Below are 57,671 nucleotides of genomic sequence, written 5' to 3' on the forward strand. Positions count from 1 at the left end.
CTCGCGCAGCAGCTTCTTGTCGCGCGCGTACCGGTTGACCAGACCCGTGAGCGCGGCCCGGAAGCCCTCCTCGTGGGTGCCGCCCTCGTGGGTGTGGATGGTGTTGGCGAACGAGTAGACGCCCTCGTTGTACGAGGTGTTCCACTGCATGGCGATCTCGACGGAGATCGTCTTGTCCTTGTCCTCCGCCTCGAAGTCGATGACGGTCGGGTGGACCACCTCGCCCTTGCGGGAGTTGAGGTATGTCACGAAGTCGGAGATGCCGCCCTCGTAGTGGTACCGCACCGCGTTGGGCTTGCCCTCGTCGTCGGTGTGGTCCGGACGCTCGTCCGTCAGCGAGATGGTCAGGCCCTTGTTGAGGAAGGCCATCTCCTGGAAGCGGCGCGAGAGCGTGTCGAAGGAGTACTCGGTGGTCTCGAAGATCTCCGGGTCGGCCCAGAAGGTGACCGTGGTGCCCGTCTCCGAGGTCTCCTCGTGCTGGGCCAGCGGGGCCACCGGCACACCGCTCTTGTACTCCTGCGACCAGCGGAAGCCGTCGGTCTTCACCTCGACCGCGAGGCGGGTCGACAGGGCGTTCACGACGGAGACGCCGACGCCGTGCAGACCGCCGGAGACGGCGTAGCCGCCGCCGCCGAACTTGCCGCCGGCGTGCAGCACGGTCAGCACGACCTCGACGGCCGGCTTGCCGGTCGTCTTCTCCACGCCGACCGGGATGCCACGGCCGTTGTCGACGACGCGCACCGCGCCGTCGGGCAGGATCGTCACGTCGATCGTGTCGGCGTGACCGGCGAGGGCCTCGTCGACGGAGTTGTCGACGATCTCGTAGACGAGGTGGTGCAGACCGCGCTCACCGGTGGAGCCGATGTACATACCCGGGCGCTTGCGGACGGCCTCGAGCCCCTCCAGCACCTGGATGGCACTGGCGTCGTACGACTTCTCGTTCTTGCCGTTCTCGTCTGGGGACTGGTTGGGGTTGCCGGACTCGGCCACGAAACGCCCTCTCTGGCACAGCGCGGGCCGTCCCGGCCCCAGTGGGCGGGCCGGAGGCGGCCACGGCGTTACGACTCTCCACCACGAGCGTCTCCGCTCGTGGCGGTGTTTGGCTTCCAGTCTACCGGTACGACTGACAGAGACGGGGCTTTGCCGCCCTCTGAACGGCCCGTGCCGGACGTCAACATGCGCCCGACATGTCCCCACACCCGCGAGGGGGGCGCAGAGCGCTTAGACGGCCGTTTCGCCGTTCCGCGTTAACCCCAGGTGTCGCCGGGCCCCTTGCTGCCCGGCGCACGCAGCCTGCCGCGGTAGCGGGCCGGGCCCGTGGCGGGCCCCTGGACCTTGATGAAACGCACCGTTCCGTCGCCCAGCCCGCCGTTCAGCGTCCGAAGCAACTGCGGTGCCATCAAACGAAGTTGAGTCGCCCACGCGGTCGAGCTGCAGCGAACCGTGAGGACCCGCTCGTCCTCGTCGAAATGCTCGGGCTCACAGTGCGCGGCGATGTCCCGCCCCACAATCTCGGGCCACCGGCCCATCACCCCGCCCACCGCGGCGGGCGCCTCCCAGCCGCGCTCCGCGATCAGCCGGCTGATCGCGTTCCCCAACGGCTGGGGATCACGGCCGTCCGCACGGGCGCCCGACCGCAGGCCCGTCCTTCTCGCCTGCTTCTTCTGCGCGGTGGCCTCGCCGCGCAGCCGGGCCTGCTCCTTGGCGGCGCGCAGCGCGACGCGGGCCAGATCGACGCCACTGAGCTCGGGAGTCTCCTCGGACAACGCGGCGCCTCACCTCTCGCTCCCGGAGGGCATGCACACCCTGTGGACAAGCCTCCAGAGTACGCGTCCCGAAGCCGCCGCAGATCCGACTCGAAGGCCGACTCGGGAGCCGCCCCAGCTCCGACCCGGACCAGGTCCCGGACCCGTCTCAGACGCGGGTGACCTCGCCGTCCTGCACCGAGTACCGCGCGCCCCTCAACGCCTCCGGCACGTCCTCCGGGACCGCCGCCGTGACCAGCACCTGCTCGCCCGTCGCCACCCGCTCCGCCAGACGCTCCCGCCGCCGCGCGTCCAGCTCCGCGAAGACGTCGTCGAGGATCAGCACCGGCCCGCCCGCCAGCCCGCCACCACCCGTGTTCGAAGGCCCCTCGGGCCCCCCGAACTCGTCCGCGCGCAGCAGGTCGTAGGAGGCCAGGCGCAGGGCCAACGCGTACGACCAGCACTCCCCGTGGGAGGCGTAACCCTTCGCAGGCAGATCCCCCAGACGCAGGCCCAGCTCGTCACGGTGCGGGCCCACCAGCGTCAGCCCCCGCTCCAGCTCCTGCTTGCGCGCCGCCCCCAACGCGGCCGTCAGCGCCGCGTACAGCGCCTCGCGGCCGCCCGACAGCGGCACGCCCTCACCCATCGACGAGCGGTACTCCAGCACCGTCCCGCCACCGCTCGGCGCCAGCTCCTCGTACGCCCGCGCCACCAGCGGCTGCAACGCCGCCACCAGATCCAGCCGCTGCGCCAGCAGCTCCGCGCCCGCCCGGGCCAGATGGTCGTCCCACACGTCGAGGGTGGACAGATCCATCCCCCGGCCCGCCCCGCGCCGCGCCTGCGCCGCGGACTTCAGCAGCGCGTTGCGCTGCTTCAGCACCCGCTCGTAGTCCTGCCGCACCCCCGCCAGCCGCGGCGCGCGCAACGTCAGCAGCTCGTCCAGGAAGCGGCGGCGCTCGCCCGGGTCCCCCTTGACCAGCGCCAGGTCCTCCGGTGCGAACAGCACCGTCCGCAGCAGACCCAGCACGTCGCGCGGCCGCACGTTGTCACTGCGGTTGATCCGCGCCCGGTTGGCCCGGCCCGGATTGAGCTCCAGCTCGATCAGCGTCTGCCGCTCGTCGCGCACCACCAGCCCCCGCACGACCGCCCGCTCCGCCCCCAGCCGCACCAGCGGGGCGTCGCCCGCCACCCGGTGGCTGCCGAGGGTCGCCAGATAGCCGACGGCCTCGACCAGGTTGGTCTTGCCCTGACCGTTGGGACCGGTGAACGCGGTGACGCCCGGGTCGAGCGGAACCTCGACCCGGGCGTAACAGCGGAAGTCGGCCAGCGACAGATGCGCGACGTGCACAGCTTCCTTCGCAGGTTGTGGATAACTCCTGTGGAGTTCCCTCTACTTGGCTACTTGCTCTCGACCGCGTGGCCGCCGAACTCGTTGCGCAGCGCGGCGATCATCTTCATCTGCGGCGAGTCGTCCTGCCGCGAGGAGAAGCGGGCGAACAGCGAGGCGGTGATCGCCGGCAGCGGCACCGCGTGGTCGATCGCGGCCTCGACCGTCCAGCGGCCCTCGCCCGAGTCCGCGGCGTAGCCCTTCAGCTTGCCCAGGTGCGCGTCCTTGTCGAGGGCGTCCACGGCCAGGTCCAGCAGCCAGGACCGGATGACCGTGCCCTCACGCCAGGAGCGGAAGATCTCGCGGACGTTCTCGACGCTGTCCACGGCCTCCAGCAGCTCCCAGCCCTCGGCGTAGGCCTGCATCATGGCGTACTCGATGCCGTTGTGGACCATCTTGGCGAAGTGGCCCGCGCCGACCTTGCCGGCGCGCACGGCGCCGAAGTCGCCCTCGGGCTTCAGCGCGTCGAAGATCGGCTGCACCTTGGCGATGTCGTCCTCGGAGCCGCCGTACATCAGGGCGTAACCGTTCTGCAGACCCCAGACACCGCCGGAGACACCGCAGTCGACGAAGCCGATGCCCTTCTCGGCCAGGTCCGCGGCGTGCTTCTCGTCGTCCGTCCAGCGGGAGTTGCCGCCGTCGACGACGACGTCACCCGGCTCCAGCAGCTCGGCCAGCTCGTCCACGGTCGACTGCGTCGGGCCACCGGCCGGGACCATCACCCACACCACGCGCGGCGCGGAGAGCGAGCCGACCAGCTCCTTCAGGCTCGCCACATCGGACAGGGCGGGGTCGCGGTCGTAGCCGACCACGGTGTGGCCGGCGCGGCGGATGCGCTCGCGCATGTTGCCGCCCATCTTGCCGAGACCGATGAGTCCGAGCTGCATGATCAGTCCTTCGTTCCGTATCGACTGTCCGCGGCCCCGTTGCCGCACCAAGGCACGAGCCTATCCCCGCAGGGACCTCCGGAGACGCGAGGCTGCACCGACGTGCGGCTCCGCCGTGTGGGCGCGGGATTCGGATACGCGCCCACCGGCGGTTGCACCCTCCGGGGGCGCGGGGCTCTGCCGACATGCGGCCCCTGAGGCCGCTGCCGCCTGCGGTCAGCCGACTCAGCCCGAGAGGCGGACCGGCATGATCAGGTACTTGTACGACTCGTCCGCCTCGGACTCCTGCGAAGCCTTGCCGCTGAGCAGCGCCGGCTTCGTCGCCGTCGTGAAGCTGAGCTGGGCGACCGGGGAGTCGATGGCCGACAGGCCGTCCAGCAGGTAGGCCGGGTTGAAGGCGATCGAGATGTCGTCGCCCTCGAGGTCCGCGTCGATCCGCTCCACAGCCTGTGCGTCGTCGCCGGAGCCGGCCTCCAGCGTCAGCACGCCCTGCTCGAAGCTCAGCCGCACCGGGGTGTTCCGCTCGGCGACCAGCGAGACGCGCTTGACGGCGTCGACGAAGGCCTGCGTGGGCACCGTGCCGATCGCGGAGAACTCCGTCGGGAAGAGGGCCCGGAACTTCGGGAACTCGCCCTCCAGGAGGCGCGTGGTCGTCCGGCGTCCGGCGCCCTCGAAGCCGATCAGGCCCTCGCCCTTGCCGCTGCCGGCCAGCGCGATGGAGACGTTGTCGCCCGCGCTGAGCGACTTCGCGGTGTCGAGCAGGGTCTTCGCCGGGACCAGCGCCACGGCGGAGAGACCGGGCTGCTCCGGCTTCCACAGCAGCTCGCGGACGGCGAAGCGGTAGCGGTCCGTCGCCGCCAGGGTGACCCGGTCGTCCTCGATCTCGACGCGGACGCCGGTCAGCACCGGAAGCGTGTCGTCACGGCCGGCGGCGACGGCCACCTGGGCCACGGCGGCGGCGAACGCGTCGCCGGGGACCACGCCGGAGGCGGTGGGCATCTGCGGCAGGGCCGGGTACTCGTCCACAGGAAGCGTGGGGAGTGTGAATCGCGAGCTGCCGCAGACGACGAGCACCCGCACGCCGTCGGTGGAGATCTCCACAGGCCTGTTGGGAAGCGCGCGCGAGATGTCGGCCAGCAGGCGGCCGGAGACCAGGACCGTGCCGGCCTCCTCCACGTCCGCCTCGGTCGCCACGCGCGCGGAGACCTCGTAGTCGAAGCCGGAGAGGCTGAGACGGCCCTCAGCGCCGTCGCTCTCGGCCGTCAGCAGCAGACCCGCGAGAACGGGCACCGGGGGCCTTGCCGGGAGGCTGCGCGCGGCCCAGGCCACCGCCTCCGCGAGGACGTCACGCTCGACCCGGAACTTCACCGGTAACCGCCTCCTGGGTGGATGTCGCTTGGTGTTCAGCTAGGTGTTCATCTGAGGCACGCATGGAGGCCCGCGGGACGGGGCACGCTCCTGTTGCCGAGGAACAGTCTGACGCATACCACGGACAGCCGAGGCAGAAGGCCCCGAAGAGGCATCGAACGTGCGTCCAGGTCACGTTCTCCACAGATCTGAGCCCCACCCGCTTTTGGATCAAGACCGAGCTATATCTAGTGGGTAGTAGTAGTAGGCCTTGTGGAAACCGTGGATAACCCCTTCCCCCGCTGGTCGGGGGCCATTTTTTGTCCACATCGCCTGGGGACGGCCGCGGTGGAAAAACTGGGCGCCCTGTGGATGCAGCACCCCTTGTGCACAGGCGGGTTGGGTTGTCCCCAGGTTGTCCACCACTCTGTCCCCAGGTTTTCCCCCGGTTTCCCACAGCCCCTGTGGCAACATCACGTGACCCAATTCGCTCGAGCCGGTGAATAGGCCTTCCATGTTGCCGTTCTGTGGACATTCTTGTGGAGAAGCGGCCGGATTCTGGGGATAACCGGCCCCTCCCTGGGGACAGCGCGTGGATAACTGTGGCGTCGGGTTGACGGGCCGCAGGTTCTCCACAGGGTGTGGAGAACCTCTTCCCACAGTTCCACAGGGACCTGAGCTGGGACGATCCTTCCAGACGCCCGCTCCCTGTGGACGGGTTCTGGATAACTCGGTTCTCCCCAGCATGTGGACAGGCCGTTCGCCCGGATCTGTGGGCAAACGCCGGAGGGGCGCCCCCCACCGGGGGCGCCCCTCCACACGTCGGTCCGCCGAGCGTCAGCTCTTGATGCGGTTGGTCAGCTCGGTCACCTGGTTGTAGATGGCCCGTCGCTCCGCCATCATCGTGCGGATCTTGCGGTCCGCGTGCATGACCGTGGTGTGGTCGCGGCCGCCGAAGGCGGCGCCGATCTTCGGCAGCGAGAGGTCGGTCAGCTCCCGGCACAGGTACATGGCGATCTGGCGTGCCGTCACCAGCACCCGGCTGCGGGAGGAGCCGCAGAGGTCGTCCACGCTCAGACCGAAGTAGGCGGCCGTCTGCTGCATGATGACGCCGACAGTGATCTCCGGCCCGTCCTCCTCGCCGCCCGGGATCAGGTCCTTCAGCACGATCTCGGCCAGCTGCAGGTCCACCGGCGCCCGGTTGAGGCTGGCGAAGGCGGTGACGCGGATCAGCGCGCCTTCCAGCTCGCGGATGTTCCGCGAGATCCGCGAGGCGATGAACTCCAGCACCTCGGCGGGGGCGTTCAGTTGCTCCTGGATCGCCTTCTTGCGCAGGATCGCGATGCGGGTCTCCAGCTCGGGCGGCTGGACGTCGGTGGTCAGGCCCCACTCGAACCTGTTGCGCAGCCGGTCCTCCAGGGTGACCAGCTGGCGGGGCGGCCGGTCGGAGGAGATCACGATCTGCTTGTTGGCGTTGTGCAGGGTGTTGAAGGTGTGGAAGAACTCCTCCTGCGTCGACTCCTTGTTCTGCAGGAACTGGATGTCGTCGACCAGCAGGATGTCCATGTCCCGGTAGCGCTGCCGGAAGCCGTCGCCCTTGTCGTCGCGGATCGAGTTGATGAACTCGTTGGTGAACTCCTCGGAGCTCACGTACCGCACCCGGGTGCCGGGGTAGAGGCTGCGGGCGTAGTGGCCGATGGCGTGCAGCAGGTGCGTCTTGCCCAGCCCCGACTCCCCGTAGATGAAGAGCGGGTTGTAGGCCTTGGCCGGGCTCTCGGCCACGGCGACCGCGGCCGCGTGGGCGAAGCGGTTGCTGGAGCCGATGACGAAGGTGTCGAAGAGGTACTTGGGGTTCAGCCGGGCGGCCGGCTCGTCCTTGCCGCCGCCGGGCGGCAGCGGGCTGCTGCCGCTGGAGCCGGTGCCGGGGCGCGGCAGCGGCGGCGTCGCGGGGACGGCGGGCAGCTGCTCGCCCTGGGGCGCGTGCTCGGCGGAGGCCGTGTCCGGGAGGGCCGGCAGGGTCGGGGCGGCGCCGCGCTCCCCGGTCTCCGGCTGCCCGGTCTTCTGCTGAACGGGCGGCGGCAGCTGGACGGGCAGCTGCGGCACGGCCCACTCGTCGCGGTAGGCGGGCTGCTGCGGGGTCGGCTCGGGCTGGGGCGCGGGGCCGGCGGGGTAGGGCTCGGCGGGGTAGGGCTCACCGGACGGGTACGGCTCGGCGAAGGGCTGGGCGTAGCCGTAGCCGTGCTGGGCGGGCGCGTGCGGGGGCTGGGACTGCTGCTGTGGGCCCACCTGGTAGGTCTGCTGCGGCTGCTGCTGCTGGGCGGGCGGCGCCGACTGGGGGGCCGGCGCCAGGCTGCCGGCGCTGGCGTCGACGACCACAGCGATCAGCACCTGGCGCTGGAACTCCTGCCCGAGCAACTCGGTGATCTGCTGGACCAGCCGGCCCTCCAGTACGCCCTTGGCGTACTCGTTGGGGGCGGCGAGCAGCGCGGTGTGGGCCATCATCCCCATGGGGTGGGTGCGCTGGAGCCACTTCTTGTCCATGGACTCGACCGCCGGGTCGTTCGCCAGTCGCTCGACGACTCGCCCCCATGCGGAAGCGAGATCGTTTGTTGGGTCAGCCACTGGTGCACGCCTTCACTGGGGGCAGGAGTTCCATGGGAAAGTCTGTCAACGGTAGGCGGCCGAAGCGTCCTCGTTCAAGTTGTTGTCCACAGGGTGTGGGAAACGTGTCACGGCCGCCTGCGCAGGCGGTTGCGAGGCCGCCCTGGAGGGCCCCGCGAGGAGCTGGTTTGACCCGTCGGGGCCGTTCCGCGTACCGTAACGAGGTCGAGTTGTCGATGGCCGCTGCCGCATGCCCGCGGAGTCTCCGCAAAGAGGCGCGCAGCTCTGGGCGTCGTGGATCACCGTATCGAACGGGTTATGGGGATCGCGCGGACGCACGGTGACGGCCAAGCGACGGTCCGGCCGCCCCTTCGATTGACCTGGAGTTCTCCCGTGAGCAAGCGCACCTTCCAGCCGAACAACCGCCGTCGCGCGAAGACCCACGGCTTCCGCCTGCGGATGCGTACGCGTGCCGGCCGTGCCATCCTCGCGGCGCGCCGCGAAAAGGGCCGCGCGCGCCTGTCCGCCTGATCCGACACCTGAAGCAGAGGTTGTCGGGTCGTGCTGCCCTCCGAATCTCGGCTGAGGCGGCGCGAGGATTTCGCGACCGCGGTGCGGCGGGGCCGGAGAGTCGGCCGTCCGCTGCTCGTCGTGCACCTGTACACCGGTGGCGCGACTGCGGAGCCTGCAGACCCGCACGGCGCCGGGGGGAACTTTCTCCCGGCGCGTGCGGGTTTTGTTGTCAGTAAGGCCGTCGGTGTGGCCGTGGTCCGGAACCGCGTCAAGCGGAGGCTGCGGCAGCTGATGGCCGAGCGTATCGGCCGCCTGCCCGCAGGTAGCCTGATAGTGGTACGCGCGCTGCCCTCGGCCGCCGAGGCGCAGTACGCGGACCTGGCACGCGATCTGGACTCCGCGCTGCGCAAATTGAGCGCCTCATCGCCGACGGGAGCAGGGTAGTGACGTACCTGCTGTGGGTGATGGTCGGCTTGGTCGGCCTCTTTGCAGGCAAGTACCCGCTGTTGGGGCTGATCAAGCTCTATCAGTGGACCATCAGCCCCATGCTGGGACCGGTGTGTCGATACCACCCGTCCTGCTCGCGTTATGGCTTCGAGGCCATCAAGGTCCACGGTGCGATCAAGGGCACCGTACTCACCGCCTGGCGGATCCTGCGGTGCAACCCCTGGAGCCCAGGCGGCTTCGATTACGTCCCGGAACGAAAGCACCCGGTCTGGTACCGGCGTCTTCGCAAGCCGGTGCCTTCGACCAATGCCCAAGGAGTCTGACCGGTGCATTTCTACGACACGATCCTGAGTCCGCTGTATTACGTGGTCTCCGCGATCATCAGTGCCTTCCACGGCATGTTCAGCCAGGTGTTCGATCCGAACAGCGGCTGGGCCTGGGGCCTCTCGATCGTGCTCCTGGTGCTCGTCGTCCGCGCGGCGATGATCCCGATCTTCACCAAGCAGATCAAGTCCATGCGGACGATGCAGGCTCTGCAGCCGAAGATGAAGGTCATCCAGGAGAAGTACAAGAACGACCGGCAGCGCCAGTCCGAAGAGATGATGAAGCTCTATCGGGAGGCCGGCACCAACCCTGCCGCGAGCTGCCTGCCGATGCTCATCCAGATCCCGATCGGTGGCGCGCTCTACGGTGTGCTCCGTCTGATCTCCCAGGGCCACCAGGTCGGCGTCCTCACGGCGACCCAGGTCCACAGCGCGCAGCAGGCGCACATCTTCGGTGCGCCGATCTCGGGGACGTTCTACTCGACCCACAGCACGAGCGTCCGGATCGTCACCGCGATCTTCATCCTGCTGATGTGTGTCACGCAGTTCATGACCACGCGGCAGATCATGACGAAGAACGTCGACCTCACGGTCAAGACGCCGTACATGCAGCAGCAGAAGATGATGATGTACTTCCTGCCGCTGATCTACGTCTTCACCGGCCCGGCCATGCCGATCGGTGTGCTGATCTACATGTTCACCACCAACATCTGGACCCTCGGCCAGCAGCTGGTGATCATCCGCAACAACCCGACCCCGGGTTCGGTGGCCTGGAAGGAGCGCCAGGCGCGCCTCAAGGCGGCCGGCAAGCTCAACGCCGACGGCACCGAGGTCAAGGGCGGCATCGCCGCGCTGGTCAAGGGTGGCTCCGACCAGCCGGTCGAGGACGCCGAGCCGGAGCCGGCGCCGGTGCGTCAGCAGCCGAAGCGCCAGACCAAGGCGCAGCGCGCCTCTTCCGGTGGCGGTCAGCAGCAGGGTGCCAAGGGCCAGCAGGGCGGCGGCACCAAGACCGCCCCGGCCCGCGGCCGGGCCACCACCGGCGGTGGCGGCAACCGGCAGGGCGGCGGCCAGTCGCCCAAGAAGAAGTCCTGAGCTCCATCCCTCCATCTGTCTCCATCTGATTCACCGAAGGAGTCGATCCCGTGACGGACGGCACCGTGGCCCCCGAGGGCACGTCCAAGAGCGAGCTGCTGGCCAACCTGGAGCAGGAGGGCGAGATCGCGGCGGACTACCTGGAGGCGCTGCTCGACATCGCCGACCTGGACGGCGATATCGACATGGACGTCGAGGGCGACCGCGCCTCGGTGTCGATCGTCGGTGAGGGCACAGGCGCGACGCGCTCGCTGCAGCGCCTGGTCGGGCACGACGGCGAGGTGCTGGAGGCCCTGCAGGAGCTGACCCGTCTGGCGGTGCACCGGGAGACCGGGGAGCGCAGCCGATTGATGCTGGACATTGCCGGCTTCCGTGCGGGCAAGCGGGCGGAGCTGGCCGAGCTGGGCGCGCAGGCGGCCAAGGACGTCAAGGAGTCCGGCGAGCCGGTGCGCCTGCGGGCGATGACGCCGTTCGAGCGCAAGGTGGTCCACGACGCGGTGGCGGCCGCGGGGCTGCGCAGCGAGTCGGAGGGCGAGGAGCCCCAGCGCCGGGTGGTCGTCCTGCCCGCCTGAGCGGACTGAGCGGTTCTTCCGGCCCCGTCCGCGGTACGCATGGTGCGTGTCCGCGGGCGGGGCCGTTCCAGGTGTGGCGGCGGTGCCGAGTGTGATCAGCGACAGTGCGACCGGCAACAGTGCGAACAGCGTGATCAGTGCGAGCGTGAGGGAGTGGTGCGGCGTGGTCGAGGACCAGCCGGAGGAGTTTTCGACGGAGCTCGGGGAGACCCCGGCTGTCGCCGCGCAGCTCTTCGGCGACCGGCTGCCGCTGGCCGTGCGCTACGCGGAGCTGCTTGCGGACGCGGGCGTCAAGCGCGGCCTGATCGGTCCGCGTGAGGTGCCGCGGCTTTGGGAGCGGCACATCCTCAACTGCGCGGTGCTGGGTGAGGCACTTCCGGAGAAGCCGTCTCCGCTGTCGCTGTGCGACGTGGGCTCGGGGGCCGGCCTGCCGGGCATCCCGGTGGCGCTGGCGCGTCCGGACGTGGAGATCACGCTGCTGGAGCCGCTGCTGCGGCGAACGAACTTCCTCGAGGAGGTCGTCCGCGAGCTGCGCCTGGAGAACGTCACGGTGGTGCGCGGCCGCGCCGAGGAGATGGTCGGCAAGCTCCAGGTGGACGTGGTGACCGCGCGGGCGGTGGCGCCGCTGGACCGCCTGGCCGGCTGGGGGCTGCCGCTGCTGCGCCCCTACGGGCAGATGCTCGCGCTCAAGGGCGACTCCGCGGAGCAGGAGGTGGCCGAGCATCGGGCCGCGCTGCAGAAGCTGGGCGCGCAGGAGTGGTCGGTGGAGGTGGTCGGCGCGGAGGTGGTCTCGACGCCGACGCACGTGGTGCGGGTGCAGGCCGGCGAGAGCCCGGGCGGTGTGAAGGCCGCGGCGCGTCGCGCCAAGGCGGCCCGTGTCTCGCGGGCGCGGCGAAATCGGCACTGACCGAGGGCCCGGAATCGCGGGTCGAATTTCAAGATCGCTAACTGTCACACGTGAAACAGTTGGCGATCTTGGTTTTTCCGGCGCCACGACGCACCGGAGTGTCGAAGCGTCAGATTTGCCCTAAAAAGGGCATCGTGGTGCTCGTGAAACATCGCTCCTTGCTCTCCGGCATCCTCAGCCGAAGCCGTGAGGCCGCTCTCCGCACCCGTCCCGCCCGTCATTCGAGTGAAGATGTCGGAACCAGGGATCTCGATCGTCCACAACTCCCTCCCCTGCCCCGCAGACTGCGCGAAAATGCTGAGGACAGCCCGGAGAGTGAGGGGGGCGGACCCATGTCTGTCGAACATCCCGTTGCTGAGCTTCCCGCCGTCGCCGAGCCCGTTCCCGGGCCGCGGTTGCCGGTGCCGGACCGAGACGGGGCCGCGCCCGTTGTCCAACCGGCACCGGCGCATGAAACACTGACCGACATGCAGGACTCCGACACTCCGCCGCTCGCCGACGACACCCCGATCGCGCGCGCCGCGCAGGCCGCCGTCACCGCGATGGCGCGGGTCGGGGATCCTCTGCCGCGCCCCGCGCAGACACGCGTGATCGTGGTCGCCAACCAGAAGGGCGGCGTCGGCAAGACCACCACCACGGTCAACCTTGCCGCCTCGCTCGCGCTGCACGGGGCCCGCGTCCTGGTCATCGACCTCGACCCGCAGGGCAACGCCTCCACCGCGCTGGGTATCGACCACCATGCCGAGGTGCCCTCCATCTACGACGTGCTCGTCGAGGGCAAACCGCTGGCCGACGTGGTGCAGCCGGTGATCGACGTCGAGGGTCTGTTCTGCTGCCCCGCCACCATCGATCTGGCCGGCGCGGAGATCGAGCTCGTCTCGCTCGTCGCCCGTGAGAGCCGGCTGCAGCGCGCCATCGCCGCCTACGAGCAGCCGCTCGATTACATCCTGATCGACTGCCCGCCCTCGCTGGGTCTGCTGACCGTCAACGCGATGGTCGCCGGGCGCGAGGTGCTGATCCCGATCCAGTGCGAGTACTACGCGCTCGAGGGCCTGGGGCAGCTGCTGCGCAACGTCGACCTGGTCCGTGCGCACCTCAATCCGGCGCTGCACGTCTCCACGATCCTGCTCACCATGTACGATGCGCGCACCCGGCTCGCCTCCCAGGTCGCCGAGGAGGTGCGCAACCACTTCACCACCGAGGTGCTGCGCACCAGCATCCCGCGTTCGGTTCGGGTCTCCGAGGCACCCAGCTACGGGCAGACGGTGCTGACCTACGACCCGGGCTCCAGCGGGGCGCTCTCCTACCTGGAGGCCGCCCGGGAGATCGCTCTGCGTGGAGCGGAGGCGGACGCCGCGGCCGAGGTCAGCTACGCCGCCGGCGGGGCGTCGGGCGTCTACGCCCAGCGGCCCCACGGCCTCGAGCAGCACATGGACCAGCAGCACAGCACGATGGAGGGGAACCGGTGAGCGAGCGTCGTAGGGGTCTGGGTCGTGGTCTGGGGGCGCTGATCCCGGCCGCCGCCTCGCCGGTGGGTCCGCAGGGCGCCCCCGGCGCCGCTGCGGCGACCGTGGCCAACCCCGAGCGCGGCATCGCGGCGGTCAAGGTCGCCGGCCTGAACGGTGCGGGCGGCGTAGCCTCCCTGCCGACAGCGATGGTCGACGACGTCGAGTCGGCCGCAGGGTCGGACCTGAAGCCCGTCGAGGGCGCGTACTTCGCCGAGCTGCCACTCCAGTCGATCACCCCGAACCCGCGTCAGCCGCGTGAGGTGTTTGACCCGGAGGCGCTGGCCGAACTGGTCACCTCCATCAAGGAGGTCGGCCTGCTCCAGCCGATCGTGGTTCGCCAGGTCGGCCCGGAGCGCTACGAGCTGATCATGGGTGAGCGCCGTTGGCGCGCGAGCCAGGAGGCCGGGCTCGAAGCGATCCCGGCGATCGTCCGGGCCACCGACGACGAGAAGATGCTGCTCGACGCGCTGCTGGAGAACCTGCACCGCGCCCAGCTGAACCCGCTCGAAGAGGCGGCCGCCTACGAGCAGCTGATGTACGACTTCTCCTGCTCCCAGGGCGAGCTGGCCGACCGGATCGGCCGTTCGCGCGGCCATGTGAGCAACACCGTCCGACTGCTGAAGCTCTCCCCGTTCATGCAGCGTCGGCTGGCCGCCGGGGAGTTCTCCGCCGGGCATGCCCGCGTTCTGCTCGGCGTGGAGGACGAGGAGCAGCGCGAGAAGCTCGCTGCGCGGATCTCCCCGGAGGGCCTCTCCGTGCGGAACCTGGAGGAGATCGCGACCCTGCTGTCCCACGACGGCAAGGCCAGAAAGGCCCCCACGCCCCGGGCGGGCCGTCGGATCTCGCCCGCCTTCGCCACGCTGGCCAACCGGCTGTCGGACCGCTTCGACACCCGGGTCAAGGTCGAGATGGGCAAGGACCGCGGGAAGATCGTCGTGGAGTTCGCGTCCGTCGAGGACCTGGACCGCATCCTCGGCTCCTTCGCTCCCGGCGAGGGCGAGCGGCTGCGCCAGGGTCTGGTGGGCGACGGCGGCGAGGCCGAGCCGATCGAGGACTAGAGCCTGTCGTCGAGGACAACACCCGACGAAGCCCCCGCGTCTGTGGACGCGGGGGCTTTTCCATGCCTCGCCGTGCGTCCGTCCGCGTGTCTTCGGACGAGGGCGCTTATCGTGGAGGCATGGGACGCCGGTTGGTACCGCTGACACTGGACTCGCTCGCCGATCTCCCGCTGCCCTGTAGAGCCTGTGTCTTCTGGGAGCTGGACCCGGTCAGCGGAGAGGCCGCCATCAAGGACGGGCGGCCGGAGTTGGAGAAGGAGTCCTGGATCTCCGCGGTGCTGCTGGAGTGGGGCTCGTGCGGTCGTATCGCCTATGTCGACGACGTGCCGGTGGGCTTCGTGCTCTACGCGCCGCCTGCCTATGTGCCGCGCTCGCTGGCCTTTCCGACGAGCCCGATCTCGCCGGACGCCGTGCAGTTGATGACCTCTCGGGTGCTGCCGGGTTATCAGGGGCAGGGCATCGGGCGCACCTTGGTGCAGACGGTCGCCAAGGATCTGGTGCGGCGCGGCTTCAAGGCGATCGAGGCATTCGGCGACGCGAAGGCGGAGGATGCCCACTGCGTGCTGCCGGCGGACCATCTGCTGGCGGTGGGCTTCAAGACGGTCCGCCCGCACCACCGCTATCCGCGGCTGCGCTTGGAGGTGCGCTCGGCGCTGTCGTGGAAGGGCGAGATGGAGGTCGCCCTGGAGCGACTGCTCGGCGCCGTGCAGAAGGAGCCGTCGCTCCGGCCGCTGTGAAGCAGACCAAGATCATTAAATGCTTCACGTGAAGCAGGTGGTGATCTTCATGCGTGCGTCAGCGGCAGCCGCAGCACGCCCGTCGGGGAGTCGTCCTCCGGTGGCAGATAGAGCCGCTGGACCGCCACCGAGATCGCCTCGACCGCCTGGGCGCGGATCTCCGGGGAGTGCAGCCGGACCGCGTCGTCGGGGTGGGTGAGGTAGCCGAGCTCCAGTCGGACACAGGGCATCGTGGTCGCCCGCAGCATGGTCCAGGTGCGGGCGTGGCTGCGCAGGTCTCCGAGGCCGCAGCGGGCGACAAGTTCGCGCTGGACCAGCCCGGCGAACTGCTTGCCGGTGTGGGACCAGCGGCCGCGGCTGTCGTCGCCGTAGTAGTAGCTGGCGACGCCGCCGACCGTGGGGTTGGCGTGGCCCTCCAGATGGAGCGAGATCATCAGGTCCGCGCTGGTCCGGTTGGCGAAGCGGATCCGTTCCGCCTCGTCGGGGGAGGTGTCGGCGGTGCGGGTGAGATAGGTGCGCACGCCGAGCGCCGTCAGCCGTCCCTCCAGGCGGCTGGTGACGTCCCAGACGAGCTCGGCCTCGTTGATCCCGCCGGCCCGCAGTCCGAGGTCGACGCCGCCGTGGCCCGGGTCGATCACGACCACCTTGCCGGAGAGTGCCGGGCCGGAGTGCCGCAGCATCTCCGTCTCGCGCATCACGTGGGGGGCGCCGCCGACGACGGTTCGGGAGAGACGCTCCAGCACCACGTAGGTGGTGGGGCCGAGGGTGCAGTCCGGGTAGAGGCCCATGTTCCGCTGAAACTCGCCGACGGCCTGCGCGGTGCCGGGGCCGTAGATGCCGTCCACCCGGCCGGGGGTGAAGCCCATGTCGAGCAGACGCTGCTGGAGCCCGGCGACGTCGTCGCCGACCTGCATGCTGCTGGGGATGTAGCTGAGCACCCGGTCGCCGAGCCGCCAGCGGGCCTCGTTGAGGTGGCGGTAGGTCTCCGGGCCGACGATGCCGTCCGCGGTGAGGCCGCGCTGCTGCTGGAAGTGGCGCACGGCGGCGTCCACCGCCGGGTCGAACAGGGCCTCGGCGGAGGGGATGTGACGACCCGGTCGTAGGGCCGGGGGCTCGGGCAGCAGCCCGAGCAGGGTGAGCTTGAAGCGGATCTCGGCGACGGCGGGGCCGGTGTCCCCGAGCTTCCAGGAGTACGCGTGGGGCAGACGCTGCTGGGACATAGCCAAGATCGTACGCTTCGGGCCCCTGGTTTCCGATGAAACCAGGGGCCCGAAGAGAGGATCAGCGCGTGCGATGACCCGATCAGCCGATGAAGGCGGCCAGATCGCGCAGCAGGGCGCTCTTCGGCTTGGCGCCGACGATGGTCTTCACGACCTCGCCGTTCTGGTAGACGTTCATGGTCGGGATCGAGAGCACGCCGTACTTGGCCGGGGTGTCCGGGTTCGCGTCGATGTCGATCTTGGCGATGGTGAGCTTGTCCGCGTACTCGGTCGCGAGCTCCTCCAGGATCGGGGCGACCTGGCGGCACGGGCCGCACCAGGTGGCCCAGAAGTCCACCAGAACGGGCTTGTCGCTCTTGAGGACCTCGGCCTCGAAGGTTGCGTCGGTGACGGTGATGGTGGCGCCGGCCACGGGATCTCCTCGGGTTGGTGGTGCGGGTGGCGGGGTGTCTCTTGTCGGCTGCGGGCGCAGCTCGCTCGGCTGCGCCCGGACGGACCGGTCAGACCGCGGCGGTCTCGACCTCGGCCTCGGCGTGGGCCTGGGCGGCCAGGAAGCGCTCGGCGTCCAGCGCGGCGGAGCAGCCGGTGCCGGCGGCGGTGATGGCCTGGCGGTAGGTGTGGTCGACGACGTCGCCCGCGCCGAACACACCGGACACGTTGGTGCGGGTGGACGGGGCGTCGACGCGCAGGTAGCCCTCGTCGTCCAGCTCCAGCTGGCCCTTGAACAGCTCCGTGCGCGGGTCGTGGCCGACCGCGATGAACAGGCCGGTGACGGCCAGCTCACGGGTCTCGCCGGTCCGGGTGTCCTTGAGGGTGACTGAGCTCAGCTTGCCGTTCTCGCTGTGCAGCCCGCCGACCTCGCTGTTCCAGGCGAAGGAGATCTTCGGATCGTTGAAGGCGCGCTCCTGCATGGTCTTGCTGGCGCGCAGCTCCTCGCGGCGGTGGACCACGGTGACCGACTTGGCAAAGCGGGAGAGGAAGGTCGCCTCCTCCATCGCGGTGTCTCCGCCGCCGACCACGGCGATGTCCTGGTCGCGGAAGAAGAAGCCGTCACAGGTCGCGCACCAGGAGACGCCGCGGCCGGACAGCTCGTCCTCGTGCTCCAGACCCAGCTTGCGGTGCTGCGAGCCGGTGGCGACGATGACCGCCTTGGCCTTGTGGACGGTGCCCTCGGAGTCGGTGACGAGCTTGATGTCGCCGCTCAGGTCGACCGCGACGACGTCGTCCGGGACCAGCTCGGCGCCGAACCGCTCCGCCTGGCTGCGCATGTTGTCCATGAGCTCGGGGCCCATGACGCCGTCGCGGAAGCCGGGGAAGTTCTCGACCTCGGTGGTGTTCATCAGGGCGCCGCCGGAGGAGACGGAACCCTCGAAGACCAGGGGCTTCAACGAGGCACGTGCGGTGTACAGGGCCGCCGTGTATCCGGCCGGGCCTGAGCCGATGATGATCACGTTGCGGACGTCGCTCACTTGGTCTCCTGAATGCTTCGCGCCGGGCTGCCGTCGCCGGTCGGGGCTTTCCATCCCGCTCAACGGTTTCCCTAGTGTCTCGCATTCCCGGAGCGCCCGGGTGCGCGGCGCCGACCGGTGGACGTCAGCCGCGGGGTACCGACTGGTGCAGCAGGACCAGCGGCGCGGAGCAGGAGTTCTGTACGAGGTAGACGTCCCACGTGTGCGCCGGGTCGGCCGGGTCGGGGTAGAGCAGGGCGAAGACCTGGACGTCGAGGTACTGCCCGAGCCCCTGGACGGCCGGTGGCTGGGGCTGCTTGGTCGCGGCCAGGACGCAGGCCGGCGCGGTGGGCTGTGCCGGGCTGCCCGCGGTGTTCTCCGCGCCGCCGTTGGGCGTGACCAGGGCGCCGCCTCCCGCTGGGGACGTGGCCGCGAAGGGCGTGCTGGACGGCGTGGCGGCCGGGGTCGACGCGGCCGAGGGCGGCGCGGACGGGGCCGTGCCGACAGCGTGTCCGGCGGCATGGAGGCGCGCGGAGTCACTCGCCAACTGCTGCACCTCGCCGGCGAGGTTCGTCTCGGTGAAGTCGTAGCCGGAGGAGGCGAGGGACTTCGGGCTGGGTGCAGTGGCCGAGGTGCCGCCCTCGGCGCTCGCACTGCTGTTCCCGCTGCTGTCGAGGTCGCCGCCGCGCGAGACGGCCAGACCGATGCCGCCGGCCGCGACGAAGAGTGCGAGGGTGGCCAGCACCCGCCGGATCCGTGTCGAGCGGGGCGCGCGGTTGCCGGGCCGGTTGTCCGCGGGGCGCTCCCCGGCAGGTCGCCGCTGGGGGCGGGCGCGGCCGGCGCCGCTGTCCTCGTCGCCTTCCTGAGTGGCAGCTTCCTGAGCGGCAGCGTCGTGGGCAGCGCTGTCGGCACTGCCGACGGAGGCGGCTTGCGCGTCCTTGCGGACGTGGTCGTGGGAGGTGGTGTCGTCCGTGGCGGCGTTCTGGGCGTCTCCCGCCCGCTCCGCAGCCAGGGCGGCGTCGATGCGGGCGGCCACGTCCTCGGGCATCGGGCCGGGCGTGGGCTCGGCGCCCAGCAGGGAGGTCAGCTCGACGAGTGCGTCGTAGGTCTCCCGGCACTCCGCGCACGAGGCGAGGTGCGCGGTCAGTTCCGCGCTCTGCTCGGCGGGGAGCAACTCCTCGGCGTGCTCGGCGAGGAGCTCGACGTCAGGGTGAGCCGGGTTCAGCGTGGAGTCGCTCATGCCTTCAGCTCACCTCCTGCGGCTCGTGCGGTCTCGGCCCTCTCCGGCGATGGGACGTGCGAGGTGGCTGTTGGGTTCCCCCTGGGTGGGCGACCATGATCATCAACTGCTTCACGTGTGACAGTTGATGATCTTGCTCCGGCGGCGCCAGCGACGCCGGAGTCGCCGCCCGCCCGCAGATGGCTCAGGTGCGGCAGCAGCTTGGCCCGCGCCCGCGCACAGCGGCTCTTGATCGTGCCGGACGGGACGTCGAGCACTGTGGCCGCCTCCGCCACGGAGTAGCCCTCCATGTCGACCAGGATCACGGCGGCCCGCTGCTCCGCGGGCAGGGTCGCCAGTGCAGCGGCCAGCTCACGGCGTAGCTCGCCGCGTTCGGCGGAGACGTCCGCCCCCTCGTCGTGACCGGCCACGGTCTCCAGCGCCGTCTCGTCCTCGACAAGCCGGGTGCGGCGGGTGGAGCTGCGACGCGCCCGGTCCAGGCAGGCGTTGACGACGATCCGGTGCAGCCAGGTGGTGACCGCCGAGCGGCCCTGGAAGGTGTGGGCCGCCCGGAAGGCGGAGACGAACGCGTCCTGCAGGGCGTCGGCGGCCTCCTCGCGGTCCCCGAGCGTGCGCAGGGCGATCGCCCACAGGCGGTCCCGGTGGCGGCGCACCAGCTCGCCGAAGGCGTCAGGATCGCCCTCCACATGCCGACGCAGCAGCTCTGCGTCCTCGACCGGATCGGTCACCTGACCCTCCACCCCCCTCGATCTCACGGCTGGTCCGCGCGGAAGTCGAGGTCAAGCCTGCCATCCCGGAGGTGTCCGCGTCAGCCCAGGACCTGGATCTCTGAGATACCGCCCCGGTAGCCGCCCGAGGACGGGTCACTGGGCAGGGAGATGATGTGGATCAGTACGTAGCGGGTGCGCACCGGCTTGGCCAGCACACCGCTGTCCAGGGCGGTGCCCTGCAGCAGGGCGCTGTTGCTGATCCGCTGGGTGAACCCGCTCAGGCTCGTCGGCTCGCCGGAGGCGTCAGCGGGCGCGGCCAGGATCTCCTGGGTCTGGCCCCCGGTCGGGAGTGTGACTTTCACCTCGGAGACATTCTGGACGCTGCCCAGGTCGACGACGATGCCGCTGCCGTCCTTGTAGTCCGGCAGGTTCCCGAACTTCGGCTCGCCGATGAAGTACTTGGTGATCCACGAGGTGCCGACCTTGCCGTCGATCGCCAACGGCGCGTCCTCGGGCTTCATCGGCTGGTTGAACGGCGCGAACTCCGCGTCGGAGGAAATCGGGAGGTTCTTGAGCTGCCGGCCCGCGTTGTCCTGGCCTGACTGCTGTCCGCCGCTGCTCCCGTGACCTTGGCCCTGCCCCTGGCCGCCCTGGCTCAGCTGGGTGTTGGTGCTGCCGCTGTTGTCGTGGGTCATCAGTGCCTCTGCCGTGCCCCAGCTGCCGAGGGCGATCGCGCCCAGCACGACCAGGGAGACCGCCCACTTGAGTGCCTTGCCCGAGCGGCCCGGCAGGGTCGGCTGGGGCGCGGGCGGGGTCTGCGGCCGGCGGGGCGGGGGCGTGGTCCTCGCCCCGGGCGCGGACGGGTCGGGCCGACGGGCGGTGTTCCGCACGGTGGTCGGGTACGTGGGCAGCACCAGCGGCTCGGGCTCGGGCTGGCGCACCTTGGGCATCTCGGCGACGGCCTTGGCGAGCTCCTCCGGCGTCGTGACCGGCGTCAGCTTGCCGCCGGGCGGCGAGCACAGCGTCCGCGCGGTCAGGTCCGACAGGCCTCGGTGGACACCGGCCTTGACCCGCTCGGCCGGAACGGTGCCGAGGTCGCGCGGGAGGCCCTGCAGGCCGTGCGCGCCCTCGGAGTAGGGCCAACGCAGGGTCAGCGCGGCGAAGAGCAGCGCGCCGATCGCGCGCGTGTCGCGCTGCGCGCCGTCCGCCTTGTCTTCGGCCTGGATGCCGCGCAGCGCGGCGTTCACGGCCATGCCGTCGATCCGGTACGAGCCGCTGTCGGTGCGCAGTACACAGGCCGGGGAGAGGCGAAGGTGCGCGAGGCCGCGGCGGTGCGCGGCGGTGAGCGCGTCGGCGAGCTGGCGCACCAACTGGTACGCCTCGTAGGCCTCCAGCGGCTCGGTCAGCAGCATCGTGTCCAGGCCCGTGGCATCGGGCAGCCACTCGCGGACGACGTAGACGACGTCGCCGTCCTCGACGGCGTCCAGCACCTGCACGAAGCGCGGGTCGCCCAGCAGCGCCGCCTGCCGGGCGGCGGCCAGCACGCCCTTGGCGCGCGGGTGGGCGGCGGCGATCAGGTGGATCCCGACGGCCCGGCGCAGCTTCTCGTCGACGGCCCGCCAGGAGCTGAAGACCTCGTTGCTGGTGGTGCACTCCTCCAGCCGGTAGCGGCGGGCGATCCGGTCCCCGCTGTGCCGCACCGGCGCGGGGACTGACGCCTCCTCGGGCGCGTTCTCCCCAGCGGTCTCGGCGACGGTCGTTTCGACCCCCGCTTCGGTGGTCTCCTCGGTGGTCTCCTCAGCGGGCTGCGCGTCGGTCGCGCGCTTGTCCGCGCGCGTGTCCTTGCGCGCGTCGGCGGGCTGCGCGTCCGCCTGCGCGTCGTCCGCGCGCGCATCCTTGGGCCGCGCACCCTCGGGCCGCGCGTCGGTCGGCTGCGCATCGTCCCGGTGCGCGGGCTCGGCCTCCGCACCGGAGGGCTGCTCCGGACCGTCCTTCGGACCGTCCTCGGGTTCGTGCCCCGGCTCGTCCTTCGGGGCTGCTTCGGGAGCGTCAGCCGGGGCCGGGGCGGCGGCAGTTGCGTCCGCGTCGGCCGGGGCCTCCGGTTCCGCGACCAGCTCCGTGGCGAGGGCCTCTGCGGACAGTGGGGAGGTCGCCTCCGATGCCTGCTCCGTTCGCCCTACGTCCGCCCGAGGGCCGCCCGTGGTCGTTCCCACGGCCGTCTCGCTGCGCTCAGCCACCGTTGTCCTGCCTCCCCGAACCGCACTGCCGTCGATCCCGCCGCGGGACCGCGTTCGATGCGAGCCCGGCCCACGATCAATTGTGCCAACTCGCCGTGCCTCCTACGACCCTCGGAAGCCCTCGATGGTTGCCCGGACCGGCGAACATTCGCGGCGGGAATCCGGTCCCTCTAGCGACCGATTTTCGCGCGGACCATGCCGAGAAGCGAGTTGAGCTCCTCGATGCGCATCCGCTGGGCCACGACCAGGAACAGACCCAGCTGCACCAGGCCGCCGACGACCACCGCGGCGATGCCGCCGGTACGTCCCTCACCGAGCGCCTGCAGCACCGCGAAGCTGAGCGCGGCCCCGGCCACGGCCGGCAGCACGTTGGCGCCGATCAGCTTGGCGTAGGTGCGCTTGATGCGGGCCCCGTCCAGATCCCCGATGCGGCGGCGCAGCCGCGGCACCGCGACCAGCAGACCGACGACGTAGGCCGCGCCGTAAACGAAGGCCATGCCGGTGACGGCCCACTTGGCGGGCAGCACCACGTAGCAGGCGGCGGAGAGCACGGCCTGGGTGACGGCCACCCAGACGGTGTTGTAGAAGGGCGTGCGGGTGTCCTCGTAGGCGTAGAAGCCACGCAGCAGCACGTACTGGGCGGAGAAGGGGATCAGGCCCAGCGCGAACGCGGAGACCATGTAGCCGACCGAGACGTTCCCGTAGATGGTCGCGCCGATGGCGGGGCCGAGGGCGAGGAACGCGAAGGCGCCCGGGACGATCGCCACGGCGGAGGTGCGCAGACCGTACGAGAGGTCGTCGCGGACCGAGACGCCGTCCTCCTCGGCGGCGGCGCGGGAGATCCGCGGCAGCACCGCGCTCATGATGGAGACGGTGATGACGGCCTGCGGCAGCTGCCAGATCAGCAGCGCGTTCTGGTAGGCCGCCAGGCCCTTGCCCGCGTCGCCGGCGGCGTCGCCCGCGGCCGTGGCCAGCTGGGTGACGACCAGGAAGCCGGCCTGGTTGGCGAGCACGAACAGGAACGTCCACTTGGCCAGCTTCGCCGCGTGGCCGAGGCCGTGGCCGCGCCAGTCGAAGCGCGGCCGGAAGCGCAGGCCGGAGTGGCGCAGATAGGGGAACATCGCCAGTGACTGGACCACCAGGCCGAGCAGCGTGCCGATGCCGAGCAGCCGGACGCCCGCCGAGGGGATGGTGGAGGGGTCCATCTGGGTGGACGACCAGGGCCCGTAGACCCAGATGAACGTGGAGAAGGTGAAGATGACGACGATGTTGTTGAGGACCGGGGTCCACATCATCGGACCGAACTTGCCGCGCGCGTTCAGAATCTGACCCATGACCACGTGCAGGCCCATGAAGAAGATCGTGGGCAGGCAGTAGCGGGTCAGCGCGACGCTCACGTTCGCCGAGTCCGGCGTCGACATGGCCGCGTTCGAGACGGCCCGCACGAGCAGCGGGGCGGCCAGCACCGCCGCCGCGACCACCACGCCCAGTCCGACGATGACCAGCGTCAGCAGGCGGTTGGCGTAGGCCTCGCCGTTGTCCTCGTCGTTCTTCATGCTCCGCACCAGCTGCGGGACGAAGACCGCGTTCAGGGCGCCGCCGCCGACCAGGATGTAGATCATCGTGGGCAGGGTGTTGGCGACGCTGTAGCGGTCGCCGAGCACGGAGACGCCGATGGCCGAGGCGATGACCATCGTGCGCAGGAAGCCGGTGCCACGGGAGACGAGGGTGCCGGCGGCCATGATGGCGCTGGAGTTGAGCAGGCTCGCGACCTTGCCCTTGGGCGCGCCGCCCGCCTCCTGCTCGCTCTCCGCGTCGGTGGCCGCCTCGTCCTGGCTCTGCGGCAGGTCCGCACGGAGCAGCGGGATGGTGCCGGTGGTCTCGGCGACGGAGTCGCCACCCGCCTCGCCGTACAGGCTCGGGCCGCTGTCGCGGAAGAGGAAGTCGTAGGCCTCGTCCTGGGCGCGCTGTTGTTGCCCCTGGGTCTGCTCGTGCGCCTGCTGTCTGCGGCCGGCGCCGCTGATCAGCTCGTCCACGCCGACGTACTGCTCCGAGTCGGGCCGTCCCGGCTGTCCGGGCTGCCCAGGCTGCGGAGGCAGGCCCTGTGCCGGGTACGGCGACGGCGCACCGGGCACACCCGGCTGTCCGCCCTGACCGCCCTGACCAGGCTGGCCGGGCTGCTGCTGCGGGTCCTGCGGCCAGCCCTGGACGCCGGGCTGCTGCGGGGAGAAGGCCTGCTGCGGGCCGGCGTAGGCCTGGCTGAAGCCCTGCGGCTGGTAGTCCTGCCCGGGACGGTCGGCGCGGCCGGGCGCGCCCGGGTACGGCTGCTGCGGTGGGTACGCCGGCTGCTCGGGGTAGGGCTGTTCCGCGTATGGCTGCTCGGCGTACGGCTGCGCCTGCGGGGCTCCCTGCGGCGTGCCAGCCGCAGGGCCCGCCTGGGCGGTCGGTTGCGGGGCCGGGTTCTGGAACGGGGTGTGGAAGGGCGACTGGAACGGCGGCTGCGGGGGAGGCGGGTAGCCGCCCTCGCCGTACAGCGCGCCTGCGGTGGGCGCGTGCGGATCCGTCGCGTACGGGTCCGTGGCGTACGGGTCGTGCGCGTAGGTCTGGTCCAGGTACGGGTCAGGCGCCTGATTCCCCGCGTAGGGGCCGCCGGGGCCCTGCGGGGTCCTGCCGTCTCGCGGCGCGGTCATGCGTCTGCCTCCTGGTCCTCGGTGGCCGTCGGGTCCAGCGGACCCTCGGCGGTGGCGGCGGCGAGGGCCGCGTTCTTCTTGCGCTTCCAGTACAGCCGCAGTCCGGCCAGCAGGACGAGCAACCCGCCGCTGGCCATGACGGCGACGACGCCGCTCGACACCGAGGTGACGCTGACGGTGAAGTCCTGAGTGCCGATGACCGAGCCGTCCTGCGCGGAGGTGAGCACCGCCCGCATCTGGACCTGCCCGTTCGCGGTCGCCGTGACCTTGAACCGGGTCGTCGACTTGGTCCGCCCGCCGGCGATGGTGATGACCGTGTCCGGCTTCGAGTCGATCTTCAGTCGCGGGTAGCCGGAGCCGCGGACCTCCAGGTGGAGGTTGAGCCGGGTGACGGGCTGCTCGAGGTCGTTCTCCACGCTCACCGCGATCTGGGCGGAGGCGTTGTCGCCCGGCACCACCACGTCCGTCGACTTCTTGATGATCTTCACGGAGGACTGCAGGGAGTACATGTAGTCGTACATGTCGTACTGGTAGGTGGCCCCTGCCTGGGCGTCCGCGCGCCAGCCGGTCGACACCGAGCGGACCATGGCGGCGTTGAAGGGCTCCCGCAGCCGGTCCGGGCGGGTGAGGATGCGCTGCAGCTGGGCCAGGCCTTCGGCGGTGTTCGTGAGGCTGGTGACGGCGTTGTCGCTGAGCTCGGTGGCGCGCAGCGACGACGGGTAGCTGTGCGCCGAGGGCACGTGCGTGTCGGCGCCGACGGTCGGCCCGTCCTTGACGACGGTGTCGAGGTCCACCGGCTGCACCCAGGATCCGCTCTGCGCGGCGGACAGGGCGCGGACCAGGGTCTGCGCGGTGGCCGCGGACATGTCGCGCGGCGGCTGCACCACGATGTCGCGCTGCAGGTCGGGGCGCTCCCCGCTGGTGGCGAGCGTTTCGGCCAGGAACTGCTGAACGGCGGCGGTCTGCTCGGCCTGGGTGGACAGGTCCTGGGAGAAGAGCTTGGTCAGCTCGGCGTCGGCGACGACCGCGGTCATCCCGTTGCTGATCTTGCGGGCGGCGTTCGGGGTGAAGTTCAGGTCGGCACTGTCGGACGTGTCGTCCCCGTTGACGATGATCTTGCTCGCCCCCATGGACTTGGCCAGCGAGACGATCGAGGGGTCGACGAAGCCCTGGTAGGGCCAGGCGACGTCGTGGGCGGCGTCCACCTGGAGCCGGTCCAGGCCCACGCTCCCGCCGAGCAGCGGCAGCAGCGAGCCGACCTGCTTGCGGGCGGACGTGTTGTGCGCGAGCGCGGCGAGGTCCGGGTCGGCGTAGGGGAGCGAGACCACGTCCTGCTTGTTCGGCGCGGCCAGCGTGCCCTGCAGCTGCGAGAGCCAGTCCTTGGCGGCCTGCTGTCCGCCGCCGGCCTGGAGGCAGTGACAGTTCGCGTTCGCCCCGGTGGCGTCCGCGGCCGTGGTGACCTGGTAGGGGCCCGTCATCGCGCTGACGGTGTCGACCAGGTCGGGGTCGATCATCCAGGTCAGGTGCAGGTCCGGGTTGGCCTGCCCGATCGAGGCGAGCTGGCCGAGGCGGCCCTCCGGCCCGAGCGAGCTGGTCAGGTCGGTGGTCAGGACGGGCTGTTCCGCGTGGGAGGACGGGTCGACGTAGGTCTGTGCCTGCAGCGTCGGCGGATTGGTGACCGGCCAGAGCGTGGCCACCTTGGTCGCCTTGACGCCCGAGTCCTTGGCGTGCAGCGGCAGGAACGTCCGCGCGATGCCGAGGCCCCGGGAGCCGGTGTTGGCGTTGGCGTTGTTCTGCACGTCCACGCCGAGGGAGTAGACGCCGTCGGGATCCGAGCCGAGGTTCAGCTTGGAGATCGGCGCCGTGATCGTGAACGAGGCGCTGGCCCCGGGGGCGAGGGTGCCGATCTTCTGCTGCAGGGCGGGGTCCTGCAGTTCCTGGCCGTCGTCGTTGGTGGGCCTGCTGCCCGCGCCCACGAGGGCGTCGATGTCGGAGCGGTTCTGCAGCTTCTGCCCGGTGGTCATCAGGCCCACGTGCAGGCCCTGCACGGCGCCGGACTCGAGGTTGCGCACCGAGCCGGCCACGGTGACGTCGCCGTTCGCGGTGGGGACGGCCGGGGTGACCGTGTTGAGCGTCACCTCGACTCCGGAGTGGCTGTCGGCGGGGGCGAGGGTGGTGGCGGTGGTGGTCTGCTGCAGCGTCGGGGGCAGCCCGGTGACTCCGAGCTGGGGCGCGGCCTCGGCGGCGGGGGCCAGCGTGGGCCCCGCCAGGACGACCAGGCCGGAGGCGAGCGTCAGCCGTCCGAGGCCGCGCAGCGCGCCGCGGACCTGCCTGTTCGCGCGCCCACGGCCGGCGTGGCCGTCGCCACGCTCAGGCCGGCCGCTTGCCCGCCACCTCCCCGTCGCCGCCTCGCCCACGCGTCCTCGCCGTTCTCGTCGCTGTCCCCTACAGGTGCCCCACCCGGCGGAGCCAGGCCTGAGGCCTGTGCCCTGCGCCCTGGCATGGTAACGACGCCGAGCCGTCTCGTGTGCCGCGAGGCAGCCCCGGACGGGGGTACGACGCGGTTTTGCGGACGGACGGTTCCGCTTCTGCGTGCCGGTGGTGGTGCCGCCAGGGGCGGGCAGCCCCTTGGAGGGGAGGACCGCGCCCTTTGGGGCTTGGTGCCCCATTCTCCAGGTCGTAACTGTGCGGCACCGGTGTGGTTCCGCCCCGTACCCTTGTCTGTCGTGTCCAACGCTATGCCCCCCGGCCTCCCCGCGTCCGAGTCCGCCCCTGCCCCCGTCGTCGCCGACAGCGCCGACAGCGCCGTGCTGAGCGAGCAGCAGGCGGACAGGGTGCGCGAGATCCTGCGCGCCTACCCCGTCGCCGTCCAGCTCGGCGAGCGGTTCAAGGCGGCGGGTTTCACCCTCGCGCTGGTCGGCGGGTCCGTCCGCGACGCCCTGCTGGGGCGTCTGGGCAACGACCTGGACTTCACCACGGACGCGCGCCCCCAGGAGATCCTGGGCCTCGTCAAGGGCTGGGGCGAGGCGGTCTGGGACGTCGGCATCGCCTTCGGCACGGTGGGCGTGCGCAAGCACGACCTGCAGATCGAGATCACCACGTACCGCTCCGAGCTGTACGACCGGAACTCGCGCAAGCCTGAGGTCAGCTTCGGCGACACCATCGAGGAGGACCTGGTCCGCCGCGACTTCACGGTGAACGCCATGGCCGTGAAGCTGCCCGAGGTGGAGTTCGTCGACCCGCACCGCGGGCTGGTCGACCTCGCCGCGGGCGTGCTGCGCACCCCCGGCACTCCGGAGTCGTCCTTCTCCGACGATCCGCTGCGGATGCTGCGTGCCGCGCGTTTCGCCGCGCAGCTCGACTTCGAGGTCGCGCCCGAGGTCGTCACCGCGATGACGGAGATGGCCGACCGGATCGAGATCGTCTCCGCGGAGCGGATCCAGGGCGAGCTGAACAAGCTGGTGCTGTCCGCGCACGCGCGCAAGGGCCTGACCCTGCTCGTCGACACCGGCCTCGCCGACCGGGTCCTGCCGGAGCTGCCCGCGCTGCGGCTGGAGCGTGACGAGCACCACCGTCACAAGGACGTCTACGAGCACACCCTGACCGTGCTGGAGCAGGCGATCGACCTGGAGGGGACCGGCGAGGGCGACGGCAAGCCGGACCTGACGCTGCGCCTGGCCGCGCTGCTGCACGACATCGGCAAGCCGCGCACCCGCCGTTTCGAGCCGGGCGGCGGCGTCTCCTTCCACCACCACGAGCTGGTCGGCGCGAAGATGACCAAGAAGCGGCTGCGTGAGCTCAAGTACTCCAACGAGCTGATTGCGGACGTGTCCCGCCTGGTCGAGCTGCACCTGCGCTTCCACGGCTACGGCACCGGCGAGTGGACCGACTCCGCGGTGCGCCGCTACGTGCGCGACGCCGGCCCGCTGCTGGACCGCCTGCACAAGCTGACCCGCTCGGACTGCACCACGCGCAACAAGAAGAAGGCCGCCGCGCTCTCGCGTAGCTACGACGGTCTGGAGCAGCGGATCGGGCAGCTGCAGGAGCAGGAGGAGCTGGACGCGATCCGGCCGGACCTGAACGGCGACCAGATCATGGCGCTGCTCGGGATCAAGCCGGGCCGGGAGGTCGGCGAGGCGTACAAGTTCCTGCTGGAGCTGCGTCTGGAGCACGGCCCGCTGGGCGAGGAGGCGGCCTCGGAGGCGCTCCGACAGTGGTGGGACGCGAAGCGTCACGCATAGGGGTGGTGGCCGGGTGACGGCTGGGAGGGCCGCTCGGAACCGCTGGTACCCGGGCTCGCCCGCCAGGGGCGGTTCGCCCCGTAAGCGAGGGCGGTGGCGGCGTAGAGGGCTGCCGCCGTCAGCACGACCGGCACGGAGCGCCCGCTGAGCGGCAGGACCAGGGCGCACACGCCGGCGGCGGCGACCAGCGCGCTGTTGAAGAGGACGTCGTAGAGGGCGAAGACGCGCCCCCGGTAGGCGTCCTCGACGCCGCTCTGGACGAGGGTGTCCGTGCTGATCTTGGCGCCCTGGGTGAGCAGGCCGAGCGCATACGCGGCGACCATGGTCGGCCAGGGCGTGAAGAAGAGGCCGAGGCCGGCGGTGACGAACGCGCCGAGCGCGGAGCAGATCGTCAGCCAGCCGGGGACGGTGAACCGGCGTCCGGCGAGGGGCGTGAGCGCGGCCGCGCTGAAGTACCCGGCGGCCGACGCGGCGAGGGCGGTGCCGAGCCAGCGCAGTCCCGCGGACTGGTCACTGGGGGCGGCGAAGGTGTTGCGGCAGAGCATCAGCAGTACGACCAGCAGCAGCCCGTAGCAGAACCGGAGCACGGTGACCGCGCCGAGCGCGCGGGCCGCGGGACGGCAGTCGTGGACCAGGTGCCGGAATCCGTCGAGCAGGCCGCGTGCGGTCTCGGCGACGGCGCTGCGGATGGTCGCCTCGGCGGCTGCCTCGCGCAGCCTGCGGTCGGGGCCGAGCGAGTCCTTGCCGAGCGTGGTGGCGACGAGGGCGGAGGCCGCGTATCCGAGCCCGGACAGTGCCACGAGCAGGGCGTTGCTGGCCGCACCGGCGGGCAGCGCGAGCCGGACCACGAACGCGGCGCCGCCGCCGACGGTGGCGGCCAGCGTCCCGGCCGTGGGGGCCAGGGAGTTGGCGGCGATGAGCAGTTCGTCGGTGACGACGTGCGGCAGCGCAGCGGAGAGTCCGGCCAGCACGAACCGGTTGATGCCGGTGACCATCAGGGCGGCGGTGAAGAAGACCCAGGTGGGGGCATGGGCGGCGACCAGGGCGGCGGTGGCCAGGCAGAGCAGCAGTCGCAGCATGTTGCCCTTCACCAGCACCTGCCGCCTGCGCCAGCGGTCCAGGAACACCCCGGCGAACGGGCCGATCAGGCAGAAGGGCAGCAGCAGGACCGCGAAGGCGGAGGCGATGGCGGCGGGGCTGGGCTGGCGCTCGGGTGAGAAGACGACATACGCGGCGAGCGCGGCCTGGAAGGCGCCGTCGGCGAGCTGCGAGAGCAGTCGGGTGGCCAGCAGCCGCCGGAAGCCGCTCAGTCGCAGCAGCGCACGCGGGAAGGGGGTCGTCGCCACCGGCCAAGCGTGGCACGTGGGGCGCGTGGTTGCACGCAGACCCCGACAAGATCGATAAGTGTCACACGTGAAGCACTCGGCGATCTTGTGGGCCCGCCGCGGCTCCGTCGTCGGAGAACGCCGAAGGCCCCCGTCTGCCGGATGGCAGCCAGGGGCCCTTCGGGTGTCGAAGACGGTCGCGGCGTCAGTGCGTCAGCGCTCGACCTCGCCGCGGATGAACTTCTCGACGTTCTCCTTGGCCTCGTCGTCGAAGTACTGCACCGGCGGGGACTTCATGAAGTAGGAGGACGCCGACAGGATCGGGCCACCGATGCCGCGGTCCTTGGCGATCTTCGCAGCGCGCACCGCGTCGATGATGACGCCGGCCGAGTTCGGGGAGTCCCAGACCTCGAGCTTGTACTCCAGGTTCAGCGGAACGTCACCGAAGGCACGGCCCTCGAGGCGGACGTAGGCCCACTTGCGGTCGTCGAGCCACGCGACGTAGTCGGAAGGGCCGATGTGGACGTTCTTGGCGCCCAGCTCGCGGTCGCGGATCTGGGAGGTGACGGCCTGCGTCTTGGAGATCTTCTTGGACTCCAGGCGCTCGCGCTCGAGCATGTTCTTGAAGTCCATGTTGCCGCCGACGTTCAGCTGCATGGTGCGCTCGAGGATGACACCGCGGTCCTCGAACAGCTTCGCCATCACGCGGTGCGTGATGGTCGCGCCGACCTGGGACTTGATGTCGTCACCGACGATCGGCACGCCGGCCTCGGTGAACTTGTCCGCCCACTCCTTGGTGCCGGCGATGAAGACCGGGAGGGCGTTGACGAAGGCGACCTTGGCGTCGATGGCGCACTGCGCGTAGAACTTCGCAGCGGCCTCGGAGCCGACGGGCAGGTAGCAGACCAGGACGTCGACCTGGCGGTCCTTGAGGACCTGGACCACGTCGACCGGCTCCTCGGCGGACTCCTGGATGGTCTCCAGGTAGTACTTGCCGAGGCCGTCGAGGGTGTGGCCACGCTGGACCTGGACACCCTTGGTCGGAACGTCGCAGATCTTGATGGTGTTGTTCTCGGAGGCGCCGATCGCGTCCGCCAGGTCGAGGCCGACCTTCTTGGCGTCCACGTCGAACGCGGCCACGAACTCCACGTCACTGACGTGGTAGTCACCGAACTGCACGTGCATGAGGCCCGGCACGCGGCTGTTCGGGTCGGCGTCCTTGTAGTACTCGACACCCTGCACCAGGGACGCGGCGCAGTTGCCGACTCCCACGATGGCTACGCGAACCGAACTCATTCCGGTTGCTCCTTGTTGCTCGTGAGACCCGCGATGCGGCGCGAGTCTCTGCCTTCGTCAATGCGGTACGTCATAGGTCATGCGGTAGGTCGCTGCCGATCACCGGCGCTCCCCCGGCCGCCCGCATGTGCTACTGCTGCTCGCCGCCGCCCGGTGGGGAGGTGGCGTGCCCGCGCCCGCCACGGTTCGCGCGCTCGGTCTCGATCAGCTCGTTGAGCCAGCGGACCTCGCGTTCGACCGATTCCAGGCCGTGGCGCTGCAGTTCGAGGGTGTAGGCGTCCAAGCGCTCGCGGGTGCGGGCGAGTGAGGCCCGCATCCTTTCCAGGCGCTCCTCCAGCCGGTTCCGGCGACCCTCCAGCACGCGCATGCGCACGGCCTTGTCGGTCTGGCCGAAGAAGGCGAAGTGCACGCCGAAGTGCTCGTCCTCCCAGGCGTCGGGACCGGAGTCGGCCAGCAGCTCCTCGAAGCGCTGCTTGCCCTCGCCGGTCAGCCGGTAGACGATCTTCGATCGCTTGCCGTTCAGGGCGGTTGCGGGGATGTACTCGGCGTCGGGGTTGTCCTCGACCAGGTAGCCCTGAGCGACGAGGCTCTTCAGGCAGGGGTAGAGCGTGCCGTACGAGAAGGCACGGAACGAGCCGAGCAGCACGTTGAGCCGCTTGCGCAGTTCATAGCCGTGCATGGGCGAGTCGTGCAGCAGGCCGAGGACGGCGAACTCCAGGATGCCCGAGCGCCTGCTCATGATCCGGCTTCGCCTCCTTCGCCTTGTACGCCGCGTCGACCCGGTCCCGCTGTCGTCATCACGAGTATGCCACCGCGATGTATCGAACCGATACATCGAGACGATATGCCGCTGCCGCCGCAGCGGGCAAGAGGGGGTCGGCAGGACGCGTGGTGGCAGGCCTCACAGTTGTCGGGTCTGCATAAGCAGAGCCCGTGGCACGGCTCGGAAGTGGCGATTCTGTGCTTCCCGAACGGGAGTTTGGCCGACCTTTCATAAGGATCTGCTGTCGAAATGTCCTAAATGAGAATTGACGCCCGGTTAAGCCCCTTCCCAGCCTGCGTAATCTGTCGCCTATGCAGAAAGCCGTCAGGGGCAACGGGAACCACGGATGCCCCAGTGGCGTCCCCGTCCCTGGCAGACTCTGGCCTCTTCGGCCCGCGTCGCCATGGGGGATCAGGATCACCGCCTTCAGGCAGCCGCAGCGCAGCCTTCAGTCAGAGGAACAGCTGGAAGCAGCATGAGCGAACACCGGCGTAGAACGCCGCAGTCGCAGCAGCCGCAGAACGGCGGCCACCGCCCCGCGGGCCCGAGCGCGTCGGGTCGCGGCCCGAGCGGTGCCGCCCGCCCGAGCGACGGCATGCCGCCGCGGCGCACTGCCCGCCCCCAGCCGGGTGGCACCGCCTCTCACGGCATGGGCGCTCCCGGCGGGCCGGCTGGCCAGCCGCGGATGACGCGCGCCGAGATGCGCCGCGCCGCCCAGACCAAGGGCGGTGGGGCCCGTCGTGGCGGGGGCGGCGGCAACAACCCCCGACGGGGCCGAGGCCGAAGCGCTTCATCGACTACCCGCGTTGGGGCAAGAGCGGCGTCCGCCGCTGGCTGCCCTCGTGGAAGCTGGTCACCAGCACGTTCCTCTTCGTCTTCGGCGCCCTGACGGCGCTGGTCGGCTACGCCTACGCGCACGTGGGCATCCCGAACCCGAATGCGGACAGCCTGAAGCAGGGAAACATCTTCTACTGGGACGACGGCCACACCGTCATGGCCCGGACCGGCTTCAACCGGCAGAACGTCCAGCTCGCCGAGGTCCCGCTGCCCGTCCAGCACGACTTCATGGCGGCCGAGGACGAGACGTTCGAGACCAACAGCGGCGTCGACCCGATGTCGATCGTCCGCGCCGTCAAGAACATGGCGACCGGTGGCAGCGTCCAGTCGGGTTCGACGATCACCCAGCAGTTCGTCAAGAACGTCTACCTGAACAGCGCCCAGACCGCCACGCGCAAGCTCAGCGAGATCCTGATCTCGATCAAGATCGCCAACGGCGGCATGAAGAAGGACCAGGTGCTCGAGGGCTACCTCAACACCAACTACTACGGCCGCGGCGCCTACGGCATCGAGGCGGCGGCCGAGGCCTACTACGGCGTGCACGCCTCGCAGCTGTCGCCCAGCCAGGGCGCGTTCATCGCCGCCACGGTCAACGAGCCCAGCACCATGCAGAACGTGAAAACCGACGCAGCGGCCAAGCAGCGGGCCATCGGCCGCTGGCAGTACGTGCTGAACCGCATGGTCGTCAACAAGTGGATGTCGCAGGCGGACCACGACGCTGCCTTCGCCGCCGGCTTCCCGATGCCGAAGGCATGGGCTCCGAACCCGGGGCTGAAGGGCCAGGTCGGTTACCTGGTCGACCTCGCGCAGAACTACGCCGAGACGCACTCCGGCGGCGCCCTCACCGACGCCAAGCTGGCGCAGGGCGGCTACAGCATCACAACGACCTTCAACCAGAAGAGGGTCAACGAACTCAGCGCCGCCGTCGCCAAGATGGAGTCGAAGAACATCGACCCCAAGAAGCGCACAGCCGACAAGAACGTCCAGGTCGGCGCCGCCTCCGTGAACCCCAAGACCGGAGCCCTCGTCGCCATCTACGGTGGCATCGGCGAGGACAAGGGCTACTACGTCAACAACGCGAACACCTCCGGTGTGCCCGTCGGCTCGACCTTCAAGCCGATCGACCTGGCGTCCGCGATGCAGAACGGTGCGCTCACCTCGCCGGGCGCGACCACCCGCACGGCGATCACGCCGGACAGCAAGTACAACGCCGACGACTGCCTGAAGATCCACGACCAGCAGGGCAACTGGCTGGAGGACAGGTCCGGCGAGTCGGCGTGTTCGGAGCCCGACGGCCTGCTGCACCAGGCGAACGACAGCACGACAATGTTCGGCTACCGGACGCTGCGCTATGCGATGGAGCAGTCCATCAACACGCCCTACGTGCAGCTGGGCGAGGACGTCGGCTACCGGAACGTGGAGCAGACGGCGGAGAACCTCGGGCTGTCCAAGGACATCCTGCAGAACAACACCGCGGGTTTCTTCATCGGCACCTCGACGCCGAGCGCGATCCGTATGGCCAACGTCTACGGGACCTTCGCCAACCAGGGCAACTACCACGACCCCTACTCGGTCTCCAAGGTCACGTTCGACGGTCAGACGCAGCCCTGGTCCCTGGTTCCGCAGACCAAGGAGGCGCTGAGCTCGGACATCGCCAACACCGTGACCAACGTGCTCCAGGGCGTCGTTCAGAGCGGTACCGGCACCAACGCCAAGGACCTGGGCCGTCCCGCGGCCGGCAAGACCGGTACCACCGACGACTACAAGTCGGCCTGGTTCATCGGCTTCACGCCGCAGCTGTCCACCTCGGTGGTCCTGTACAAGGAAGACCCGACCAAGCAGACGCTGGAGTCCATGAAGGGCGTCGGCGGCTTCCCGAAGGTCTTCGGTGCCGTGATGCCGACGCAGGTCTGGGTCGACTACATGACCAACGCGCTCCAGGGGCTGCCGACCGTGGACTTCCCGCCGGCGCCGCTGCTGCCCAAGGGCGGCAACGAGGCCGGTGCGCCGACCGCGTCGCCGAGCGCCTCGGCGAGCTCCTCCGCGTCGGCGAGCTCCAGCTCCAGCCCGTCGGCTTCGACGTCGCCCTCGCCGAGTGCGAGCCAGTCCACCCCGAGCGGCGCGGCGGGTGGTCCGACCTGTGGTGATCCGCTCGGCCTGATGGGGCCCTGCCCGTCGTCGTCCAGTACGAAGAAGCGCGGTGGGGGCGGCGCCGGCGGCCCTGGGGGTGGTCCTACGGACACCACGCCCCCAGCGGCCGGGGTCAACGGCCAGTAGGCCCCCGCGCAGCCCCAGTGAGTGAGCGCCACGCGGCCCCGACCCGGATGGGTGGGGGCCGCGTGGCGTCGTCGGTGCCGCGGTGCATCGCGTTGTCCACAACCCCTGGAAAGGATCGTGCGGCAGGATGAGCGGTATGACGTCGAGTGACCAGCAGGCCGGCGACGCCGGCCGGGGAGACGAACCGGCGCCGCACCCCTGGGCGGACCCGGAGGAGGACGGCGCGGACGACGTGGACGAGGCTCTGGAGTCCACGCCGGGGCCGGTGCTGCCCGTGCCTCCCCCCGAGGACACCGTCGTCGTGCCCGCGGACGAGGACCCCGTCTCCGCGGCCGCGAGCGAGCTGATCGGGGGCGCCCCCGGCCGGCACGCGCTGCTCGGGGTCAGCTGGTGGACGGCGGCCCGGGTGCTCGCCGTGATCACCGTGGTGGTCTGGGCGCTGGGCATGGTGCAGAAGGTGCCCTGCTACGACAGCGGCTGGTTCTACGGCGCCTCCGCGCAGTACGACCACGCCTGTTACAGCGACATCCCGCACCTGTTCACGCTGCGCGGCTTCAACCTGCCCGGCAACATCCCCTACGTCGACAAGATCCCGGGCTCGACCGACCCGACGATGCAGTACCTGGAGTACCCGGTGCTCACCGGGCTCTTCGTGTGGGGCGCGGCGCAGCTGACGCCGACCGGCGGCGGGGACGTCTACCGGGAGCAGATCTTCTACCTGGTCAACGCCGGGATGCTGCTGATCTGTGCGGTCGTGGCCGTGGTCGCGGTGTCGCGCACGCACCGCCGTCGTCCGTGGGACGCGCTGCTGTTCGCGCTGGCGCCGGTGCTCGCGCTGGACGGGACGATCAACTGGGACATGCTGGCGGTGGCGCTCGCGGCGGTGGGCATGGCCCTGTGGGCGCGGCGCTATCCGGTCTGGGCGGGTGTGCTGATCGGTCTGGCGACGGCGGCCAAGCTCTACCCGGTCTTCCTGCTGGGCCCGCTGCTGGTGCTCTGCCTGCGGGCGGGCCGGATGCGCGAGTTCGGCCGGGCCTTCGCCGGTGCGGCGGTCGCCTGGCTGCTGGTCGACATCCCATTCATGATCGCCAACTTCTCCGGCTGGGCGACGTTCTACACCTTCAGCGAGTCGCGCGGGGTGGACTTCGGCTCGTTCTGGCTGATCCTCACCCAGAACGGCTGGCTGAACGCCTCGACCAACACGATCAACACCATCATCGCGATCCTGCTGGTCCTGTCCTGCCTCGGCATCGGCTGGCTCGCGCTCGGAGCCCGGCGCAGGCCGCGCTTCGCGCAGCTGGCCTTCCTGGTGGTGGCGGCGTTCACGCTGACCAACAAGGTCTACTCGCCGCAGTACGTGCTGTGGCTGCTGCCGCTGGCCGTGCTGGCGCGCCCGCGCTGGCGGGACTTCCTGATCTGGCAGGCGTGCGAGGTGCTGTACTTCCTCGGGGTCTGGTACTACCTGGCCTACAGCGCGTCCCCGAACCAGCGGGGCCTCCCGCCGGACTGGTACCACGCCGCCATCGCGCTGCACATCCTGGGGACGCTCTACCTGGTCGTGGTGATCGTCCGCGACATCCTCTCCCCGGCCGGTGATCCGGTCCGCGCCGACGGCAGCGACGACCCCTCGGGCGGCGTCCTGGACGGCGCGGCGGACGTCTTCACCCTCAGCGGCGTCCGCGTCCAGGCGGCCCCGACCGACACCACCCGCCCCAGCGGTGCGACGAGCTACGCGGTGGGCAGCGCCCATCTGGACGGCTCGCTGACGGAGCGCATCTGACGAAGAACGGCCGAGGGGGCGACGCGTCACGCGTCGCCCCCTCGGCCGTTCGCCTGATCAGTGCCGGTCGACGATCCGGTCGAAGAGCGTCGTGGTGTGCCGCAGCGTGGCGCGCAGCTCCTCACCGACCGTGGGCGGGGCGACCTCGCCCGGAACCCAGAGCAGCGAGACCTGCATGTGCGGGGGCTCGGCGAAGCCGAGCTTGGTGCCGCTCCAGCTGAACGGGCTGGTGTTGCGGCCGAGGGTGGCCAGGCCCGCGCGGGCGAGGTTCTTGGCGCGGGGCGTCAGGCCGGACATGTTCTTGGGGGCCTCCAGGCCCACCCCGTGCGCCGTGCCGCCGGCCACGACCAGCAGGTGGCCGTCGCCGGAGACGCGGTGCTGCCGGTAACCGAAGCGGTCGCCCTTGGCCATGCGGTGCACGTCCATGACGGTGCCGCGGCACTCGATGGCCTCGTGGTCGCCGAGCCACAGCTGGGTGCCGATCCGGGCGCGGAAGCGCACGTCGGGGTACCAGCCCTGGAGCTGCTCCATCTCCGAGGCGGAGAGGTGGCTGACGAACAGGGTGCGGACCGGCAGGCCCGCGGTGCGCAGCTGGTCGACCCAGCGGGCGGTCTCGCCGAGCGGGTCGACGCCGTCGGGGCGGTCCATCGGCAGGTGGACGGCGAAGCCCTCCAGCCGGACGTCGTCGACGGCCATGCGCAGCTTGGGCAGGTCCTCGGGGGTGACCCCGTGCCGCCGCATGCTGGTCATGCACTCCACGATCACGCGGCCGCCGACCAGCGCGCGCACGCCGTCGACGGAGCCGACGGTGCGGATCACCCGGTGCGGCAGCGGGACCGGGTCCTCGCCGATGCGGTAGGGGGTGAGCACGATCAGGTCGCGGCCGAAGAAGTCCTTGAGCTCGGCGGCCTCGTACGCGGTGCCGACGGCCAGCAGGTCGGCGCCGAGGCGGGTGGCCTCCTCGGCGAGCCGCGTGTTGCGGAAGCCGTAGCCGTTGCCCTTGGCGACCGGCACCAGGCCGGGGAAGGCCCCCAGCACCTTGCGCTGGTGGTCACGCCAGCGGGGGGTGTCCACATACATAGTGAGCGCCATGGGAGGCCTTCCGCGTTCCGGTGTCGGTCGTTGAAGCGTACGCGGACGGGCCGCCTGCCACGTACGAGGACGTCGTCTCAGCGACGCTGCATGTACATGTCCAACGCCTTGTGCAGCAGCTTGTTGAGCGGGAAGTCCCACTCGCCGAGGTACTCGGCCGCCTGGCCGCCGGTGCCCACCTTGAACCGGATCAGTCCGAAGAGGTGGTCCGTCTCGTCCAGGGTGTCGCTGATGCCGCGCAGGTCGTAGACCGTCGCGCCGAGCGCGTACGCGTCGCGCATCATCCGCCACTGGATGGCGTTGTTCGGCTGCACCTCGCGCTTGTGCACGGTGGAGGCGCCGTAGGAGTACCAGACGTGCTGACCCACGGTGATCATCGTGGTGCCCGCCAGCGGGTCGCCCTCGTGGTACGCCAGGTACAGGCGCATCCGGTTGGGGTCCTCGGCGGTCAGCGCGCGCCACTGGCGCTGGAAGTACGACAGCGGGCGCGGGATGAACTTGTCGCGCTCGGCCGTCTCCAGGTACAGCTGGTGGAAGACCGGCAGGTCGTCGTAGCCGCCCTGGACGATCTCGACGCCCGACTTCTCGGCCTTCTTGATGTTGCGGCGCCACAGCTGGTTGAAGCCCTTGAGGATGTCGTCAAGGGAACGGTTGGCCAGCGGCACCTGGAAGACGTAGCGCGGCTGCACGTCGCCGAAGCCGGCGCCGCCGTCCTCGCCCTGCTGCCAGCCCATCCGGCGCAGCCGGTCCGCGGTGTCGATCGCGCGCGGCTCGTACCAGTCCGCCTCGATGTCGCGCAGGCGCTTGGCCTGGCCGCCGGCGATGGCGTTCTTGATGGTCTCCGACTGCCAGCGCCGGATGATCACCGGCGGGCCCATCTTCACCGTGAAGGCGCCCTGGCCCTTCAGGTGGTCCAGCATCGGGCGCAGCCAGCCCTCGAGGTTCGGGTCGAACCAGTCGATCACCGGACCCTCGGGGAGGTAGGCCAGGTAGCGCTTGACCTTGGGCAGCTGCCGGTAGAGAACCAGCCCGGCCCCCACGATCTGGTCGCGCTCGTCGAACCAGCCGATCGACTCGTTGCGCCACTCCGACTTGACGTCCGCCCACGAGGGCACCTGCATGTGGCTCGCGGACGGCAGGCTCCGGATGAAGGCCAGGTGCTCCTCGCGGCTGATGGTCCTCAGGCGCAGGCTCATGTGGGGGTGCTCCTCGGGCGTGGATCGCGTCAAGTGCGCAGCCTACTGCCCTGGCGGAGCACCCCATAGAGGTGACGTGCCGCGCGCGGAGCCTCCGCGCGCGGCCGGTCGGACCGGCGGCCGGATCAGTCGGCCGGCCGGCTCGGTGCCCGGGTCAGATCAGCCCGCCGTGCGCGAGGCCGATGCCGAGCCCGACCGCGGCCATGCCGCCGGTCACCACGATGACGAAGCGTTCGGCCGTCGTCGCGGACCGGTACTGCGCGAAGGCCGCCGTGATCACGCCCGCCAGCCCCGTCCAGGAGGCCAGGATGTGCAGGCTGTGAAAGGCGCAGGTGGCGATCGCGATGATGCCGAGGACCGCGGTGACGGCGGTGAGCGTGTTCTCCAGGGGGTGCGGTTTGCCGTCGGTGTTGAACAGGGCCGCCAACGGATTGCGGCGGGGGGCCTGGCCGGCAGCACGGACCGGCGGGGCTGACTGAGCCATGGGACCGCCTCCTTAGGGAGGTCAAGCGATGACGCACAGTAGTGCGCCTCGTACCCGATGTGTACAGATTGCGGCGGTACGAGGGCGGATTTCAAGCCCCCGATCGGGTGCCTGTAGGCTGGACCGTCTGCACCGGTGTGCTCCCGTCCGACATCGTCGTATCCGGCGTTGTCAGTGGCGGTCGCTACCGTTGCCGACGTGAATTGAAGACCCTCCTGCCACGGAGAGACCGTGGCCGCCTGAGTCCAGAGGAGGTGGGTTCCGCAATGCGTCACTACGAGGTCATGGTGATCCTCGACCCGTCCGTCGAGGAGCGCGCTGTCGCCCCGCTGATCGAGAACTTCGCCAATGTCGTCAAGACTGGCGGCGGTTCCGTCGAGAAGATCGACACCTGGGGTCGTCGTCGTCTGGCGTACGAGATCAAGAAGCAGTCCGAGGGCATCTACTCCGTGCTCGACATCAAGGCTGAGCCTGCTGTCGTCAAGGAGCTGGACCGTCAGCTCAACCTGAGCGAGCAGGTGCTGCGCACCAAGGTCCTGCGCCCGGACACCCACTGAGCAATGCCGCTCCCGCTCGACTGTTCGGGCGGAGCATCCGAGCAACCCGCGGCTGACCGTGCTCCGGCACGGCGGCAGCACCCCGCAATCCAGCTAATCCCGCACGTCTTCTCCCGAGAGGTCGAACATGGCAGGCGAGACCGTCATCACCCTTGTCGGCAACCTTGTCGACGACCCTGAGCTGCGGTTCACCCCGTCGGGTGCGGCCGTCGCGAAGTTCCGCATCGCGTCGACCCCCCGCACCTTCGACCGTCAGACCAACGAGTGGAAGGACGGCGAGAGCCTCTTCCTCACGTGCAACGTCTGGCGGCAGCCCGCGGAGAACGTGGCCGAGTCGCTGCAGCGCGGCATGCGCGTCATCGTGCAGGGCCGTCTGCGTCAGCGCTCCTACGAGACCAAGGAAGGCGAGAAGCGGACCGTCTTCGAGGTCGAGGTCGACGAGGTCGGTCCGAGCCTGCGCTCGGCGACCGCCAAGGTCACCCGGGCCCAGCGCTCCGGTGGTCCCGGCGGCGGCTTCGGCGGGGGCCAGCAGGGCGGCGGTTACGGCGGTGGCCAGCAGGGCGGTGGCTGGGGCGGTGGCTCCCAGTCCGGCCCGTCCGACGACCCGTGGGCGTCCAGCGCCCCGGCCGGCGGTGGCCAGCAGGGCGGCGGCGGTGGCGGCTGGGGCGGCGCCCCGGCCGGCGGTGGTTACTCGGACGAGCCCCCGTTCTAGACGGCGGCTCGGCGGCCGCGCTCAGCGGTCTGACCGCACCTGGCGGTCAACACAAGACTTGATCACGAACACTGGAGTACACGATGGCGAAGCCGCCCGTGCGCAAGCCTAAGAAGAAGGTTTGCGTCTTCTGCAAGGACAAGATCACCTACGTCGACTACAAGGACACGAACCTGCTTCGCAAGTTCATCTCCGACCGTGGGAAGATCCGCGCCCGCCGGGTCACCGGCAACTGCACCCAGCACCAGCGCGACGTGGCCACGGCTGTGAAGAACAGCCGCGAGGTCGCTCTGCTGCCCTACACCTCGACCGCTCGCTGAATAGGAGGGTGACCGAATCATGAAGATCATCCTCACGAACGAGGTCTCCGGCCTCGGCACCGCCGGCGACATCGTCGAGGTCAAGGACGGGTACGCCCGCAACTACCTGGTCCCGCGTGGCTTCGCCATCCGCTGGACCAAGGGCGGCCAGAAGGACGTGGACGCGATCCGTCGCGCCCGCAAGATCCACGAGATCCAGACCCTGGAGCAGGCCAACGAGGTCAAGGCCAAGCTGGAGGCGCTCAGCGTCAAGCTGGCCGTCCGTGCGGGCGACTCCGGTCGTCTGTTCGGCTCGGTGACCCCGAGCGACGTCGTCGAGGCCATCAAGGCCGTCGACGGCCCGCTGGTCGACAAGCGCCGCGTCGAGATCGGCTCCCCGATCAAGACCACCGGTGCCCACCAGGTCACCGTCAAGCTGCACCCCGAGGTTGCCGCTGCCATCAGCGTCAACGTCGTCGCCGCCTGACGATCGCTCATCTGAGCTGAGAAGGGGCGCGGGATCTGATCCCGCGCCCCTTTTGCCATGCCAAGCGCCCCTGTCGGGCTACGCCCGGACGGCCCCCGTCACCAGCCAGGCGCCGGTCCGGGCGCGAAGTGCCATGGAGACGCCACGGACCACCATGGCGAAGCCGATCGCGACCCACAGCCCGGTCAGGCCCTGGCCGCCGAACCAGAGCGCCACCGGCGCGTAGAGCAGCAGCGTCGCCAGCATCGCCCAGGCCAGGTAGGGGCCGTCGCCCGCGCCCATGAGGACGCCGTCCAGGACGAAGACCACGCCGCACACCGGTTGCATCACTCCGGCGACCACCAGCACCGGCAGCACCTGCCGCTGCACCGCGGGGTCGCTGGTGAACAGCGGCAGGTACAGCGCATGAGCCGCGATCAGCAGGGTGCCGAGGACCACGCCCGACCCGGCGCCCCACTCCACCATCCGCCGTGTCGCGGCCCGCGCGCCCGCCGCGTCGTCGCCGCCCAGGGCCCGGCCGATCAGCGCCTGGCCGGCGATGGCGATGGCGTCGAGCGCGAACGCGAGGAAGCTCCACAGCGACATCGCGATCTGGTGCGCGGCGATGGACGTGTTGCCCAGGCGGGCGGCGACGGCGGTCGCGATCAGCAGGATCGCGCGCAGGCTGAGCGTGCGGACCAGCAGTGGGACTCCGGCCGTCGCGCAGGCGCGGATGCCGGGCAGGTCCGGACGCAGGGTGGTCCACCAGCTCCCGTCCCCGGAGTGGTTGACGCGGATGCCTCTGACCACGACGGTGAGGTAGGCGGCGGCCATGCCCCACTGCGCGATCACGGTGCCGAGCGCGGAACCGGAGATGCCGAGGCCGATGCCGTAGACGAGGGTCAAGTTGAGCAGCAGGTTCGAGGAGAAGCCGGCGACGGCGACGACGAGGGGGGTGCGGGTGTCCTGCAGGCCGCGCAGCACACCGGTGGCGGCGAGGACGATCAGCATCGCGGGAATCCCGGCGCAGCTGATCCGCAGGTAGTCGACCGCGTAGGGTGCGGCGGTGGACGATGCCCCGAAGAGGCGGACCACCGCCGGTGCGACGGGCACGGCGACGACGATGACCAGGACGGAGATCAGCAGGGCCAGCCAGATGCCGTCGACGCCCTGCTTGAGTGCGGCGCGCCGGTCGCCGGAGCCGATGCGCCGGGCGACGGCCGCGGTGGTGGCGTAGGCGAGGAAGACGAAGACGTTGACGAGCGTCGCCAGCAGGGCGGCGGAGACGCCGAGCCCGGCGAGCTGGGCGGTGCCGAGGTGGCCGACGATGGCCGAGTCCGCCATCAGGAAGAGCGGCTCGGCGATGAGTGCGCCGAAGGCGGGGAGGGCAAGCGCGAGGATCTCGCGGTCGAGGGGGCGCTGGCGCAGTCTCATGGTCCTACGGTAGTCATCCACAGGTAATGGGCGCAACTGCTCATTGGTCATTACGCTCTGCTGCGTCCCGGAGTCGCTCGTGCACCGTTTGTCATGATCTTCAGCCGGGTTGTGAACTTTTTCTCGGAATGCTGCGGAGGCTGATGTTTTCGCAGGTCAGAGCGCTGATTTCGGACGTCGCGTGAGCTTGTCCACAGGTTGTCCCCCGCGTCGTACACAGCCTGGGGGCAGTTCTCCACAGCTAGCGAGCAGTCATCCACACCCCCTGTGGATAACCATCTTGGCCATTGTCGGAGCCGTGCCGTTGAATGGACCGCTACGGCACGGTAGGGCGGCACGGCACGGAAGGCGGCACCGATGAGCGGGGCACCGTACGACGACGGCGGGTTCGAGGACGTTCCCCCGCCGCCGGAGGACGAGTGGCCTGCCCCGGGCGGCCCCGCCGGGGACGGTCCGGGCGACCGTCTGCCCTTCTCGCGGCGCCGTGAGGGCGGCGGCGAGCGAGGCGGCGACCGCGGCGACAGGCGCGGTGGCGGGGAGCGCGGTAACGGTTCCGCGGACGGCTCAGGTGGCTCCGGTGGTTCCGGAGGCTCCGGCGTCGACGGCTTCGAACGCGTCCCGCCGCAGGACCTCGCGGCCGAGCAGTCCGTCCTCGGCGGCATGCTGCTCTCCAAGGACGCGATCGCCGACGTCGTCGAGGTCCTCAAGCCGGGCGACTACTACCGTCCGGCCCACGAGCTGATCTACAGCGCCATCCTCGACCTCTACGCCCGCGGCGAGCCGGCCGACCCGATCACCGTCGCCAGCGAGCTGGTCAAGCGCGGTGAGATCACCCGCGTCGGCGGCCCCTCCTACCTGCATACCCTCGTCAACTCGGTGCCCACCGCGGCCAACGCCGAGTACTACGCGGAGATCGTCCACGAGCGCGCCGTCCTGCGCCGCCTGGTCGAGGCCGGCACGCGCATCGCCGGTCTCGGCTACGCCGCCGAGGGAGACGTCGACGACATCGTCAACCGCGCCCAGGCGGAGATCTATGCCGTCACCGAGCAGCGCACCAACGAGGACTACGCCCCGCTCGCCGACATCATGGAGGGCGCCCTCGACGAGATCGAGTCCATCGGCTCCCGCAGCGGCCAGATGTCCGGCGTCCCCACCGGCTTCGCCGACCTCGACTCCCTGACCAACGGCCTCCACCCGGGTCAGATGATCGTCGTCGCGGCGCGACCCGCCATGGGTAAGTCCACGTTGGCGCTCGACTTCGCCCGGTCCTGCTCGATCAAGCATAAGATTCCGAGCGTCTTCTTCTCCCTCGAGATGGGGCGCAACGAGATCGCCATGCGTCTCCTCTCCGCGGAGGCACGGGTCGCGCTGCACCACATGCGCACCGGCGCGATGACGGACGAGGACTGGACCCGTCTCGCCCGCCGCATGCAGGACCTGAACGACTCCCCCCTCTACATCGACGACTCCCCGAACCTGTCGATGATGGAGATCCGCGCCAAGTGCCGCCGCCTCAAGCAGCGCAACGACCTGCGCCTGGTCGTCATCGACTACCTCCAGCTGATGCAGAACGGCGGCTCGCGCCGGGCCGAGAGCCGCCAGCAGGAGGTCTCGGAGATGTCCCGAAACCTCAAGCTGCTGGCCAAGGAGCTGGAGCTGCCGGTCATCGCGCTGTCCCAGCTGAACCGTGGTCCCGAACAGCGCACCGACAAGCGGCCGATGGTCTCCGACCTCCGTGAGTCGGGTTCGATCGAGCAGGACGCGGACATGGTCATCCTGCTGCACCGCGAGGACGCCTACGAGAAGGAGTCCCCGCGGGCCGGCGAGGCCGACCTGATCGTGGCCAAGCACCGTAACGGCCCGACGGCGACGATCACCGTCGCGTTCCAGGGGCACTACTCCCGCTTCGTGGACATGGCGCAGAGCTGAGCCGCGGCTGTCGCTCGCTAAAGCGTAAACCCCGTTGTGCGAAGCGGTATTTCGTGGCCCTCTCCGGAGGCCCGTAGGGTCGGTCGCATGGAGTGGAGTCTTCTGACGGCCGAACAGCTCGCGGCTGCGCTGCGTGCCGGTGAGGTGACCTCGGCGGAACTGACCGACGCGGCGATCGCCCGCATCGAGCGGGGCGACAAGGCGATCAACGCGATCTGTGTGCCGGACTTCGACCGCGCACGGGCGGCCGCGACCGATGCCGACCGGGCGCGTGCCTGTGGCGAGGACCGGCCGCTGCTGGGTATCCCGGTGACGGTCAAGGAGTCGTACGACATCGCCGGGTTGCCCACGACCTGGGGCATGCCGCCGCACCGGAACCACGTGCCGACCGAGGACGCGGTGCAGGTGTCGCGGCTCAAGGCCGCGGGCGCGGTGGTGCTCGGCAAGACCAACGTGCCCGTGGGGCTGCAGGACATACAGACCTTCAACGAGATCTACGGCACCACCAACAACCCGTGGGACCACCGCCGTACGGCGGGCGGTTCCTCCGGCGGCTCGGCGGCGGCCCTGGCGTCCGGGTTCGGCGCGCTGTCCATCGGCTCCGACCTCGCCGGTTCGTTGCGCACCCCCGCGCATTTCTGCGGCGTCTACGCGCACAAGCCGAGCCTCGGACTCGCGGCGAGCCGCGGCATGGTCCCGCCGCCCGGGCCGGCCCTGCCGGTCGAGCACGACCTCGCCGTCGTCGGTCCGATGGCGCGCACCGCGCGCGACCTCACGCTCCTGCTCGACGTCATGGCCGGACCGGATCCGCTGACGCACGGTGTGGCGTACCACCTGACGCTGCCGCCCGCGCGCCACGAACGGCTCCGGGACTTCCGGGTCCTGGTCCTCGACGAGCATCCGCTCATTCCGACCGGGTCTGCCGTACGGGCGGCCGTGAACCGGGTGGTCGACGCGCTCGTCGACGGCGGCGCTCGCGTCGAGCGGGACAGTCCGCTGCTGCCCGATCTGACCGAAGCCGCGGTGCTCTACCGGCAGTTGCTGTTCTCGGGCTCCGTGGCGCGTTTCCCCGTCGAGGCGTACGAGCAGCTGCAGGCCCGCGCCGCCGGACTGAGCGCGGACGACCGGAGTCTCGATGCGGCGGTGCTGCGCGGCATGCTGCTGAGCCACCGCGACTGGATCGAGGCGAACAACCGTCGCGAGCTCCACCGCCACGCCTGGCGACAGCTGTTCGCCACATACGACGCCGTGGTGTGTCCGGTCACGCCCACGCCCGCGTTCCCACACGACCACCACCCCGATCCGAGGGAACGCCGGATCGACATCGACGGCGTCGCGTACCCGTACTTCGACCAGCTCGTCTGGGCAGGCCTGGCCACCCTCCCCGGCCTGCCCGCCACCGCTGTCCCAGCGGGTCGGTCCCCCGAGGGCCTGCCGGTGGGCGTGCAGCTCATCGGCCCGATGTTCGAAGACCGGACCCCACTGCGGCTGGCCGAACTGCTCGAGCAGAAGATCGGGGGCTTCCAGGCACCGGAGTAGGGCGTACCAGCCCCGGCGCGGAGCCGGCTGCGCCCTACACTGGCGTGATGGCCCCGGACGTGCTCACGACCGCCCTGGCTCCAGGCGATGAACCACTGCTGCGGCCACTGCCGTTGGGCGTATCGGAGCTGCTGGATCGGTTGGGTGCGCCGCTGCGGCTGGTCGCGCATCTGCGGCTGGTGCACGATGTCGCGGCACAGCTCGTCGAGTGGGTCGAGCGGGAGTGCCCCGAGCTGGTCGTGGACGGTGAGGCTGTGCTGTTCGGGGCGGCGACGCATGACATCGGAAAGACGCTGCATCCCGAGGAGTTGACCGGGCCGGGCTCGCGGCACGAGGAGCGGGGGCGGGAGCTGTTGCGGGCGCACGGTGTGCCGGACTCGCTGGCGCGTTTCGCGGGGACGCATGCGGCGTGGGGGTCCGTGTCCGTCGGGGTCGAGGATCTGCTGGTGAGCTTGGCCGACAAGGTGTGGAAGGGCAAGCGGGTCCCGGACCTGGAGGACCGCGTCGTGGCGGAGCTGTGCGCCGCGAGCGGGCGGGAGGCGTGGGAGGAGTTCCTGCGGCTGGACGAGTTCCTGACGCGTGTCGGGGACGGGGCCGAGGCGCGGCTGGCGCTCCAGGCGGCGTACCCCGCGAACCCGATCCGGTGATGTCCGATTCTTTCAAGACCCGGCCGGAGTCGCCGACCTAGGCTCGTGGACATGGAGAACACCAAGAGGACAGCTGCGCCGCAGTTCGCTTTCGTCGGGCTGGTCGTCTCGGACATGGCCGCGTCGGTGGCCTTCTACCGGCGTTTGGGGCTGGTCTTCCCCGAAGGGGCGGAGGAGCAGCCGCACGTCGAGGCGGCCCTGCCCGGAGGACTGCTGTTGGTGCTGGACACCGAGGAGACGGTGCGTTCCTTCCAGCCGGAGTGGCGCGCGCCGGCGGCGGGTGGCCGGGTGGGGATCGCGTTCCGGTGCGAGGGGCCGGAGCAGGTGGACGCCGTGTACGAGGAGCTGGTCGGGGCCGGGTATCACGGGGCGCTGAAGCCGTGGGACGCGTTCTGGGGTCAGCGGTACGCGACGGTGCACGATCCGGACGGGAACGGGGTCGACCTACTGGCACCGCTGTAGCCGGGTCGTCCGCGCCGGTCAGGCCGGTCGTGCTTCCGCGCCGTCCGCGCAGTCAGCGGCGGCCGAGCAGGGCGGTCAGCGTGGATCCGGTGAACTCGCGGACGTCGCGGGCGAAGTGGGCCTGGTCGGCGTAGCCCGTGCGGCTGGCGGTGGTGGCGAGGGGGACGCCGGTGCGGGCCAGGATGAGAGCCCGTTGAAGACGCAGGATGCGGGCGAGGGTCTTGGGCCCGTAGCCGAAGGCGTCGAGGGAACGGCGGTGGAGCCGACGGGCGCCGAGGCCGACGGTGTCGGCGGTCGCGGCCACGGAACGGCCCGCCGCCAGGGAGGCGACGACGGCGCGCAGCAGCGGGTCGGGGGCGGGGGCGTGCGCGGCCAGCCGGAGGGCGAGGTCCTCGAGGGCGACCGCAGGATCGGGCGCGGCGTCGACGCGCCCGGTGGCTCGGCGTATCTCGGCGGCTGGGAGCAGTCGCAGCTCGGCCAGGTCGACGCGGAGGTCCCGCAGGGCATGGGCGGGGACGCCGAGCAGCGCGGGCGCCGTGCCGGGCCGGAAGCGGACGCCGGCCCAGGGGCCGGGCAGGTCCGGGCCGGGCCGGTAGGCGTGCGTGTCGGGCCCGGCGACGAGGAGACGACCCTCGGTCCACAGCAGGTCCATGCAGCCGTCGGGCAGCACCGACGCGGCGTCGTCCACCCCACCGCTCGGGGACGGCGAGGTCGCGCCGCGCGTCCACACCACCGCGTCCGGCAACCGCGACGGTCGCTCGGCGTACCGGGAGTTCTCGGCGCTGGGCACACCACGAGGCTACGTCCGCAGCGGCCCCGCCGACCCGTCGTGGGCCTGCCGACGGTCACGGCGCGGCTGCGGGCACAGCAGTCGGAGCAGGCACGGCAGCCACGGCGGACCCGGCCTGGTCTCCGCACTCAAGGGTCCTGTCGCAATCGGGAGATGAGCGCGTCGATGTCGAGGTGACGGTGCTCGGCGCCGTGTGGCACGACGGTGGCCGACAGCTCCAGGAAGCGCTTGAGCTGGGCGGCTTCGCCACGCAGCAGGGCCGCGTCCCGCCCGCTGCCGAGCGTGATCAGCACGGACTCCTGGCTGTCGGACTCCCTCCCTTGCTGCGGCTGCGGCTGCGGGGCGGGCCGGATGCGGACGTCGCCGAGACCGCTGGGCCGGTCGAGGCCGTGGCGGAGGGTCTCGCGGGAGAGCACCCAGGTCACGGTGGCGGCAGGACCGGTCCGGCACTGGAGGCGGACGGCGTAGGGGTCGGCCTGGGTGTAGGTCAGCCGGGCGGGGAAGGGGATCTCGCTGCCCGGTCCGGTGACGAGGTGGAGCAGGATCTCGGCGCCGCAGGCGACGCGGGCGGCAGGGTCGCCGTGGGCGGCGCGTGTGTGCGGCCTGACCGGAGCGGCCCGGTCGGCGGGCGGTTGGGGGGCGGAAGCCTGAGGTGACGTCACTGCTCTTGCCCTTCGGGGTCTCGGCGGTGCTTGCCGGGCAGGGGACGGCCGTCGCGTGGGGCCGGAAGCGGCGTGGCTCGCAGGCCCTTGGTCAGCCGACGCCACTCCAGGTCCGGCTCGCCGGGGACGGTTCGGCCCTCGCGGTGCCAGGCCTTGGCCAGATGCGCGTAAATGGGCTCCTCGTGCTGGTGTTGCCCAAGCCCCTCGCGCGGCTGTGTCGGCGCCTGCGCGTGCTGCTGCCGAGAGGGTCGCGGAAACGTTTCTTCCGTTGGCGGAGAGGGGCTCAACGAGTCTGCCGTCATGCCTGGACCAACGACGTGGACGGCCCGGGGCAACTGTCGCGGCGCGTTCTCACCCTCGGGGGGAGCGAATTGCCGCCCCACCGCCGGGGAAAGGAGGGAGAAAACGGGTCGAAAGCACCGGGCGTGAGCGCCTATCGTCCTCGCCATGATGACCGATGCCACGACCGAGCCCGGGACGCAGCCGTCGCCTGCCCCGCTGCGCCACCGTCTGCGCGACGCCCTCGGCGTCGCGATCAAGGGCCGCGACCGCCTCTCCGCCTCCGTGCTCCGCGCGACCCTGGGCGCGATCGAGAACGCGGAGGCGGTCCCGGCGGACGCCGCATCCGCCGGGAGCGTCCCCGGCTCGCTCGCCATCGAGCGGAGCCCCGTCGGCGTCGGTGCGGCGGAGGTCGCGCGGCGGGTGCTGACGGAGGGCGACGTCCACGCGATCGTGCGGGCGGAGCTCGCGGAGCGGGAGGCCGCCGCCGACACCTACCTCCGCGCCGGGCGTCCGGAACAGGCGGACCGGCTCCGGGCGGAGATCGAGGTCCTGGCCGCGTTCCTGTAGTCGCGGGCGCGGCGCCCGCTATCCCCGGAACATCATGCCCAGCCCCGAGGCGAAGACCTGCGGCTCGTCCACGCGGAAGGCGGCCCGCTGGAGGATGAAGCCCTGAAGCGTGGCGAGGATGACGCGGGCGCACGCGGCCGGGTCGGCGTCGGGCGGCAGCTCCCCGTCGCGCTGGCGGGTGGTCAGTTCCGCCGCAAGCAGCGCGTTGAGGCGCTGCAGGCCGGCGCGGACCACGTCGGAGAGGGCGTCGTCGCGCATCGCCTCGGTCCAGACCTGGACGATCAGGCGGGCGAGCTCGGGGTCGTGCAGGGTGCGGATGGGTGCGGTGGGCAGGGAGGCGAGCAGCTCCGGCAGAGGGGCGTCGTGCTGCTGGAGGTGCGCGGCGAGCGAGTCCGTGACGTCGTCGAGGGACTCCGTGGCGATGGTGCGGATCAGTTCGTCCTTGCCGGGGAAGTAGCGGTAGAACGCCCCGGCCGACAGGCCGATCTCGTTCAGCAGGTCCTGCATGGACGTCGCGTGGAAGCCGTTCGCGGAGAAGCAGCGCCGTCCGCCCGCGAGGATCTGCTGCCGACGGGCTTCGCTGTGCTCCTGGGATACGCGTGGCATGGGTCCAACGTAAAGCGAACGTTCATTCTTGACAACGTGGGAAGGGTGGGCGCAGGCTGGTGCGCGCATAAAAACGAATGTTCATTCTCTATGACGGGAGCCTCTCCCATGAACGCCCGCCTCCGCCCGTACCTGTTGGTTGTGGTCCTGCCGCTGGTGGCCGCCTTCCTGCTCTGGGCCTTCGCCTGGCCGGCGGCGCGCATCGCGCCGCGTGCGCTGCCGCTCGGGGTGGTCGGGCCGGGACCGGCCGTCGTACGGGTCGAGCAGCAGCTCGCCGCGCATGCCGGGCCGGACGGCTTCGCGATGCACCGCTACCCCGACGCGGCCGCCGCGCGGACCGCCATCGAGCACCGCGACGTCTACGGTGCGCTGGTCCTCGCACCGGTGCCCACGCAGGGAGCGACCGGCGCGGTTGGTGGGACCGGTGCGGCCGGTGCGCACGCCGGCTCGCAGATGCTCACGGCCTCGGCTGCCTCGCCCGCCGTGGCGACGATGCTGACCCAGCTGGCGGAGCAGATGCCGGGCACGACCGTCACCGACGTGGTGCCGCTGCCCGCCGCGGATCCGCACGGCACGGCCTTCGTCGCGGGCGTCCTGCCGATCGTGATCGCGGGCCTGGGGACGGGTGCGCTGGCCTTCCTGCTCGGCCGGCGCAGGGTGCAGCGAGTGCTGCTCCTGCTGCTCTCCTCCGCCGCGATCGGCGCGTCCGCGGTGGCGGTGACCCAGGGTTGGCTCGGCGTGCTCGGCGGTGACGCGGCGGCCAACATCGGGGTGGTCTCGCTGATGGTGCTGGCGGTCTCGTCCGCGGTGTGCGGGTTCGCGGTCCTGCTCGGGCACAAGGGGATCGGGATCGGCTCGCTGGTGCTGATGCTGCTCGGCAACGCCTGGTCCGGCGCGGCGGCCGCCCCCGAGCTGCTGCCCGGCGCCGCCTCGTGGATCGGTCGGCTGCTGCCGGCCGGGGCCGGTGCGACGGCCCTGCGCGACAGTGCGTACTTCGGCCGACACGCGATCGGGCTCCCGCTGGTCGTGCTCGGCGCCTGGGCCGTCCTCGGCCTCGGGATGGTCGCCCTGGCCGGACACCGCGCGCCGAAGGCGGCCTCGAAACTCGTCGCCTCCGGCGCGGCGGGCGCCACCGCGGTCACGGCCGGGGCCACGTCCGACGTCACCCTCTGACGGACGTTCCGGCCCCCCAGGGCGATCCACGGAGACCCCGGGGACACCCGGGAAATCGCCTCGCCCCGCCCGAGCAGGGGGATTAGCGTTCGAACCATGGCGAACCCCCGAGCCGGCGAACCCGGCCGCACCACCATCGGCGACGACGACTTCACCGAGCTGCTGCCGCAGACGCGGCGGGCGCTCGCCCACCGGCTGGCGGTCGCGCAGCGCGACGGGCGGCTGCCCGGCGTGGTGGCGGCCGTGCTGCGGGACGGCGAGCAGCGGTGGTGGGGCGCGCGCAGCATGGTGGACGGGCACGCGCCCGATCCGGACACCCAGTTCCGGATCGGCTCGATCACCAAGACGTTCGTCGCCGTGCTGGTGATGCGCCTGCGTGACGAGGGGCGGCTGCAGCTCACCGACCGGCTCGGGCAGCATCTGCCCGTGGTCGGGCCGGCCGTCGGCGAGGTGACGATCCGCCAGTTGCTGTCGCACACCTCCGGGCTCACCAACGAGCCCCCCGGCCCATGGTGGGAGCGGACCGACGGAGCGCTGCGTCCCGAGCCGACCGACCTGCTCCAGCACCCGCCGCTGCGGCACGAGCCGGGACGGCTCTTCCACTACTCCAACGTCGGTTTCGCGCTGCTGGGCGCGCTCGTCGAGCAGCTGCGCGGGGACGACTGGTACACCGTGCTGCACCGCGAGGTGCTGCGGCCGCTGGGGATGCGCCGTACCACCGCGCTGCCGGACGCCCCGCACGCGGGCGGCTGGGCGGTGCACCCCTGGGCCGACGTGATTCTTTCGGAGCCCTTGCAGCAGACCGGGCGGATGGCCCCGGCCGGGGAACTGTGGTCGACCGTCGACGACCTGACCCGCTGGGCGGCCTTCCTCGCGGTGGGGGACGACCGGGTGCTGGCCGCGGGGTCGGTGGCGGAGATGCGCGAGTGCCAGGCGGACGGCGAGGAGCGGTACGGGCTCGGCCTGGCGCTGCGTCAGGCGGGCGGCCTCTCCCTGGCCGGGCACACCGGCTCGCTGCCGGGCTTCCTGGCGATGCTGTGGGTCGCACCCGAGGAGCGGCTCGGTGTCGTCGTGCTGGCCAATGCGACGGCCAGCCCCGGCCCGGCCTTCGGGGAGCTGGCTGCGGACCTGCTGCGGATCGTCGCCGAGCGCGAGCCGCGGATCCCGGAGCCGTGGCGGCCGCTGTCGTCCTGCGATCCGGAGGTGCTGGCGCTGACCGGGCCCTGGTACTGGGGGCCGGCCGGCTACGGGCTGCGCCTGGTGGGCGAGGACGAGCTGGAGCTCGCTCCGCTGACCGGCACCGGAAACCGCGAGGCCCGGCTGCACCGCGCGGACGACGCGGAGACCTGGATCGCCGAGGGCGGCTACTGGCACGGCGAGCCGCTGCGCGTCGTGCGCGACGCGAGCGGCCAGGTCACCCATCTGGACCTGGGCACCTTCGTGCTCACCAGGGAGCCCTACCCGCTGGAGGGCCCGGTCCCCGGCGGGGTGGACCCGGCCGGCTGGCGCGCCGAGAAGTGGTGAGATCCCTGGCGAAGAGTCTCGGTTTGCCATCATTTGGATAGAGCTGGCGAGGAACAGCGGACGACGCACAGCGGACGACGCACCACGCGGACCACCGGATCGCGTGTGCGGGTACGGATCGCTGCGACGCGGAAGAGGCGAGCGATGGCGAGAAGGCGCGGCCGGGGCGCCGGCACGCGGGCGGAGTCCGAACCCACGGTGCCGACCGGGCAGGGCGAGGAGCCGGAGGCGGGCCGATCCGTCGCGCCGCACGGCAGCGTGCCGCAGGGCGGCCCGGTGGAGGGTCCGGTCGAGGGGGAGACGGCTCCCGGTGCGGCCGTGGCCCCGGAGCGGGCGCGGCTCGAGGTGGACGTCTTCGCCGGGCCGGAGTCCGCCTTCTTCGCCACCTCCGCTCTGGTCCTCGGGCCTCGGCACGCGCTGCTGGTCGACACCCAGCTGACCCGCAGCGCCGGGCGCGAGCTGGCGGAGTGGGTGGCCGGCAAGGCCCGCGCGCTCGCCGCGATCGTGATCACGCATCCGCACCCGGACCACTACTTCGGCACCGAGGAGGTGCTGCGGCTCTTTCCCGGCACCCCCGTCTACGCCGACCCGTCGGTGATCGAGGAGATCACCCGCACGGGGCTGGCCAAGGTCGTGCAGTGGCAGCAGGTCTTCGGGGACGACATCACCTCCGGGCCGATCGTCCCCGGGCCACTGCCCACCGACACCATGCTGATCGACGGCTCGCCGGTGCACATGCTCGCGGTCGGCCAGGGCGACTGCACGACGTCCACCGTGGTGCACGTCCCGGACGCGCGAACGGTCATCAGCGGGGACGTCACCTTCAACGGCACCCACCTGTGGACCGCCGACACCACGCGCGAGCAGCGCGCGGACTGGCTGGCCAGCCTGGAGACCGTCCGCGGCCTGGACCCGGACCGCGTCGTCGCGGGCCACCGCGCGCCCGGCCGGGACGACGACGCGGCCCGGGTCCTCGCCTTCACCGGCGACTACCTGCGCGAGTTCGACGCGCACCTGACCGAGCACCCGGACGACGCGGACGCCGTGATCGCCGCCGTCAACGAGACCTACGGCGAGCTGACCCTCCCCGGCATGCTGCACACGGGCGTCCACGCCAACACCTCCCGCTGAACCGCATCTCCCTCGCTGAACCAGGCGGACGCGCCCGCGTGCTGGCGTTGACGTCGGGGTCAAGGTCTACGGTCGAGCCATGCGCATCGGTGAGCTGGCCCGAAAGGCGGGCACGACGACGCGGACGCTCCGCTACTACGAGGCGCGCGGGCTGCTGCCCGCCCGCCGCACCGAGAACGGCTACCGCCGTTACGACGAGGAGGACCTGCGGCTGCTGCACCAGATCCGGCTGCTGCAGGACTTCGGCTTCGAGCTGGAGGAGACCCGTCCTTTCGTCGACTGCCTGCGCGCGGGCCATCCGAGCGGCGACTCCTGCCCGGCTTCGCTGGACGTCTACCGGCGCAAGCTCGCCGAGCTGGACGCGGTGATCGGGCGGCTGGAGCAGGTGCGCGGGCAGATGAGCGCCCAGCTGACCCGGGCGGAGCTCGAGGCGTCGGCGGTGTCGCCGCCCCCGGCCCGGTGCGAACTGACACAGCCCCCGGAGGGGCGCGAGAGGGGAGCGGACGATGACACGGACGAGTGAGCACGTTGCGGCGGTGACGGACGCGGACTTCGACGCACGGGTGCTGGCGAGCGGGCTGCCGGTGCTGGTGGAGTTCACCGCCGACTGGTGCCCGCCGTGCCGGATGATGGCCCCGGTCCTGGCCGAGCTGGCCGCCGAGCGCGCCGGCGAACTGCACGTGCTGGCGCTGGACGTCGACGCCAACCCGCGGACGCAGAGCCGCTACGGGGTGCTGTCCATGCCGACGCTCATGCTCTTCCGCGACGGCGAACCGGTGTGGACGGCGGTGGGCGCGCGAGCCAAGCGGCGCCTGGGCCAGGAGGTCACCGAGGCGTTGGAGCGCGGTGGAGTTCCGGGTGGGGGCGCGTCAGCGTAGCGCGTCGTCTCTCCGTGCGCCCGGTACTTCACGCTATTGGCAGGACGACCCGTCACCTCGTGTCAGGCTCCCAGGCAGGTACGGACCCGACGGGAGATGAAGCTCCAAGGTGTCGATCGGAAGCGCTCTCAATCGAAACAGCCGCTCCCGCACGCGCGGAGCGGACCGACGGAACGGGAAGGCGGGAGGTTCCGCCGAGGTCGTCGAGGAGCCGGAGGAGCTCGACGCGTCGGCGCCGGCGGCCCCGCAGGAGCCTCCCGAACCACCTGAACAGCCGAAACCGTCAACGCGACCGGAACCCCCGGCCCCGTTCGAGCCGCCCGCAGCCTTCGGCGGAGCCGCGATGTACGAGCCGCCCGTGGAGTACGGGCATCCCTTGCCGCCGGCCGAGGCCGTGGCCGGGCAGGAGGTCGCGCTGCGGCCCGCCGGGTTCACCCCGATGATCGCCAACGCGCCCGCACTGAACTGGGTGGGCCCGGACGACGCGTGGACGCGTGCCTGGGCGGTGCCGGCGGCGCCGGTCGAGCCCCCGGCGCCGCTGCCGATCCAGTCCGCTCCGCCGCCGATACCGCAGGGCATCCCGGCTGTGCCGCTGCCTCCCCCGCCGATGCCGCTGCCCGGCTCGGTGGTGGCGGTCGTCCCGCTGTCCTCCCGTCAGAAAGCCTCCTCCGTGCGGAAACCGCCCGTGCCGACACCGTCGGCCGCGCTGCCGCAGCAGCCTGTCGCGCCGCCGCAGCCCGCGCCGAGTCCGGCGTCGGCCATGCCCCCCTCGGTCGCGTCCTCCTCGCTCACCGCCCCCTCGGCGATCCCGCCCGCGGCCGCGCCGGCCGCGGACGGCGGGGCGGTCGGGCCGACGCCGCAGGACATCGTGCTGATCCGGCGCAGTCTTGCCGCGGTCGAGCCGGTCGCGGACCGCGCGACGGCGCACTTCTACGCCGTGCTCTTCCTCACCCGTCCCGAGCTGCGCGCGCTCTTTCCCGCGGCGATGGACGTCCAGCGCGACAAGCTGTTCCGCGCGCTGCTCGCCGCCGGTCGGGCCGCCGACGATCCGCCGACGCTGGTCGCGTACCTGGAGAAGCTCGCGCGTGGCCATCGCCGATTCGGCGTGCGGGACGAGCACTACGCGCCGGTGGGCACGGCTCTGTGTGCGGCGCTCGAACGCTACTGCGGACGGGAGTGGACCGAGGACACCGCACAGGCCTGGAGCCGGGTCTTCGGCGTGATCGCGCAGGTCATGATGGCCGCGGCGGCGCGTGACGCGCAGACCTCGCCCGCCTGGTGGCAGGGGGAGGTGCAGTCGGTCGACGCGGTGACCCGCGACATCGCAGTGGTGACACTGCGGACCGACCACCCGTATCCCTACCGGGCCGGTCAGTACGCGAGCGTCGAGGTGCCGTGGTGGCCGCGGGTGTGGCGCAACTACTCGCTCGCCTCTCCCGCGTCCGTTCCGGCCCGTCCGGGCGCGGACGGGCTGCTGCGGCTGCACGTGAAGGCCGTGCCGGCGGGTTGGGTCAGCAATGCTCTGGTGCACCGGGCGCAGCCGGGCGACATGGTCCGCCTCGGTCCACCGCAGGGGCGCATGGTCGTGGACCCGCACGAGCGCGACCCGCTGCTGCTCGTCGGCGGCGGCACGGGGATCGCGCCGCTGCTGGCGATCGTCGAGGAGCTGGCGCTGTCGGGCGCGCGGCGCACCGTCGAACTCCACTACGGCGCGCGCCGCGCGGAGGAGCTGTACGCGCTCACGGCGCTGCGGGAGCTGGACCGTCGCCTGCCGTGGCTGTCCGTCCACAGCGCGGTCGCGGAACCGTCCCCGGGCGCGCAGCCGTTGCCCGGCAGCGAGCGCGGCGCCCTCTCCGAGGTCATCGCCCGAAGCGGCCCCTGGGACGGCTACCGGGCCTGTCTGAGCGGGCCCTCGGCGATGATCCGGCGCACCCGCGCGGTGCTGCTCGATGCGGGTGTGCCGACGGAGCACGTCCTGTACGACCTGGAGGACGGCCAGATGTAGGGCCCCCGGATGGAGGGCCCTGAGGTCCCGCGTCCGCCGTACCCGCGG

Annotated in this window: 51 protein-coding genes; 27 read left to right on the forward strand and 24 right to left on the reverse strand. The window is 71.1% G+C overall.

The genetic code is table 11. The features are described 5' to 3' along the window. The 6 genes from TR49_RS23035 to dnaA form a co-directional block, all read right to left on the reverse strand. Positions 1-990 (reverse strand): ATP-binding protein (locus TR49_RS23035; protein ID WP_042384600.1); only part of this gene is annotated, 990 nt, incomplete at its 3' end. A gap of 257 nt (positions 991-1,247) precedes the next feature. Next, the gene (locus tag TR49_RS23040) at positions 1,248-1,766 is read right to left on the reverse strand and encodes a DciA family protein (RefSeq protein ID WP_042384603.1); all 519 of its coding nucleotides are present in this window, start codon (positions 1,764-1,766) and stop codon (positions 1,248-1,250) included. A gap of 148 nt (positions 1,767-1,914) precedes the next feature. After that, positions 1,915-3,093: a DNA replication/repair protein RecF gene (recF, locus tag TR49_RS23045; protein ID WP_042384605.1), complete on the reverse strand. Its 1,179-nt coding sequence runs from the start codon at positions 3,091-3,093 to the stop codon at positions 1,915-1,917. 50 nt (positions 3,094-3,143) lie between these two features. Next, positions 3,144-4,019, reverse strand: coding sequence for a phosphogluconate dehydrogenase (NAD(+)-dependent, decarboxylating) (gene gnd, locus TR49_RS23050; RefSeq protein ID WP_042384609.1), 876 nt, complete (start codon positions 4,017-4,019; stop codon positions 3,144-3,146). Positions 4,020-4,244: 225 nt separating this feature from the next. After that, a complete protein-coding gene (gene dnaN / locus TR49_RS23055) occupies positions 4,245-5,387 on the reverse strand; it encodes a DNA polymerase III subunit beta (protein ID WP_042384611.1) in 1,143 nt (380 codons plus the stop codon). Between the two features lie 816 nt (positions 5,388-6,203). After that, complete coding sequence (gene dnaA, locus TR49_RS23060; RefSeq protein WP_084725287.1) at positions 6,204-7,988, reverse strand: chromosomal replication initiator protein DnaA; 1,785 nt, start codon at positions 7,986-7,988, stop codon at positions 6,204-6,206. 372 nt (positions 7,989-8,360) lie between these two features. Here dnaA and rpmH point away from each other — a divergent pair, with 372 nt between their 5' ends. The 9 genes from rpmH to TR49_RS23110 all read left to right on the forward strand — a co-directional run bounded on the left by rpmH (position 8,361) and on the right by TR49_RS23110 (position 15,124). Next, positions 8,361-8,498 carry a 50S ribosomal protein L34 gene (rpmH, locus tag TR49_RS23065; RefSeq protein WP_034089364.1) on the forward strand — a complete coding sequence of 46 codons (138 nt, stop codon included), beginning with the start codon at positions 8,361-8,363 and terminating at the stop codon, positions 8,496-8,498. A 30-nt stretch (positions 8,499-8,528) separates the two neighbouring features. Further along, a complete protein-coding gene (gene rnpA / locus TR49_RS23070; protein WP_042384616.1) occupies positions 8,529-8,924 on the forward strand; it encodes a ribonuclease P protein component in 396 nt (131 codons plus the stop codon). A gap of 20 nt (positions 8,925-8,944) precedes the next feature. Beyond that, positions 8,945-9,250: a membrane protein insertion efficiency factor YidD gene (gene yidD, locus TR49_RS23075; protein WP_042374312.1), complete on the forward strand. Its 306-nt coding sequence runs from the start codon at positions 8,945-8,947 to the stop codon at positions 9,248-9,250. 3 nt (positions 9,251-9,253) lie between these two features. Next, a complete protein-coding gene (yidC, locus tag TR49_RS23080; protein WP_042384618.1) occupies positions 9,254-10,342 on the forward strand; it encodes a membrane protein insertase YidC in 1,089 nt (362 codons plus the stop codon). Positions 10,343-10,392: 50 nt separating this feature from the next. Then, complete coding sequence (locus tag TR49_RS23085; protein ID WP_042374299.1) at positions 10,393-10,914, forward strand: Jag family protein; 522 nt, start codon at positions 10,393-10,395, stop codon at positions 10,912-10,914. Positions 10,915-11,077: 163 nt separating this feature from the next. After that, on the forward strand, positions 11,078-11,821 hold the full coding sequence (gene rsmG, locus TR49_RS23090) for a 16S rRNA (guanine(527)-N(7))-methyltransferase RsmG (protein WP_042384794.1): 744 nt from the start codon (positions 11,078-11,080) through the stop codon (positions 11,819-11,821). Between the two features lie 467 nt (positions 11,822-12,288). Continuing rightward, positions 12,289-13,290 (forward strand): ParA family protein, encoded by a 1,002-nt coding sequence (locus TR49_RS23100; protein ID WP_304941190.1) that lies wholly within the window; start codon positions 12,289-12,291, stop codon positions 13,288-13,290. Next, positions 13,287-14,387, forward strand: a complete 1,101-nt coding sequence (locus TR49_RS23105) for a ParB/RepB/Spo0J family partition protein (protein WP_042384624.1) — start codon at positions 13,287-13,289, stop codon at positions 14,385-14,387. Before TR49_RS23100 ends, TR49_RS23105 begins: the two co-directional genes overlap by 4 nt. Before the next feature lie 119 nt (positions 14,388-14,506). Then, positions 14,507-15,124, forward strand: a complete 618-nt coding sequence (locus tag TR49_RS23110) for a GNAT family N-acetyltransferase (RefSeq protein ID WP_042384625.1) — start codon at positions 14,507-14,509, stop codon at positions 15,122-15,124. 47 nt (positions 15,125-15,171) lie between these two features. Here the strand turns inward: TR49_RS23110 and TR49_RS23115 are convergent, their stop codons facing one another. From TR49_RS23115 to TR49_RS23150, 8 genes are all read right to left on the reverse strand, one after another. Beyond that, entirely contained in the window at positions 15,172-16,344 is a 1,173-nt protein-coding gene (locus TR49_RS23115) for an N-acetylmuramoyl-L-alanine amidase (RefSeq protein ID WP_042384627.1), read from the reverse strand. An 82-nt stretch (positions 16,345-16,426) separates the two neighbouring features. After that, a complete protein-coding gene (trxA, locus tag TR49_RS23120; protein WP_042374308.1) occupies positions 16,427-16,756 on the reverse strand; it encodes a thioredoxin in 330 nt (109 codons plus the stop codon). A gap of 88 nt (positions 16,757-16,844) precedes the next feature. Next, the gene (trxB, locus tag TR49_RS23125) at positions 16,845-17,813 is read right to left on the reverse strand and encodes a thioredoxin-disulfide reductase (RefSeq protein WP_042384631.1); all 969 of its coding nucleotides are present in this window, start codon (positions 17,811-17,813) and stop codon (positions 16,845-16,847) included. 124 nt (positions 17,814-17,937) lie between these two features. Then, positions 17,938-19,032, reverse strand: coding sequence for a zf-HC2 domain-containing protein (locus tag TR49_RS23130; protein WP_042384633.1), 1,095 nt, complete (start codon positions 19,030-19,032; stop codon positions 17,938-17,940). Then, positions 19,029-19,760 (reverse strand): RNA polymerase sigma factor SigM, encoded by a 732-nt coding sequence (sigM, locus tag TR49_RS23135; RefSeq protein ID WP_236653499.1) that lies wholly within the window; start codon positions 19,758-19,760, stop codon positions 19,029-19,031. Before sigM ends, TR49_RS23130 begins: the two co-directional genes overlap by 4 nt. Positions 19,761-19,840: 80 nt before the next feature. Beyond that, on the reverse strand, positions 19,841-21,979 hold the full coding sequence (locus TR49_RS23140; protein ID WP_052434555.1) for a protein kinase family protein: 2,139 nt from the start codon (positions 21,977-21,979) through the stop codon (positions 19,841-19,843). Between the two features lie 170 nt (positions 21,980-22,149). Then, entirely contained in the window at positions 22,150-24,669 is a 2,520-nt protein-coding gene (murJ, locus tag TR49_RS23145; RefSeq protein WP_042384636.1) for a murein biosynthesis integral membrane protein MurJ, read from the reverse strand. Next, positions 24,666-27,086, reverse strand: coding sequence for a DUF6049 family protein (locus TR49_RS23150; protein ID WP_042384638.1), 2,421 nt, complete (start codon positions 27,084-27,086; stop codon positions 24,666-24,668). The genes murJ and TR49_RS23150 overlap by 4 nt, the downstream gene beginning before the upstream one ends. 321 nt (positions 27,087-27,407) lie before the next feature. On the opposite strand from TR49_RS23150, the gene TR49_RS23155 reads away from it, so the two are divergent. Next, entirely contained in the window at positions 27,408-28,910 is a 1,503-nt protein-coding gene (locus TR49_RS23155; RefSeq protein WP_042384641.1) for a CCA tRNA nucleotidyltransferase, read from the forward strand. Here the strand turns inward: TR49_RS23155 and TR49_RS23160 are convergent. The 3 genes from TR49_RS23160 to TR49_RS23170 all read right to left on the reverse strand — a co-directional run bounded on the left by TR49_RS23160 (position 28,901) and on the right by TR49_RS23170 (position 32,270). Further along, positions 28,901-30,256, reverse strand: a complete 1,356-nt coding sequence (locus tag TR49_RS23160) for an MFS transporter (RefSeq protein ID WP_042384642.1) — start codon at positions 30,254-30,256, stop codon at positions 28,901-28,903. The two genes, TR49_RS23155 and TR49_RS23160, sit on opposite strands and share 10 nt — an antisense overlap. Before the next feature lie 192 nt (positions 30,257-30,448). Then, a complete protein-coding gene (locus tag TR49_RS23165) occupies positions 30,449-31,531 on the reverse strand; it encodes an inositol-3-phosphate synthase (protein WP_042384643.1) in 1,083 nt (360 codons plus the stop codon). A 130-nt stretch (positions 31,532-31,661) separates the two neighbouring features. After that, positions 31,662-32,270 (reverse strand): PadR family transcriptional regulator, encoded by a 609-nt coding sequence (locus tag TR49_RS23170; RefSeq protein WP_042366703.1) that lies wholly within the window; start codon positions 32,268-32,270, stop codon positions 31,662-31,664. Positions 32,271-33,212: 942 nt separating this feature from the next. On the opposite strand from TR49_RS23170, the gene TR49_RS23175 reads away from it, so the two are divergent. Beyond that, complete coding sequence (locus TR49_RS23175; protein ID WP_052434556.1) at positions 33,213-35,408, forward strand: transglycosylase domain-containing protein; 2,196 nt, start codon at positions 33,213-33,215, stop codon at positions 35,406-35,408. A gap of 136 nt (positions 35,409-35,544) precedes the next feature. Further along, positions 35,545-37,188: a glycosyltransferase family 87 protein gene (locus tag TR49_RS23180; RefSeq protein WP_052434557.1), complete on the forward strand. Its 1,644-nt coding sequence runs from the start codon at positions 35,545-35,547 to the stop codon at positions 37,186-37,188. Between the two features lie 57 nt (positions 37,189-37,245). On the opposite strand, the gene TR49_RS23185 is transcribed toward TR49_RS23180, so the two are convergent. The 3 genes from TR49_RS23185 to TR49_RS23195 all read right to left on the reverse strand — a co-directional run bounded on the left by TR49_RS23185 (position 37,246) and on the right by TR49_RS23195 (position 39,960). Then, a complete protein-coding gene (locus tag TR49_RS23185; RefSeq protein WP_042384649.1) occupies positions 37,246-38,280 on the reverse strand; it encodes an alanine racemase in 1,035 nt (344 codons plus the stop codon). Positions 38,281-38,357: 77 nt separating this feature from the next. Next, positions 38,358-39,476, reverse strand: a complete 1,119-nt coding sequence (locus TR49_RS23190; protein ID WP_042384653.1) for a lipid II:glycine glycyltransferase FemX — start codon at positions 39,474-39,476, stop codon at positions 38,358-38,360. 154 nt (positions 39,477-39,630) lie between these two features. Beyond that, the gene (locus TR49_RS23195; RefSeq protein WP_042366698.1) at positions 39,631-39,960 is read right to left on the reverse strand and encodes a hypothetical protein; all 330 of its coding nucleotides are present in this window, start codon (positions 39,958-39,960) and stop codon (positions 39,631-39,633) included. Positions 39,961-40,226: 266 nt separating this feature from the next. Between TR49_RS23195 and rpsF the strand changes: the two genes are divergently transcribed. From rpsF to rplI, 4 genes are all read left to right on the forward strand, one after another. After that, a complete protein-coding gene (gene rpsF, locus TR49_RS23200) occupies positions 40,227-40,517 on the forward strand; it encodes a 30S ribosomal protein S6 (RefSeq protein ID WP_042366696.1) in 291 nt (96 codons plus the stop codon). Positions 40,518-40,644: 127 nt separating this feature from the next. Continuing rightward, positions 40,645-41,229, forward strand: a complete 585-nt coding sequence (locus TR49_RS23205; RefSeq protein ID WP_042384656.1) for a single-stranded DNA-binding protein — start codon at positions 40,645-40,647, stop codon at positions 41,227-41,229. Positions 41,230-41,312: 83 nt separating this feature from the next. Then, a complete protein-coding gene (gene rpsR / locus TR49_RS23210; RefSeq protein WP_030254746.1) occupies positions 41,313-41,549 on the forward strand; it encodes a 30S ribosomal protein S18 in 237 nt (78 codons plus the stop codon). A gap of 19 nt (positions 41,550-41,568) precedes the next feature. Next, positions 41,569-42,015, forward strand: coding sequence for a 50S ribosomal protein L9 (gene rplI, locus TR49_RS23215; RefSeq protein ID WP_042384659.1), 447 nt, complete (start codon positions 41,569-41,571; stop codon positions 42,013-42,015). A gap of 78 nt (positions 42,016-42,093) precedes the next feature. Here the strand turns inward: rplI and TR49_RS23220 are convergent, their stop codons facing one another. Continuing rightward, positions 42,094-43,428: an MATE family efflux transporter gene (locus TR49_RS23220; protein ID WP_042384660.1), complete on the reverse strand. Its 1,335-nt coding sequence runs from the start codon at positions 43,426-43,428 to the stop codon at positions 42,094-42,096. 357 nt (positions 43,429-43,785) lie between these two features. Here TR49_RS23220 and dnaB point away from each other — a divergent pair, with 357 nt between their 5' ends. The 4 genes from dnaB to TR49_RS23240 all read left to right on the forward strand — a co-directional run bounded on the left by dnaB (position 43,786) and on the right by TR49_RS23240 (position 48,005). Then, positions 43,786-45,357, forward strand: coding sequence for a replicative DNA helicase (gene dnaB / locus TR49_RS23225; RefSeq protein WP_042384661.1), 1,572 nt, complete (start codon positions 43,786-43,788; stop codon positions 45,355-45,357). An 87-nt stretch (positions 45,358-45,444) separates the two neighbouring features. Continuing rightward, entirely contained in the window at positions 45,445-46,896 is a 1,452-nt protein-coding gene (locus TR49_RS23230; protein ID WP_042384664.1) for an amidase, read from the forward strand. A 47-nt stretch (positions 46,897-46,943) separates the two neighbouring features. After that, positions 46,944-47,543 (forward strand): HD domain-containing protein, encoded by a 600-nt coding sequence (locus tag TR49_RS23235; protein ID WP_042384807.1) that lies wholly within the window; start codon positions 46,944-46,946, stop codon positions 47,541-47,543. Between the two features lie 51 nt (positions 47,544-47,594). Next, a complete protein-coding gene (locus TR49_RS23240; RefSeq protein ID WP_042384809.1) occupies positions 47,595-48,005 on the forward strand; it encodes a VOC family protein in 411 nt (136 codons plus the stop codon). A 52-nt stretch (positions 48,006-48,057) separates the two neighbouring features. Here the strand turns inward: TR49_RS23240 and TR49_RS23245 are convergent, their stop codons facing one another. Both TR49_RS23245 and TR49_RS41680 read right to left on the reverse strand, forming a co-directional pair. Next, positions 48,058-48,795, reverse strand: coding sequence for a helix-turn-helix domain-containing protein (locus TR49_RS23245; RefSeq protein WP_042384666.1), 738 nt, complete (start codon positions 48,793-48,795; stop codon positions 48,058-48,060). A 128-nt stretch (positions 48,796-48,923) separates the two neighbouring features. Continuing rightward, the gene (locus TR49_RS41680; RefSeq protein WP_052434559.1) at positions 48,924-49,457 is read right to left on the reverse strand and encodes an SsgA family sporulation/cell division regulator; all 534 of its coding nucleotides are present in this window, start codon (positions 49,455-49,457) and stop codon (positions 48,924-48,926) included. A 447-nt stretch (positions 49,458-49,904) separates the two neighbouring features. Between TR49_RS41680 and TR49_RS23255 the strand changes: the two genes are divergently transcribed. Further along, positions 49,905-50,306, forward strand: coding sequence for a GatB/YqeY domain-containing protein (locus TR49_RS23255; protein WP_052434561.1), 402 nt, complete (start codon positions 49,905-49,907; stop codon positions 50,304-50,306). Between the two features lie 18 nt (positions 50,307-50,324). Here the strand turns inward: TR49_RS23255 and TR49_RS23260 are convergent, their stop codons facing one another. Then, on the reverse strand, positions 50,325-50,912 hold the full coding sequence (locus TR49_RS23260) for a TetR/AcrR family transcriptional regulator (RefSeq protein ID WP_042384670.1): 588 nt from the start codon (positions 50,910-50,912) through the stop codon (positions 50,325-50,327). Positions 50,913-51,020: 108 nt separating this feature from the next. Between TR49_RS23260 and TR49_RS23265 the strand changes: the two genes are divergently transcribed. From TR49_RS23265 to TR49_RS23290, 6 genes are all read left to right on the forward strand, one after another. Continuing rightward, a complete protein-coding gene (locus TR49_RS23265; protein ID WP_042384674.1) occupies positions 51,021-52,085 on the forward strand; it encodes an ABC transporter permease in 1,065 nt (354 codons plus the stop codon). A 96-nt stretch (positions 52,086-52,181) separates the two neighbouring features. After that, positions 52,182-53,609 carry a serine hydrolase domain-containing protein gene (locus tag TR49_RS23270; protein ID WP_042384683.1) on the forward strand — a complete coding sequence of 476 codons (1,428 nt, stop codon included), beginning with the start codon at positions 52,182-52,184 and terminating at the stop codon, positions 53,607-53,609. Positions 53,610-53,753: 144 nt separating this feature from the next. Then, complete coding sequence (locus TR49_RS23275) at positions 53,754-54,740, forward strand: MBL fold metallo-hydrolase (RefSeq protein ID WP_042384684.1); 987 nt, start codon at positions 53,754-53,756, stop codon at positions 54,738-54,740. A gap of 79 nt (positions 54,741-54,819) precedes the next feature. Continuing rightward, entirely contained in the window at positions 54,820-55,263 is a 444-nt protein-coding gene (locus tag TR49_RS23280; protein ID WP_042384688.1) for a MerR family transcriptional regulator, read from the forward strand. Beyond that, positions 55,247-55,618, forward strand: coding sequence for a thioredoxin (trxA, locus tag TR49_RS23285; RefSeq protein WP_042384689.1), 372 nt, complete (start codon positions 55,247-55,249; stop codon positions 55,616-55,618). Before TR49_RS23280 ends, trxA (TR49_RS23285) begins: the two co-directional genes overlap by 17 nt. Before the next feature lie 343 nt (positions 55,619-55,961). Then, entirely contained in the window at positions 55,962-57,623 is a 1,662-nt protein-coding gene (locus tag TR49_RS23290) for a globin domain-containing protein (protein ID WP_084725301.1), read from the forward strand. Positions 57,624-57,671: the final 48 nt, after the last annotated feature.

This window comes from Streptacidiphilus melanogenes (assembly GCF_000787835.1).
Classification (GTDB): Bacteria; Actinomycetota; Actinomycetes; order Streptomycetales; family Streptomycetaceae; genus Streptacidiphilus; species Streptacidiphilus melanogenes.

What these genes read in the sequence shown, in the direction of transcription:
- TR49_RS23195 (WP_042366698.1), bottom strand. Translation starts at nt 39,960, where the DNA reads ATGGCTCAGTCAGCCCCGCCGGTCCGTGCTGCCGGCCAGGCCCCCCGC.
- dnaB (WP_042384661.1), top strand. Translation starts at nt 43,786, where the DNA reads ATGAGCGGGGCACCGTACGACGACGGCGGGTTCGAGGACGTTCCCCCG.
- TR49_RS23255 (WP_052434561.1), top strand. Translation starts at nt 49,905, where the DNA reads ATGATGACCGATGCCACGACCGAGCCCGGGACGCAGCCGTCGCCTGCC.
- TR49_RS23190 (WP_042384653.1), bottom strand. Translation starts at nt 39,476, where the DNA reads ATGAGCCTGCGCCTGAGGACCATCAGCCGCGAGGAGCACCTGGCCTTC.
- rpsR (WP_030254746.1), top strand. Translation starts at nt 41,313, where the DNA reads ATGGCGAAGCCGCCCGTGCGCAAGCCTAAGAAGAAGGTTTGCGTCTTC.
- TR49_RS23270 (WP_042384683.1), top strand. Translation starts at nt 52,182, where the DNA reads ATGGCGAACCCCCGAGCCGGCGAACCCGGCCGCACCACCATCGGCGAC.
- TR49_RS23240 (WP_042384809.1), top strand. Translation starts at nt 47,595, where the DNA reads ATGGAGAACACCAAGAGGACAGCTGCGCCGCAGTTCGCTTTCGTCGGG.
- TR49_RS23265 (WP_042384674.1), top strand. Translation starts at nt 51,021, where the DNA reads ATGAACGCCCGCCTCCGCCCGTACCTGTTGGTTGTGGTCCTGCCGCTG.
- TR49_RS23230 (WP_042384664.1), top strand. Translation starts at nt 45,445, where the DNA reads ATGGAGTGGAGTCTTCTGACGGCCGAACAGCTCGCGGCTGCGCTGCGT.
- TR49_RS23180 (WP_052434557.1), top strand. Translation starts at nt 35,545, where the DNA reads ATGACGTCGAGTGACCAGCAGGCCGGCGACGCCGGCCGGGGAGACGAA.
- TR49_RS23130 (WP_042384633.1), bottom strand. Translation starts at nt 19,032, where the DNA reads ATGAGCGACTCCACGCTGAACCCGGCTCACCCTGACGTCGAGCTCCTC.
- TR49_RS23185 (WP_042384649.1), bottom strand. Translation starts at nt 38,280, where the DNA reads ATGGCGCTCACTATGTATGTGGACACCCCCCGCTGGCGTGACCACCAG.
- TR49_RS23170 (WP_042366703.1), bottom strand. Translation starts at nt 32,270, where the DNA reads ATGAGCAGGCGCTCGGGCATCCTGGAGTTCGCCGTCCTCGGCCTGCTG.
- TR49_RS23275 (WP_042384684.1), top strand. Translation starts at nt 53,754, where the DNA reads ATGGCGAGAAGGCGCGGCCGGGGCGCCGGCACGCGGGCGGAGTCCGAA.
- TR49_RS23235 (WP_042384807.1), top strand. Translation starts at nt 46,944, where the DNA reads ATGGCCCCGGACGTGCTCACGACCGCCCTGGCTCCAGGCGATGAACCA.
- TR49_RS23260 (WP_042384670.1), bottom strand. Translation starts at nt 50,912, where the DNA reads ATGCCACGCGTATCCCAGGAGCACAGCGAAGCCCGTCGGCAGCAGATC.
- TR49_RS23290 (WP_084725301.1), top strand. Translation starts at nt 55,962, where the DNA reads ATGTACGAGCCGCCCGTGGAGTACGGGCATCCCTTGCCGCCGGCCGAG.
- TR49_RS23115 (WP_042384627.1), bottom strand. Translation starts at nt 16,344, where the DNA reads ATGTCCCAGCAGCGTCTGCCCCACGCGTACTCCTGGAAGCTCGGGGAC.
- trxA (WP_042384689.1), top strand. Translation starts at nt 55,247, where the DNA reads ATGACACGGACGAGTGAGCACGTTGCGGCGGTGACGGACGCGGACTTC.
- yidD (WP_042374312.1), top strand. Translation starts at nt 8,945, where the DNA reads ATGGTCGGCTTGGTCGGCCTCTTTGCAGGCAAGTACCCGCTGTTGGGG.
- murJ (WP_042384636.1), bottom strand. Translation starts at nt 24,669, where the DNA reads ATGACCGCGCCGCGAGACGGCAGGACCCCGCAGGGCCCCGGCGGCCCC.
- TR49_RS23100 (WP_304941190.1), top strand. Translation starts at nt 12,289, where the DNA reads ATGCAGGACTCCGACACTCCGCCGCTCGCCGACGACACCCCGATCGCG.
- TR49_RS23280 (WP_042384688.1), top strand. Translation starts at nt 54,820, where the DNA reads ATGCGCATCGGTGAGCTGGCCCGAAAGGCGGGCACGACGACGCGGACG.
- rplI (WP_042384659.1), top strand. Translation starts at nt 41,569, where the DNA reads ATGAAGATCATCCTCACGAACGAGGTCTCCGGCCTCGGCACCGCCGGC.
- TR49_RS23220 (WP_042384660.1), bottom strand. Translation starts at nt 43,428, where the DNA reads ATGAGACTGCGCCAGCGCCCCCTCGACCGCGAGATCCTCGCGCTTGCC.
- TR49_RS23205 (WP_042384656.1), top strand. Translation starts at nt 40,645, where the DNA reads ATGGCAGGCGAGACCGTCATCACCCTTGTCGGCAACCTTGTCGACGAC.
- TR49_RS23165 (WP_042384643.1), bottom strand. Translation starts at nt 31,531, where the DNA reads ATGAGTTCGGTTCGCGTAGCCATCGTGGGAGTCGGCAACTGCGCCGCG.
- gnd (WP_042384609.1), bottom strand. Translation starts at nt 4,019, where the DNA reads ATGCAGCTCGGACTCATCGGTCTCGGCAAGATGGGCGGCAACATGCGC.
- TR49_RS23110 (WP_042384625.1), top strand. Translation starts at nt 14,507, where the DNA reads ATGGGACGCCGGTTGGTACCGCTGACACTGGACTCGCTCGCCGATCTC.
- TR49_RS23155 (WP_042384641.1), top strand. Translation starts at nt 27,408, where the DNA reads ATGCCCCCCGGCCTCCCCGCGTCCGAGTCCGCCCCTGCCCCCGTCGTC.
- rpsF (WP_042366696.1), top strand. Translation starts at nt 40,227, where the DNA reads ATGCGTCACTACGAGGTCATGGTGATCCTCGACCCGTCCGTCGAGGAG.